Source organism: Streptomyces scopuliridis (assembly GCF_042790125.1).
Lineage (GTDB): Bacteria > Actinomycetota > Actinomycetes > Streptomycetales > Streptomycetaceae > Streptomyces > Streptomyces scopuliridis_A.
Genome location: NZ_JBHTZS010000008.1, coordinates 165,239 through 222,909, shown reverse-complemented (window position 1 = coordinate 222,909; position 57,671 = coordinate 165,239). Strand labels below are relative to the sequence as shown.

Below are 57,671 nucleotides of genomic sequence, written 5' to 3'. Positions count from 1 at the left end.
CCACTTCGCCGATACCGGCGGCGACTTCCAACACCGGAACCACGCGCCGCCATTCTTGCGATGCGACTTCCCGGCATCGCGCGTTGGCCGTTTCCACTTCGGCAAACGGCGAGGGCGCGAACACTCCGGACCAGTCCGGTTCGGCAAGGATCGCGCGAGGGATTACCACTCCCTCTTTGATCGGCGTCTTTGACGGGTTTCCCTCGCGTGTCCGCTGCATGGCGGATGCGGGTCTGTATCGGTCAGCCACGAATTCCCACTTTCCTACTGGTTCAAAAGGGCGCCCAAAAACTCCTACAGCTCCGGCGAGAGTTTTTCTCCTCCCTCACGTGCAATCTCAGGAGGGGAAGGGGGCACCCGCCCTGGTCAGAACGACGGACGCTCGCCGGATTCACGACGGGAACGCGCTTCCGCAGCAAATCCACCAGGCTGTTTGCGTGCGGTCTCGCGGTTATGGCACGACGTGCACAGCGGACGCAGATGCTTCGCAGCGTCCGGATTCACGGCTCCCTGTGCGAGCAGCTGCTTTCGCGACAGCGGGAAATGGTCGGCAACCGACGCGCTACGACCGCACAGCACACACCACGGGTTCGTGTACAGGTACGCGCTGCGGATGCGCGGCCAAAGGCGCCCGTACGCGCTCGTCCCAGGTGTCACACGCTGCGCGGTCGCTCCCCTCTCATGGGCCGCACACCGGCCACCCGTGGTCAGCTCGGGACACCCGGGGACAGAGCACGGGGGGGCGGGGCTTGCGGGGCAAGGGGGATCACCTACATCGCGGGATGGGAGTTGTCGTCACACGGACATGAAAGGGACTCCTGCGGGACTCCGGCGGAATACTGGTAACGACGCATTCAGCGTGTTGGTCTTGGGTCATGGCAAACGACAAGGCAACAGCGCCCGCTTTCGAACTCCGCTGCGGCGGGCTGCACTTGACTATCCAGCGCGTCCCCGGGTGGCTGGTGGCAGCTCTCGCCACGGCCGCGGGAAGCGGACTCGCGGCATGGCTCACGTCGCGGTGATTCTTACCGCTCAGGGGCGGGGTCGCCGAGGCACGGGGGATCACCTCCGTGAGTGGTCAGCGGGCAGAGCATTGCTGGGCTTCGCGCCCTGCCAGCCCCGTCCGGTAGAGTCAGAGGGATCGATGAAGGGGGGTGTGATGGAAGAGGACGATCAGCTGAGCCCGTCCGAACTCCGGCTCATGGCACGGTTTGACGAGGTGCTGGCCAATTCTGCGGGGCGCGACCGGATCTTCGAACTCTTCTCCTACGTAGCCACGTTGGCGAAGAACCTCGACGGCATGTGGGTTGCTGACGAAGAGCCCACGTTGATCTTCGTGGCGAAGGGCACACGCGAGAGAGCCTGTAAGCAGCTTTGGCGCGCTGCTTGGGGTCTGCGTCACGCCACGACTAGCACCGAACGACGCGCGTATGTCCGCGAGTTCCTTGATGCGCTCGCCGAGTCGAGTGCGCAGCTCCTACAGATGCTTGCGCGTGTGCTGCTTGTACTTCTCTCGCGACTCTTGGGCCGCACTGCCACCTTTGACATACCGGCGTGGAAGCCTGTTCCGCTCGATTCCGCACCGCAGATCGCACCCCGAGGTCCGAACCCTGCTTTCCCCGTGAGCATCTACCGGGGCGGGCGCCAAAGCAGTTGTGCGCTGGGGAGCGCCGTACTGGCTGCCTAGGTAGCTCGCCGACCGTGTCAGGTCGGAAGGCTTAGTAAGCATCATGTTCAATCTGCCGGAAACGGCTCCCTGGTGGGCCGTGTTGGGTGTGGCGGTTCTCGGAATTGTTGTCTTCGGTATTCCGCGTTTCGTCCGCGCGATGTGGCCGCAATCCTCCGTCCACCGCAAGGAACTGTTGCGAGAGTGGCAGCGACAGCGCGAGCAGAAGAGGGCCCAGAAGTATGAGCAGGAACGGGCTCGTCGGCGAAAGGAACTCGGCAACCGCGAATGAGACGTGCCAGGGCGGGGACTTACTTGAGTTCCCGCCCGCGCACGGCCCCGAACTCCGTGCTCGTCTTCAGCCCGTGGCACCCGTGGCACAACACCGGGAAGCAGATGCGGGCTTGTTGCACGCACCGCCGCCTGAGTAGTACTGGCACTCGTAGGACCCGCCGCCGAAGGACATCGCGTGCCCGCAGTCCGCGCACCGCAGAAGCCCTGTGAGCGGGTGGACCCGGCGCCCTGCCTGGGGCTCGGCGGTGTTGAACATCTGGTGTCCGGAGACGAGCCGGCGGGCCCGTGCGGCAAGACCGGCGGGAATCATCTGCGGCAGGACATCGTCTGTGACACAGCGGACCCGCTCGCCCATGCTGTTCAGGTAGTGCGCCGGGACCTTCCCCGCGTTCGTGAGGGTCAGCCACCCCTCATAGACCGGATGCACGAGGACGGCCCGGATGGTCGCACCGGTCCATGCCCTACCCGTGGCGGACACGATCCCTTCGGCGTTGAACGCGCGGGATATGGCTCGCGCTGACATGCCCTCGGCGATCCCCGTGTAGATGCGCACGACTACTTCCCACGGCGTGATTTCCCGCTTGCCCTTGGCCAGGCAGATGTAGGGGGTGTGGTCCGGGGACAGCTTGCGCGTGGCGGGGTCGGCGACCAGGCCGAACGGGGCGCGTGCGAGCCAGCGTCCCTCGTTGCGCTGCTTGGCCTTGGTGCTGCGGACGTTGTGTGACAGGCGCTGTGAGTACTCACGTGCGTTCTCGGCACGGTCGGTGATCCATCGGCGGTCCCGCTCGTCCATGGAGTCAAGACGCTCGTAGTCGAAGATCACCCGGGCTTTGCCGAGGATCGGCACGACCGCTTCGGCGCCCTTGCGGCTGAACCTGTCGAGCGCGTACACCCACAGACAGGTCACTTCACCGTTCAGTACGGCGTCCATGGCCGCGTCGTACTTCGGACGCTTCACGTCCGACCAGGCAGACAGGTTCTCCTTCCACACCTTGCGGACGCGGTAGCCGTTCTCATCGGCCCACGCACGGCCCCGCTCCTCCTGTGCGCGGATGGAGAGGGCCCGTTCCCCCTCGCGGACGACCTTGGACTTTCTGAGCAACAGGTCAACTTCGGGGCGGTTGTCGCATGCGGCAGGGACAGGGTCTGTGACCCGTTCGGTGGTCTTCTTCATGGTCTCTCGGGAGACCAGAGGTTTCCTGCGCGCCTTGACCGGTGTGGCTGTCGCCATGGGGTACCCCCTGTGACCAGCGGAAACGTCCCGCTACCCGAGCAAGTCCCAGAGTGTTGGACCTACTGGGGGAGGGGTCCCCGGAGGGGATCCGTGCAGGGGGACGGTCCTTTGCCGACTGCTGGCCGGTGGGCCCTGCGGGGCTGCGCACCAGTGGAGTGGGGCGGCCCGGCACCGGCTCAGCGGCTGTTCGTATGTGCGGGGCTGGGATTCATGCCCCGCTGGTGGGGGTGCGTGGGTGGTGGGGCGGGTGTGACGGGTGAGGCGGCCAGTGGGCGTCTGGAGGGCCGTGATGTGCGGTGGAGCCAGGTTTCCTGGCAGCGGGACGCATCACCGACCGGAGGAGCCCCGAAAGGGCCCACAAAGTGGGACATACGGGTCGGATGGCAGGTGTGCCCGGCAATGGCGGGTCACCAGCGGGGCATGAGCCCCAACTACCCACCCACACCTGCCCGCTGAGCCGGTGCCGGGCCGCCCCACTCCACTCCCGCGCCCCCACCCCACCGGCCAGCAGTCGGCAAAGGACCGTCCCCCTGCACGGATCCCCTCCGGGGACCCCTCCCCCCGGGCCGCCCCCCTCAAAGCAGCACTTGCGGTGGAGGGCTGGGAGTCAAAGGTGAAGCGCAGCGCAATCGGCGCAGCCGACGCGACGAAGGAGCGCCCTTGACGCCCAACCCGCAACCGCGAAACTGAAGCCTTGAGGGGCGGCCCCCACCCGCCATCACACCCCCCGGCCCACCCCGGATACCTCTCGGTCCTCACCCCCACCCGACAACCAACCGCCACCAGCGGGGCAGGAAACCCAGCCGTCCACGGGGGCAAGACGCTGAGCCGGTGCCGGGCCGCCCCACTCCACTCCCGCGCAGACCAGCCATCCACCTGCCCACCCACCACCCCGCCCCCATCCGGGGCTCAGCAACACCCCCGTCCGGGGGCCAGGCCTCCTGACCTGGGGTGTGTTCCGTCGGAGACTTCTGGGTGTCACGCCGCTGATCAGCGGCCACAACCAGACAGACGACGGGGATCGACCATGACCGACCGGACTCGGCGGAACATCGTGCGCGGCGCGGCAGTAGCAGCCGCCGGAGGGGTTATCGGCCTGCACGGCGGGCCACCCTTCGGCGCGCAGGCAGCCGCCGCTACCACCGCGACCGCCACACCCATTCCCGAACCCACCCGCCCCTTCCTCGAAGGCCCCTTCGCGCCCGTAGCCGACGAGCTCACCGCCTTCGATCTCCCCGTCACCGGCCGCATCCCCCGCGAGCTCAACGGTCGCTATCTGCGCAACGGCCCCAACCCCCTCGGTCTTGAGGACCCCGTGGCGCACCACTGGATGCTCGGCGAAGGGATGGTCCACGGCGTACGCCTCCGGAACGGCCGCGCCGAGTGGTACCGCAACCGCTGGATACGGTCGGCCGCCGTGGCACGCAAGCTAGGCGAGCCGTACGACGGTCCGGTTCCGGAGGGCGACTTCGCGACCAACACCCACGTGATCCCCTACAAGGGCCGCGTTCTGGCGATGCAGGAGAGCGGGGCGCTGCCGTACGAACTCGACGACGAGCTGAACACCATCGGCACGCATGACTTCGGCGGAACGCTGAGCGGCGCGTTCACCGCGCACACCAAGTTCGACGCGCGAGCCGACGAGCTGCACGCGATCGCGTACTACCCGACGTGGGACCACGTCCGGCATCTCGTCGTGGACCGCACAGGCCGGGTCGTACGGACCACGCGGATCCCGGTCGCCGACAGCCCGATGATGCACGACTTCGCCCTGACCGAGAAGCACGTGGTCGTCTTCGACATGCCGGTGACCTTCGATCCCGTCGCGGCCGGGGCGGGCGCCCCCGTCCCGTACGTCTGGAACGACCGGCACCCGGCGCGCGTCGGGGTGATGCCACGGGCCGGTGGCCGGATCCGCTGGTTCGAGGTGCCGTCCCTCTTCTACTCGCACACCCTGAACGCCTACGACGAGGGCTCGTCCGTGGTCGTGGATCTGACCACCATGCCGGCGCCCTTCTTCACGGCCGGCCGGGGCTCCGGCGGTCCCACCGCGCTCGGGACCCCGTCCCTCGACCGCTGGACGATCGACCTGGCACACGGCCGCGTGCGTACGCGACGTCTCGACGACCGTCCGCAGGAGTTCCCGCGGGTCAACGAGGTGCTGGTGTCCCGGCGGCATCGCTACGCGTACTCCGCCACGGCGGGGGCGATGTGGCAGGCGTATCTGACGGTCGACGGCGTGCCGCCGGACCGTGCCTTCAGCAACGCCCTGATCAAGCACGATCTGCTCCGTGGCACCACCGAGGTGCACCGTTTCCCCCGGAACGCGGCTGCGGGCGAGGCCGTGTTCGTACCCTCGCGGACGGAACCCCGCGCCACCGAGGACACCCGCACCGAGGACACCCGCGCCGAGGACGACGGCTACGCGCTCGCCTATGTGCACAATCCCGAGCGCGGCGCGGCCGACCTGGTCATCCTCGCCGCACAGGACTTCACCGGCGAGCCGGTCGCCCGGATCCATCTGCCGGGACGGGTCCCCCTCGGTTTCCACGGCAGTTGGGTCCCCGACGCGTAACCGCACGATCACGCGACCGCACAACCACGCAAACGTGCGACCGTGCGACCACGCAACCGCCCCTCCGGGTCACCCGCCGCCCCGCCGCCCGTCAGCCCCCCGCATCCGGGACCGGGCCGCCAGAGGCGGGGCCCTGACCCAACGCCGCCCGGTCCGCGATCCGTTGCCCCATCGGGCGGCGGTCCAGCGCCTCCAGCGCCTCGCCGATCAGCCGGCTCAGCGGATACGGCAGCTCCGCCTCGAACTCCGCCGCCGCGGCCGCGGTCGCCTCCCACTCGGCGTTCAGCGCCGGAAGCAGCTCCTCCGCCCGGGGGGTCAGCCGGACCATGCGCCGCCGGGCGTCGTCCCCCGGAGCCAGGACGACCAAGCCGTCCTTGGCCATCTGCGCGACGGTCTGACTCGCCGCGGAGTGCGTCACTCCGGTCGCCTGGGCCAGTTCGCGGATGGAGCACGGCCCCGGAGCGGCGGCCAGGGCGCGGACGACGGGGGTGTAGCGGGGGCGGAAACCGTCCATCCCGAGATCCGTGTAGACCGCTTCGACACCGGCTTCGAGACGGTCGAGGAGATGCCGCAGCCGGGTCCCGAGCAGTTCGGGACCCGGTGGGCGGCGGGCCGATGGATCTGGATGGCAGCTGTCCGACGTCATAAAAGAAAATGTAACAGTGCTGTTGTATATATAGGGTCGGCGTCGGCATCACCGAACCGAACGAATCGCCCCGCGCGCCGCACCCAGGGAGCCGACCCCATGCCCCGAGCCGAGAACCAGCCCGAGGACCAGCCCCAGTCCCCGGATCCGCTCTACCCGCCCATCGAGCCCCACGACCACGGCATGCTCGACGTCGGCGACGGCAACCTCGTCCACTGGGAGGTCTGCGGCAATCCGCACGGCAAGCCCGCGCTCGTCGTCCACGGCGGCCCCGGATCCGGAGCCGGCCCGCGCTCCCGGCGGTTCTTCGACCCCGAGCGCTACCGCACCGTCCTGTTCGACCAGCGCAACTGCGGACGCAGCACCCCGCACGCGAGCGACCCGGCCGCCGACATGCGCCACAACACCACCGACCACCTCATCGCCGACATGGAGCGGTTGCGGATCCATCTGGGGATCGACCGCTGGCTGCTGTACGGCGGCTCCTGGGGCTCGACGCTGATCCTGGCGTACGCCGAGCGGCACCCCGAACGCGTCTCCGCGATCGTCATCGCCGGGGTCACCACGACCCGGCGGTCGGAGATCGACTGGCTGTACGGGGGCGTCGGACAGATCTTCCCCGAGGAGTGGGACCGCTTCCGCGCGGGCGTCCCCGAGGCCGAGCGCGGCGGGCGCACCGTCGATCTCGTCGCCGCCTACGCCCGGCTGACGGAGCATCCCGACCCGGCCGTACGGGAGCGGGCCACGACCGACTGGTGCGCCTGGGAGGACGCCGTACTCTCCATGGAGCCGCACGGTTCCGCGCACCCCTTCGGCGGGCGGGAACTCGCCGCCCGGCGGGCCGTCGTCCGGATCTGCGCGCACTACTTCTCGCACGGCGCCTGGCTCGACGAGGGCGCGCTGCTACGCGACGCGGGGCGGCTGGCGGGGATCCCCGGCGTACTGGTGCACGGCCGCTTCGATCTGAGCGCGCCCCTCGGTACGGCCTGGGAGCTGGCGCGCGCCTGGCCGGACGCCCGGCTGATCGTCATCGAGGACGCGGGGCACAAGGGCAGCGCGGCGGAGCGGCGCGAAGTACGGGCGGGGCTCGACGCGTTCGCGAGCTGAGCCGAGCCGAGCTGATCCGAGCCGAGCCACGCCGGGCTGCGCCGGTCCGCGACGGCCACAAGGACCAGCAGGGGTTGCTTCGAGTGCGCTCGAACGCGTTGGCTGTGGAGTCATGAAGTACACGCAGCTCGGACGCACCGGACTCAAGGTAAGCCGACTCGTCCTCGGGACGATGAACTTCGGCCCGCTCACCAATGAGGCCGACAGTCACACGATCATGGACGCCGCGCTCGACGCGGGCATCAATTTCTTCGATACCGCCAATGTCTACGGCTGGGGCGAGAACAAGGGCCGCACCGAGGAGATCCTCGGCACCTGGTTCGCCAAGGGCGGCGACCGCCGCGACAAGGTCGTCCTGGCCACCAAGGTCTACGGGAACATGGGCGGCGACGGCGACGCGTGGCCCAACCACGACAAGCTCTCCGCCCTCAATATCCGCCGCGCGGTCGACGCGAGCCTCAAGCGGCTCCAGACCGACCACATCGATCTCTACCAGTTCCACCACATCGACCGTGACACCCCGGTCGACGAGATCTGGCAGGCCATCGACACCCTGATCCAGCAGGGCAAGATCATTTACGCGGGCTCCTCCAACTTCCCCGGCTGGAAGATCGCCCAGACCAACGAGACCGCCCACAGGCTCGGTTCGTACGGCCTGGTCAGTGAGCAGTGCCTGTACAACCTGGCCGAGCGCCGCGCCGAGATGGAGGTCATCCCGGCCGCGCGGGAGTACGGCCTCGGGGTCATCCCCTGGTCGCCGCTGAGCGGCGGTCTGCTGGGCGGCGTGATCAAGAAGGAGGTGCAGGGCGGACGGCGCGCCTCCGGCCGTGCCGCCGAGGCGCTCGCCAGCACCAGCACCCGCGCGCAGGTCCAGTCGTACGAGGACCTGCTGGACAAGCACGGCATCGAGCCCGGCGAGGCGGCGCTCGCCTGGCTGCTCACCCGGCCCGGGGTGACGGGCCCGATCGTCGGCCCGCGGACGCTGGAGCAGCTGGAGTCGGCCGTGCGGGCGGTCGAGCTGGAGCTGTCGGAGGAGGTCCTGTCCTCGCTGGACGAGATCTTCCCGGGCCCGGGGCCGGCGCCGGAGGCCTTCGCCTGGTAGTACGCCGACGACGCCACGACCAGGGCCGCGACGCGGCCAGGGCGTGTCCAGGGGCGGCCGCGGCCGGTGACTAACCGACCGCGGCCGCCACAGCGATGATCGCGAACATCAGCACAAGCACGCCCGCCATGATGCGGTTCCGGGTTTTGGGGTCCACAGGTCGAGGTTAACGGCCGGGTGTGACAGCACCGACCCCCGGGTTACCCGGACGCCGCACCGCCCAGCGGACAGCGCGCCACCGCCTCGTACCGCGGCTGCTCCCCCGGCACCCCGCTCTCCGGCAGCCGGCTGCGTACGAGCACGAGCTCGGCCACCTCCCACGGCGTGCCCTCGAACCCGCCGAGGGCCTCCGCGTACAGCCGCAGGTCCACATCCGCCCGGCGGGCCGGATCCGCGCCGCCGGCCACAGCACTGTCGGTCACAGCACTGTCGGTCATATCCGTGCGGCCACCACGGCTGCCGCGGCCACCACGGCGGCTACGGCCGCCACGGCCTCGCGCCAGTGTCAGATGCGCCTGGTAGTGGCGGTGCTCCTCCATCGGCACTCCGGCCCGCCGCGCCGCCGCGTCGGCGCGCTCCGCGAGGCGGCGCAGCTCGCCGATTCCCCCGGCGGCCCCGGCCCACAGGAACCGCCCGTCGAAGTGCCCGCCCCCATGAATACGGAGCGGAAACGGTTCCGTACGCCGCGCGGCCCGCTCCAGCCGCTCGGTCAGCTCCGGCAGCAGCTCGTCCTCGACCTCTCCCATGAAGGCCAGCGTGAAGTGCCAGCCGTCGCGCTCGGTCCACCGCAGCCCGTCGGCGCCGCGCAGCCCCCGGAGCCGGTGCACGGCACGGGCCAGTTCCTCGACGGCTTCGGGGGGCGGCAGTACGGCGGCGAACAGTCTCATGCTCATGAAGCCGAGTCTCCCAGCCGTACGAAACCGTACGTAACCCGGTCACCGTGCGTATCGTTGTACTGCGCGGCTGCCGCATCCTCGCGGCAGCGGGGAGGAGCGCCAGGATGACCGCCGTCGTAGAGACCGTCAGGATCGCCATGGCCGAGGAGAGCAACGAGCTGACTCTGGACAAGATGTTCGAGATGCTCGAAGAAATGCCCGTCCCCGAGGGATACAAGGTCGAGATCGTCGGGGGGGCCATTTACATGTCGCCGCAGCGGGACACTCATTGGGAGATCATCCGGCGCTTTCTGTGGGCCTTGGATGACACGTTCGGCAGGTCCGCGAAGGTGAAGTCCGACGTGCGGTTCGACTTTCCCGGACACTTGAACGGGTTCTGCCCCGACGTCGTCAAGCTGGCCGCTGACGCACAGCAGGATCCGCGTGGCCGATGGGACTTCGCGGACGTGGAGTTCATCGCCGAGGTGATCTCGAAGGACACGGCCGCGAACGACTACGGCCCGAAGAAGGCCGTGTATGCCACGGCCGGCATCCCCGTCTACGTCATCGCGGATCCGTACACCGGCAGGTGCCACGTCTACACAGATCCGAAGGAGGGGGAGTACACGGGCGAACTGACCGCCACCTTCGGCATGGAAATCGACCTCACTATCTCTGGCTCAGCCCTGACATTGCAGACTGACGACTTCCCCCGTCGCTGACACCGCGACTTATGGTGGTCCGCACCCAAGTTCATCGGTCCGGACCACCCTCGTCTACGCGGCCGTCGCCAGCTGCTCCTTCCTCGGCACGAACGCCACATGCGGGCGTCCGCCGCGCAGGTCGACCTTCAGCCGTACCCCCGCCACCCGGGTCAGGATCAGACCGACCGTCGCCGCCGCGAGCAGCGAGACCACGCCGCCCGTGGCGAAGCCGACGCGGGCGCCGTACGTATCGGTGACCCAGCCGAGGAGCGGGCCGCCGATGGGGGTGCCGCCGACGAAGACCATCATGTAGAGGCTCATCACCCGGCCCCGCATCTCCGGGTCCGCCGCCATCTGGACGCTCGTGTTGGCGCTGATGTTGGTCGTCAGGCCGAGCATGCCGATGGGCAGGAGCAGCAGCGAGAACAGCCAGACCCACGGCGAGAAGGACACTACGATCTCCAGCACACCGAAGGCCATCGCCGCGAGGACGAGCAGCCGCAGCCGGCTGGAGCCGCGGCGGGCGGCGAGCAGGGCGCCCGCCAGGGAACCGGCCGCCATCAGGATGTTGAAGAAGGCGTACAGCCCGGCACCGCCGTCGTAGACCTCGTGCGCGTACGCCGTCAGCCAGATCGGGAAGTTGAAGCCGAAGGTGCCGATGAAGCCGATCAGGACGATCGGCCAGATCAGCTCGGGATGGCCGCGCACATAGCGCAGTCCCTCCCTGAGCTGGCCCTTTCCACGCGGTACGCGGACGGACTTGTGCAGTTCGTGCTGGCGCATCAGCAGCAGTCCGGCGAGCGGGGCGAGGAAGGACAGACCGTTGAGCATGAAGGCCCAGCCGCTGCCGACCGTGGTGATCAGAACACCGGCGACGGCGGGGCCGATGAGCCGGGCGGACTGGAAGTTGGCCGAGTTGAGACTGACCGCGTTGCGCAGCTGGTCGGGGCCGACCATCTCGGAGACGAAGGACTGGCGGCTCGGGTTGTCGACGACCGTCACCATGCCGAGCAGGAAGGCGATCAGATAGACGTGCCAGACCTGGACATGTCCGGAGAGCGTCAGGACGGCGAGCGAGAGGCCGCACAGGCCCATCGCGCTCTGGGTGAAGAGCAGCAGCTGACGCTTCGGGTAGCGGTCGGCGATGACGCCGCCGTAGAGGCCGAAGACCAGCATCGGCAGGAACTGGAGAGCCGTCGTGATGCCGACGGCCGCAGATGAGCCGGTGAGGCTGAGGACCAGCCAGTCCTGGGTGATCCGGGACATCCACGTACCGATGTTGGAGACGACGGCGCCCGTCGCGAACAGCCGGTAGTTGCGGATCTTCAGCGACGAGAAGGTCCCGCCGCCGGTCGTGCGCTCGACGGCCGTGCCGTCGGGTATCTCACCGTCGGATATCTCGCCGTCAGCTGTCCCGCCGTCAGATGCACAGCTGTCGGATGTACAGCTGTCGCGCGGACCGCTGTCCTGAGTCGCGCTCTGCGGAGTCGCGCTCTGCGGAGTCGCGCTCTGCGGAGTCGCGCTCTCCGGGGCCGTGCCCTCCGAAGCCGGACTCGGCGTAACCGGACTCGGCGTGACCGGAGTCCGCGAAGCCGGACTCTGCGAAGTGGGGCTCTGCGAGGGCTGCGAGGGCCGTGGGGTGGCTCTGTCCGAGGTGGTGAGGTCGTGGGTGGATTTCGGTGCGGGGGCGGAGTCTGCTCCGGATCCCGTACTCAAAGTGGGTTCGCCTCCTAACAGCGCGCGGATTACAAGTGGGCGAGCTTTTCCAGTACGGGGGCGGCAGCGCGCAGCTTCGCCCACTCGTCATCGTCCAGGCCCTCAGCGAGGGACGCCAGCCAGACATTGCGCTTGCGACGGCTCTCTTCGAGCATCGCCTCGGCCCGCTCTGTCTGGCTGACCACCTTCTGCCGACGGTCGTCGGGGTGCGGCTCGAGCCTGACGAGACCCTTCGCTTCGAGCAGCGCCACAATGCGGGTCATCGACGGCGGCTGGACGTGCTCCTTGCGCGCCAGCTCGCCCGGGGTGGCGGAACCGCAGCGGGCCAGGGTGCCCAGTACCGACATCTCGGTGGGGCTCAGCGACTCGTCGACACGTTGGTGTTTCAGGCGCCGGCCCAGCCGCATGACGGCCGAGCGAAGAGAGTTCACGGCGGCTTCGTTCTCGTCGCCGTGGGGTAGGTCAGGCATGTTTGTTAGGGTAACTCATTACCCATTCTAAATACCACCGGGATGCACGCACCCCGCTCATGCGCGGGCGCAAAGATCATGCGGAGGATCACCCGTACGAGTGAGAGCGCTGCGGAAAGTGACGCGCCGGGGCGCGTACGGGCCCGAGGCTGGTGCGTATGGGATCGACAGTGCTCAGCCTGCGGATCGACGGTGAGCTGCTCGACCGGCTCCGGCGGCATGCCGCCATACGCGGAATGAGCGTCCAGGACTATGTGGTCCGGACGCTCATTCGCGACGACTTCGACGAACGCTTCAAGTCGGCCGTCGAGGAGACGGAGAAGTTCTACGGGGTGAAATGAGGCGGCCACGCCAGGCCCGAACCGAGGCGGCTGCGCCAGGCCCGAAACGAGGCGCCTACGTCAGGCCCAGCGCCGGCATCGCGTAGTAGAAGACGAAGACCGCCGAGACGACATACATCGCCACCGGCACCTCACGGCCGCGCCCGGCCGCCAGCCGCAGCACGCTGAAACTGATGAAGCCGATACCGATGCCGTTGGTGATCGAGTAGGTGAACGGCATCATCACCATCGCCAGGAACGCCGGAACGGCGATGGTGTAGTCGCTCCAGTCGATGTCCCGTACCGAACCGGCCAGGATCAGGAAGCCGACCGCCACCAGAGCCGGTGTCGCGGCCTGGGACGGGACCATCGTCGCGAGTGGCGTGAGGAACAGCGCCACCGTGAAGAGCAGACCCGAGACGATGGACGCCAGCCCGGTCCGCGCCCCCTCGCCGACACCGGCCGTGGACTCCACGTAGCAGGTGTTCGCCGAGGCCGAGGACGCGCCGCCGGCCGCGACGGCGATGCCGTCGACGAAGAGGACCTTGTTGATACCGGGCAGATTCCCCTGCTTGTCCATCAGCTTGGCCTCGTCGCCGACGCCGAGGATCGTGCCCATCGCGTCGAAGAAGGACGACAGCAGCACGGTGAAGACGAACAGCACCCCGGTCAGGATGCCGGCCTTCTCGAAGCCGCCGAACAGGCTGAAGTCCCCGATCAGACCGAAGTCCGGGGTGGAGACCGGGTTGCCCGGCCACTTCGGGGTCGTCAGACCCCAGCTCGGCACCTTCACGACCGCGTCGATGATCATCGCCAGGACCGTCATCGCCACGATGGAGATCAGGATCGCGCCGGGCACCTTGCGGACGATCAGCGCGAGCGTGAGCAGCACCCCGAGGACGAAGACCAGGACCGGCCAGCCGTGCAGATGCCCGTTGGAGCCGAGCTGGAGCGGCACGGTCGTGTGGGCGATGTCCGGGATACGTGAGACGAAGCCGGAGTCGACCAGACCGATCAGCATGATGAAGAGGCCGATACCGATCGCGATGCCCTTGCGCAGCCCGAGCGGCACGGCGTTCATCACGCGCTCCCGCAGACCGGTCGCCACCAGCAGCATCACCACGAAACCGGCGAGTACGACCATGCCCATCGCGTCCGGCCAGCTCATCCTGGGGGCGAGCTGGAGGGCGACGACGGTGTTGATGCCGAGGCCGGCCGCCAGGGCGATCGGCACATTGCCGATGACCCCCATCAGCAGCGTGGAGAAGGCCGCGGTCAGCACGGTCGCGGTGACCAGCTGACCGTTGTCGAGCTGATGCCCGTACATGTCCTTCGCGCTACCGAGAATGATCGGGTTGAGCACGATGATGTACGCCATCGCGAAGAAGGTGGCGAAGCCGCCGCGTACTTCACGACCGACCGTGGAGCCGCGCTCCGAGATCTTGAAGAACCGGTCCAGCCCGCCGGACGGCCGACCGGGGGTCGGCGGCTGGGCATCGGAATCGACCGGAGCGGTGGCCGAGGGGGGCATGCGGAACCTCAGTCGTCGTACGAGCAGGGGCAGACAGGACAGGGCAGGACGGGCCAGGAAAGAACAAAATCCAGCCCGCCTTGGACATTCAGACGAATAAATCAAGTCAGCGAGAAACCGTTTCAGTATGAATACATAAGTCGAAGATCGCTATCTCCGCGCGTAGACCCTTGCACCGCCCGCCTCCGCGACCCCCTGTCGACCCCGCATAGACTGACGGGCATGACCGGTTCTTGGACGGGAACTCCCCGGCGTGCGGCGCCCGAGCCCCTGGAGGGGCCGGTCGTCGGCACCATCACGGGCGGCACGATCATCTGGTTCGCCCTCTTCTTTCTTCAGCTCCCGTTCTACGGCTGGTTCAGCGACCACGGGCACGCCTGGTGGATCTGGACCTGCCTCGCCGGCGGCGGCCTCGGGCTCATCGGCATCTGGTACGTACGGAAACGGGACGCGGCGATCAAGCGCGCGGCGGCGCGGAAGGCGGCCGGCGCCGAGGACCCCGACGACACCCCCTGACCGGTTCCCCGGCCGGCACCCTGAGGACGGGACCCTGACAACGGGACCCTGACGGCGGCACCCTGACAACAGGACCCCCGGCCCGGCCCCGACCGAGCCCGGCCAAAGTCGCACCCCGGCCCCGCTCCCCGTACTGCCTGGGGACGATCCGCCTCGTCCCCGGGTCGGATCTTCTCCCCGGCCGGCGGGTGAACGCGCCCGACCGGCCGTACCGTCGGAACCATGACGCAGCGGGCGAAGATCGACACCGACGGCCCCGAGCCCCATGGCCCCGAGCCGCACGGCCGCGGATCTCACGGCCCGACCGACCCGACCGACCCCACTGGAGCGGCCGGTTCACCCGGCCGCACCGGCCCGGCCATCGACGCGGGCGCCGAACTCGACCCCGTACACCCCATGCGGCCACCCCGCCCCAGCGATCGCCACAGCGGCCTGACCGCCGCCGAGGTCGCGCGTCATATCGCCCGCGGTGAGGTCAACGACGTCCCGGTCCGCAGCAGCCGCTCACTCTCCGAGATCGTCCGTGCCAACGTCTTCACCCGCTTCAACGCGATCATCGGCGTGCTCTGGGTGATCATGTTCTTCGTCGCGCCGATCCAGGACACCCTCTTCGGCTTCGTGATCATCGCGAACACCGGAATCGGCATCATCCAGGAGTGGCGCGCCAAGCGGACCCTCGACGGACTCGCCGTCATCGGCGAGGCGAAGCCGACCGTACGGCGTGACGGCGTCTCCGCCGAGATCTCCACCAGCGAGATCGTCCTCGGGGACCTCATCGAGCTGGGCCCCGGTGACAAGGTCGTGGTCGACGGCGAGATGGTCGAGGCCGACAGCATCGAGGTCGACGAGTCGCTGCTCACCGGCGAGGCCGATCCGGTCCTGAAACGCCCCGGCGACCAGGTGATGTCGGGCAGCTTCGTGGTCGTGGGCGGCGGCGCGTTCCGGGCGACCAAGGTCGGGCGCGACGCCTATGCCGCGCAGCTCGCGGAGGAGGCGTCCCGCTTCACGCTGGTCGACTCCGAGCTGCGCAACGGCATCAGCACGATCCTCAAGTACGTCACGTGGATGATGATCCCGACCGCCCTCGGCCTGATCGTCAGCCAGCTCGTCGTCCAGCAGACCGACGTCAAGAACTCCATCGCCAGGACCGTCGGCGGCATCGTCCCGATGATCCCCGAGGGGCTCGTCCTGCTGACCTCCGTCGCCTTCGCGATCGGTGTCATCCGGCTCGGCCGCAAACAGTGCCTGGTGCAGGAGCTGCCCGCCATCGAGGGGCTGGCGCGCGTCGATGTCGTCTGCCTCGACAAGACGGGCACGCTCACCGAGGGAGGCATGGACGTCCGCGAGCTGCGACCGCTGAACGGCGCGGACGTGACGTACGTACGGCAGGTCCTCGGCGCGATCGGGCAGTCCGACCCGCGCCCCAACGCCAGCCTCCAGGCGATCATCGACGCCTACCGCGACGAGAGCGGACGGTGGCCCGTCACGAAGGCGCTGCCGTTCTCCTCCGTACGCAAGTACAGCGGTGCCGCCTTCGGCGAGGCCGACGGGGAGTCCCCGCGCTGGCTGCTCGGCGCGCCCGATGTGCTGCTGGCCTCCGACGATCCCGCGCTCGCCGAGATCGACCACCTCAACCAGCAGGGCCTGCGCGTCCTGCTGCTCGCCCGCACCGACAGCGAGCTCGACGCCCCCGACGCCGCGTACGGGGCCCGCGCGACCGCGCTCGTCGTCCTGGAACAGCGGCTGCGGCCCGACGCCGCCGACACCCTCGCCTACTTCGCGGAACAGGACGTCGTCGCCAAGGTCATCTCCGGCGACAACGCGGTCTCGGTCGGCGCGGTGGCCGGAAAGCTCGGCCTCCCGGGCGCGGAGCGCACGGTCGACGCCCGGCAACTGCCCGCGGAGCGGGCGGAGATGGCCGAGGCGCTGGACTCCGGCGCGGTCTTCGGCCGGGTCACCCCGCAGCAGAAACGCGACATGGTCGGCGCGCTCCAGTCACGCGGGCATACGGTCGCGATGACGGGGGACGGCGTCAACGACGTCCTGGCGCTGAAGGACGCGGACATCGGCGTCTCGATGGGCTCGGGCTCGGAGGCGACGCGCGCCGTCGCCCAGATCGTGCTGCTGAACAACAGCTTCTCGACGCTGCCGTCGGTGGTCGCCGAGGGGCGCCGGGTCATCGGCAACATCACGCGCGTGGCGACGCTGTTCCTGACGAAGACGGTCTACTCGGTGCTGCTGGCGATCCTGGTGGCCTGCTTCCAGGTGGAGTACCCGTTCCTGCCGCGCCATCTGACGCTGCTCTCCACGCTGACGATCGGCATCCCGGCGTTCTTCCTGGCGCTGGCCCCCAACACGGAGCGCGCCCGGCCGAACTTCGTACGCAGGGTGATGCGGTACGCGATCCCCTCGGGCATCATCGCGGCGATCGCCACCTTCACCACGTATCTGCTGGCCCGGAGCTACTACTCCGGCCCCGACGCCCTGAACGCGGAGACCAGCGCGGCCACGCTGACGCTGTTCCTGGTCTCCATGTGGGTGCTGGCGATCGTCGCGCGCCCCTACACCTGGTGGCGGATCTGCCTGGTGGTGTCGATGGGGGTGGGGTTCCTGGTGGTGCTGGCCGTGCCATGGCTCCAGCACTTCTTCGCGCTGAAGCTGGTGGGTACGACGATGCCGTGGGCGGCGGTCGCGATCGCGGTGGTGGCGTCGGCGGCGCTGGAGTTCTGCTGGCGGTGGGTGGGCCGCAGATACCCGGCGTAGGGCCTGTCCAGCGGACAGGCCCTGGCCCGGAGCCGGCGAGGGGCCGGGCCCGCCCCGGCCACCCTCAGTCGAACCAGCGGTCCCTGGCCAGCTCCGCCGTCCGCGACGGGTCCTCCAGCAGCGCCGCGACCTCGAAGCGCCGCGGCCACTGTCCCGCCGCCCAGGCGAGCCCCGCCGCCACGCCCTCCAGCGTCGCCGCGTGCAGCACTCCGTCCGGCGTACGGCGCCAGTCCAGCTCGACTCCGCCCGCGAGGAGTTCCTCGTGCTCCACATAGGTGCCGGGGGTGTCCGCGCCCAGCAGTACGCGGACGGACTCCGGGACCGTGTGCTCCTCGCCCTCCGTGGTCACCTCCGCCGCGCCGGCCATCACCTCGCTCAGCCGCCGCACCTGGAGCAGCTCGGCCAGCTCGGCCACCCGGGTCGGCGAGACCGGCAGCAGCGGCAGTCCGCCCGCCAGCGGCAGCAGATCGGGCGCGTCCGCGATCACCGCGTCCGCCGCGTCGGCCACCCGCACCTCGCCGTCGACGACCGTCCGCAGCTCGTCCGGGAGCGTCACCTGCTCGGGATCGAGGTCCGCGAGCGCGGTGTAGAGCCCGTGCAGCTGCTCCGGGGTCACCGCCCGGTCCGGGTCGGCCAGCCTCCCCAGCAGCTCCGCCGCGCCACCCGGCTCGTCCAGCAGCGCGGCGACCGACGTCCGTACCCCCAGCGCCCGCAGCACCTGCGCGTCGTCGAAGCCCGTCGCGTCCACGGAGTCGTACAGCCCCGCCAGCAGCGGGTCACCGCTCGCGGCCCGCAGGCCGGCCGGGCGTCGCCCGTCGAGTACGGGATGGTCGCGCAGCCACCACGCGGTGTACGAACGCACCGTCTCCGTCGTCCCGTCCGGCAGCAGCACCCGTACGGACTGGGTCAGCGCGTCCCGCAGCGGCGGCCGTGCCAGCAGCGCCAGCGCCCGCGGCCACGCGTCGTCGTCGACCAGGTCCAGGTCCCGTACGGCCACGATCTCCGTCGCGACCGGCGGTACGGGCGTCTCCGGCAGCCGGTCCAGTACGTCCTCGCACCACACGTCGACCGCGTCCAGCAGCCCGGCGTCGTCGGGCTCGGCGAAGTCCCCTTCGCGGGGCTCCAGTTCATCCGGGTCCAGCACCACATCCGTGGCCCGTACGAGCGCGAAGTCCGCCAGGACGCCACACGCGGCGAGCGGCTGCTCGCCCCAGCGCTCGGCCAGCTCCGCGTCGCAGAAGGCGAGTTCGTCCTCGCGCAGCACGGACGCGAACGAGCTGCCGGGCAGCACCAGTTCACCGGCCGGTGCCAGCTCGCCGTCCTCGTCGGTCAGCGCGAGCGCGCCGAGCCACGGCTCGTCCCCCGCCTCCAGACCGGCGTCCCGTACGAGACCGAGCACGATCTCGGCCAGTTCCTCCGCGTCGGGCGTGTCGACGTCCTCGTCCCAGACCTCGCCCGCGTCCATCGAAGCGGCGACCGCCGCGCGTACCTGCGGGGTCGTCAGTACGGCACGAGGCGTGGCGGGCAGCGCGCCCAGCTTCTCCAGCAGCGGATGCGTGGCCTCGGGGTGCGCCACCTTCAGCCCCAGCCGCGCGAGCTCGGCCGACCACGCGGCGTCCGGCAGCGGCAGCAGGATCTGGCGCGGCCCGATCGTCGTACGCCCGTTGGCCAGCGGCACCGGCAGCCCGGACAGCCGCTCCGGGTCGACACCCGCGAGCGACTCGTACAGCCGCCACCACCAGGCGGGCGGGCGCTCGGCGCCGGCGATGCGCTCGATGGCCTCGCCGAGCGGCAGCCGCCCGACGCCCAGCGTGCGCAGCTCCACCCGCCGCTCGAGCCCGGCGGGCAGCAGGGTCGGCAGCACCTCCGCCAGCACGTTCACGGTGTCGGCGCCCGCGCCCTCCACGACCTCCGCCTCGAACGGGCGCAGCGCGGTCAGCTCCTCGCTCGGGGCCGCCGGGGCGAGGAAGGCGACCCGGGGCAGCCGCTCCAGGATCGCGGCCCGCAGCCGGCCGTCCAGCTCGCCCCTGCCGAGCGGACCGGGCACCAGATCGATGGTGCCGGTCGAGACCGGCTCCCAGCCGCCCAGCAGCTCCGCGTACGCGTCGGCCGCCTTCCCGACCAGGAAGTCCGTGAGCGGTCCCGGCGCGGGATGGCGCCGGGTGGTGTCCAGCGGCAGCGAGGCGATCAGCAGCGCGGGCACGCCGAGCGGCTCGTCCGTGGGCGTCGGCGCGTGCACGACGGGCGCGGTACGGGGCCGGGCCGGGGCGCCCTCGTCGTCCACGGGCACGGCCCAGGTGACGGACCAGTGGGGCCGCAGCCGCTCCTCGACGGGCCGCCCTTCGAGCAGCGCGGGCGGGGTCGCGCCATGGCGGCCGACGACCCGCCAGCGGTGCGTGGCGCCGTCCGCGCTGTCGTCCACGTCGATGTACGGCCCGTCCTGCGAGCGGCGCAACACCCGCTCCCCGTCGGGGGTTTCGATGACGACCTCGGCGAGTCCGGCGAGCGTCAGCAGCAGCGCGTCATCGACCTCGGCGAGGAGCCGCGCCACCAGATCGGCGGCGGTGCCGTCCCGCAGCGGCAGGATCACGACGGTGTCGTACCCCTCGGGCGCCGTGCCCTCCGCCGGCAGCGGCAGCCGCAGCAGCGGTACGTGTCCGTCACGGCGCCGCAGCTCGTCCCCGAGACCGGGGGACGCCTGCGCGGCCCGCCCGGCCAGCTCACGGGCCTCCGCGAGGGACCAGCGGACGCCGCCGTGCCGTCCGATGACGGCGGGCTCGTCGCTGACGGCGAGCACCGCGGCGAACCCGACGCCGAACCGGCCGACGGCGCTCTCGTGCCCTTCGCGCTTGGCCGAGGCGCGCAGCGTACTGAGCGACTCGACGCCGGTCGCGTCGAGGGGGGCGCCGGTATTGGCCGCGACCAGTACGGCGGGGCCGTCGGCTCCGCCGGGCCGCAGGGTCAGCCTGAGCCGGCCCTTCACGCCGGCGCGGGCGGCCGCGTCGGCGGCGTTCTGGGCCAGCTCGATGACGAGCCGGTCGCGGTAGCCGCCGAGCGCGAGGTCCTCCTCGGCGTTGGCGTCCTCCCGGAACCGCGCGGGACTGGCCCCCCAGGCATCGAGCACCCCACGCCGCAGCCGCGCGGTCCCGAACGGGTCGGCCCCTTCGGTGGTCCTGACGCTCACGCTCTGACTCCGCTCTTTCGCTGTCGCGTATGTGCGGGCCCGAACGTATCGCGACGGGCGGTGTGGGTGCGCCTCCCGGCGGGGGGTCGTGGTGCGGGTGCGCCTCCCGGCGGGGCGCCGTGGTGCGGGTGCGCCTCCCGGCGGGGGGCCGTGGTGCGGTGCGCCTCTCGGCGGGGGGCGTTGCGCGGGGTGCGTTGTGGTGCCGGGTGCCGGGGCCTCCGGAGGTACGTGTCCGGACTGCGCTGCGATCGATATGCGACTCCGTCGCGTGGTCACCGCGCTTCGCGCGAGCTGCGACGCTTTACGTCCGGACACGCACCTCCTCCGACCCCGACCCCCTCCCCCCGGCGGGCCTGGCGACTCGCCGCCCGGCTCGGGGTTGGGGGCGGGTGCAACCCGGTGGGACGGTGCCGCCGCCTCGCGCACGGCCGGGCCGCCTGTGCGGGCGGTAAAGGGGGGCGCGCAGGGGTCGTGTCCGGGACACTAAAGCGTGATTTGTGGCGCGCGACCGCCCGTGTCTAGACCTTGGGCAGAGCCGCGCCGTAAATCATGCCGTCCCGGGCGCGAGCCCCGGAGCGCCACCCGGCAACAACCCGCACCCGGAAACCGGCCCCGGCCAAAGACAACCCGGACCGAACAACCCGCACCGCACCACCGGCACCAGGTCAAAGACGACCGGCCCACGACCCCCGCCGGACGGCACACCGCCCCGGAGCGCCACCCGGCAACAACCCGCACCCCGACCAGCGGCCCCAGGTCAAAGACGACCGGCCCACGACCCCCGCCGGACGGCACACCGCACCGGGAAACCGGGCCGAGGCCAAAGACCCACGACCCCCAGCCGGGAGGCTAAGAGTGTCCCAGGTCCTCCGAGTCGTCCTCCGCCGTGATCACCGACCCACTGTCCGCCGACGGTCTCAGCGGAAACGCGTCCGTCGCCATCGAGTCCAGCACCGGCGCCGCCCGCCGCGGCGGCTTCGGCATCACCGCCGCCTCGGAGTGCCCCCCGCATCCGTACGCCAGCGACACGACCCGCCCGTCCGCCGGCGAGAACTCGTTCGCGCAGACGCCGAAGGCCTGCCGCAGCGAGCCCGCCAGCGGTAGCAGGAAGCCGCAGGTCACGCAGGGCGCGGGGGCGGCCTGTGCCATCGGGGTCTTCGCGCCGAACGCCTCGTCCCAGCGGTCCGCCGCCGCGTGCAGCCCGTATCGCGACAGCACCCGCGCCCGGCGCATGCCGAGCTCCTCGGCGACCGACGCGATCGAGCCGCGCTCGGGCACGGGCGACGTGCCCGTGCGGTCGGCCGGTTCCAGATCCGGCCCCGCGTCCTCCGCCTCGACGAGTTCCGCGAGGTTCCGCGGGGTCATCACCTCCGGCAGCACGGAGTTCGGCGGCACCGCGTCCGCGCCGGAGTAGCCGGGCTCCAGCCGCAGGTCCTCCGCCTCGGTGGGCAGCAGATCGCCGGGGCCCATGTCGCCGGGCCGCAGCCGCTCGCTCCAGGGCACCCACTCAGGGGCCAGCAGCGCGTCGGGGCCGGGCAGCAGCACCGTTTCGTCCAGCGTGACGACCTTCGCGCGGGATGCCCGCGCCACCGTCACCGCCCAGCGCCAGCCCCGGTAGCCGGGCTCCTTGCACTCGAAGAAGTGCGTGACGACCCGGTCCCCGTCCGCCACCACCGAGACGTGTTCCCCGACGACGCCGGGCGCGGCGGCCTCCTCGGCAGCCGACCTGGCGAGGTCTACCGCCTCGGCGCACAGGCGGTCGGGGGTTCGGCTTCGCGTCGTCGCAGCACTCACAGGTCTCGCTTCTCTCCTACGCCGTCTCACGGGTGCGCCGGCCGATTCGCGATGTACGAGCCGAGGGCGGAGCGGACCTGAGGGCCGCATCGACGTCCACGCCCGATCTCTCCTCGGGCACACCTACCGTTATCCATTCTGCGGGATGACGAAGAGGCGCGCGGCCGAGAACAACCGCCGGTGGCGCGCTACGCACGCTACCCCCTCTCTCGCCCCCCGCCCACCTGCACGCCGTCTTTCCCGGACTTCGGACCACACCGCAACCAGGCCGTGACCCGGAGAAACCCCATGGTGGGAGGCCGACAATGTGTTCGGCCCTAGTTGCGAGACGAGCCGGCAGAGATTCCGCGCGCGTCCGGGCCCCCGGCGGCGGACCGACTCGTTCCGGTACCGGCCGGTGAACTCTCCCCGGCTCGCCGGTGGCCCCCGCCGGCTCGTCCTTCATGGCACCGTCACGGCCCCGTCATGCCCGGGTTCGGTTCGCACCAGGGGCCCTTGGGGCACTATGACGAGGTGGCAGCCGTCAGGTCGTCCGACACACATACGGCCGGCCCGGTCCGCAAGGCCGGGCGGGCCATCGGCCATGCCCTGCGGATCCCTTTCACCGCCGGGGCGAGGGGAATCCGCAAGGCCACCCACGCGCACGGCGCGGGTGAGTCGGGGCTCAGCAAGCTGATCGAGCTGCACGCGGTGAACGGCGCGGGCGATGTCATGATCACCGTCGCGCTCGCGTCCACGGTCTTCTTCTCCGTGCCGACGGACGAGGCGCGGGGCCGCGTCGCCCTCTATCTCGCCGTCACGATGGCGCCCTTCACCCTGCTCGCCCCCGTCATCGGCCCGCTCCTCGACCATCTCCCGCACGGCCGCCGCGCCGCCATGGCCTGCGCCATGTTCACCCGGGCCGCGCTCGCGATCCTGATGTCGACCGCCGTCATCACGGGCAGTCTGGAGCTGTATCCGGCCGCGCTCGGGGTGCTCGTGGCGTCGAAGGCGTACGGGGTGGTCCGCAGCGCGGTCGTCCCCCGGCTGCTGCCGCCGCGTTTCTCACTGGTGCGGGCCAACTCCCGGGTCACGCTGGCCGGGCTGCTGGCCACCGGTGTCGCGGCGCCGATCGGCGCGGGGCTGCACCAGATCGGTCCGAAGTGGCCGCTGTACGGCGCGTGCCTGATCTTTCTCGCCGGAACGTTCCTGGCGTTCACGCTGCCGCGCACGGTGGATTCCGCGAAGGGCGAACGCAGGGCGCGGCTGGTCACGGTCGTCCACGGGGAGAAGCGGAAGCCCTCGCTGCGTACGGTCGGCCCGGCGGTGCTGCACGGCCTCCAGGCGAACGCGTCCCACCGCGCCCTCTCCGGCTTCCTGACCTTCTTCCTCGCCTTCCTGCTGCGCGAGCATCCGCTCTCCGGCTACAGCGCCGTCGTCTCCCTGGGCATCGTCGGCGTCGCCGCGGGGGCGGGGAACGCGCTGGGGACGGCGGTCGGCGCCTGGTTGAAGGCCCGCGGTCCTGAGCTGATCATCGCCACCGTCCTGGGCATGGCCCTGTCCGCGGCGATCGTCGCGGCGCTGCTCTTCGGCGGCCTGATGATGGCGGTGCTCTGCGCGGTGGCCGGATTCACCCAGGCGCTGTCGAAGCTCTCCCTGGACGCGGTGATCCAGCGGGACGTCCCCGAGCAGGTGCGGACCTCCGCCTTCGCCCGCTCCGAGACGGTGCTCCAGATGTCCTGGGTGGTGGGCGGCGCGATCGGTATCGCGCTGCCGCTCAACGGCGTGCTGGGGATGTCCGTCGCCGCGGCGATCGTCGGGATCGGCGCGATCGCCGCCGTACGCGGACTGCTGACCGCGTCCCGTCGCGGCACGGCCCACGCGCGTGTCGCGTGACCCCGGCCGGGCCCGGCCCGGTACGGCCGGCCGACGGCTCGCCGTACCCCCTCGCGGCGTGGGCGCGGGCGACCGATAGCCTTCGCCCCATGACCGTTGCGTTCTTCTCTGGTAGGTCCCGCCGGGCCGCCGCCGCCCTCGGCGCGGTGTCCGCCGGCCTCCTCGTCCTCGCCGCCTGTGAAAAGCCGACGCCGCTCGCGACCGTGACGGTCGGTGACAACTCGATCAACACCGAAGCGGCCTGCTACAACGACGGCAAGGCGATCAAGACCGCCGACATCCAGCCCTGCCTGAACAAGAAGGCGGAGAAGGTCGTCGAGATCGCGATGGACGACAAGGTCCGCTTCGGGGTCGACCCGACGATCGCCGAGCACGGCTGGACGCTCTTCATCAACGGCCAGCAGGCCGAGCAGGAGCCCTACAAGAAGACCTACCGGACCATCCCCGGCAACGCGTTCTTCTCCACCCAGACCGGCGAGACCACGAACGACACGCAGGTCAGCATCGTGGAGACCAACGGCAAGACACTGACCGGCATCTGGCACTTCGAGTTCAAGAAGAAGAATTCCTGACCGACCCGGTGATCCGGCGGCCGGTACGGTCCCGGAGGCCGGGCGCCCCTGGAGGCTCCCGCCATGCGTGTACTTGTCGTCACGGCGGTGGCCGCGGAGGCGGACGCCGTCGCCACGGGCCTCGGCCGGTTCGCGGGCGCCGGTGTCCGGGAGCTGACGGGTGGGTACGAGATGACGACCCACGCGCAGTTCACGCCGAGGCCCGGATCCGTGCGGATACCGGTGGTGGAGGTGCTGGCCGGCGGCGCGGGACCGGCGGCGGCAGCGGTCGCCACGGCAACGGCGCTGGCCGCCTCCCCGTACGACCCGCCGTACGATCTCGTCATCTCTGCCGGTATCGGCGGCGGCTTCGCGCCCCACGCCCCGCTCGGCTCGCTCGTCGTGGCGGACACGATCATCGCCGCGGATCTGGGCGCCGAGACCCCCGACGGCTATCTGCCGGTCGAGGAGCTGGGTTTCGGCCGTAGTGTCCACGCGCCGCCGGCCGCGCTGACGGCCCGGCTGTCAAAGGTCCTGGCCGCCGATCCGCGGGTCCACTCGGTCCTCGCGCCCGTCCTCACCGTCACCACCGCGACGGGCACGGCCGCCCGTACCGCCGAGCTGACCGCGCGTCATCCACGCGCCGCCGCGGAGGCGATGGAGGGTTTCGGGGTCGCGGAGGCCGCCGCCGCCCACTCCGTACCGTGCGCCGAGATCCGCGCCGTCTCCAACACCGTCGGCCCGCGCGACCGCGCCAGTTGGCGGATCGGCGGGGCGCTGGACGCGCTGCGGTACGCGTTCACGCTGCTCACCCCCGTATTCGAGGAGCCGTCATGACCCCGCAGCCGCTGCAGATCGCCTACTCGCCCTGCCCCAACGACACCTTCGTCTTCGAGGCCTGGGCGCACGGCAGGGTCACCGGCGCGCCCGACATCGACGTCACGTTCGCGGACATCGACATCACCAACGGCATGGCGGAGCGCGGGGAGTTCGACGTACTGAAGGTCTCGTACGCCGTGCTGCCCTGGGTCCTGGACGAGTACACGCTGCTGCCCTGCGGCGGCGCGCTGGGCCGGGGCTGCGGCCCGCTGGTGCTGACGAGGGAGCCGGGCGCCGATCTGACCGGCGGGACCGTCGCCGTGCCGAGCGAGCGCTCCACGGCCTATCTGCTCTTCCGGCTGTGGGCGGCGGATGTACTCCCCGGCGGGGTGGGCAAGGTCGTCGTGCTGCCCTTCCACGAGATCATGCCCGCGGTGCGCGACGGCAGGGTGGACGCCGGACTCGTCATCCACGAGGCGCGCTTCACCTATCAGGATTACGGGCTGCACCGGCTCGCCGACATGGGCGAGCACTGGGAGTCCACGACCGGGCTGCCGATCCCGCTCGGCGCGATCATCGCGAAGCGGTCGCTGGGCACCGAAGTGCTCCAGCTGCTGGCGGAGTCGATCCGCAGGTCGGTCCGGATGGCCTGGGACGATCCGGCGACCTCGCGGCCGTACGTACTGGCGCACTCCCAGGAGATGGACCCGGCGGTGGCGGACCAGCACATCGGGCTGTACGTCAACGAGTTCACCGCGGATCTGGGCGAGGACGGCTACGCGGCCGTCCGCGGGCTGCTCACCCGCGCCGCGGCCGAGGGGCTCGTACCTCCCCTCGGCCACGACGCGCTGCGTTTCGTCTGAAACCGTCCCGCCGGATCACACGCCCGGCTCACCCGCCCCGGTCACACGTCCAGCTGGTCCGCCACCGCGCGCAGCAGGCCCGCGATCTTCGCGCCCTGCGCCTTGTCGGGGTAGCGCCCGCGCTCCAGCATCGGCGTGATGTTCTCCAGCAGCGTCGTCAGATCCTGGACGATCGAGGCCAGTTCGTCGGGCTTACGGCGCTGCGCCGCCGCGACCGAGGGCGTCGGGTCGAGGACGGTCACCGAGAGCGCCTGGTCACCGCGTTGTCCCGCTACCACGCCGAACTCCACGCGCTGGCCTGGCTTGAGGGCGTCGACTCCGGCGGGGAGGACCGACGAGTGCACGAAGACGTCGCCGCCGTCGTCGCGGGAGAGAAAGCCGAAGCCCTTCTCGCTGTTGAACCACTTGACCTTGCCGGTAGGCACGTCTGTCCTCGTCCTCGTACTCGTTGGGGCGCCGGAGGTGTCGACACCCCCTGACGCGCACAAAAACGGCTCTGGATAGCACTACAGCGGGTCCATCGACCCGCCACCACCAAGGCTAATGGTCCAGAGGCTGGTGACAAGACGTCGCCGGATGGTTCCTGTCCGCTGCTTTCCGCAGGGAACTACCCTGGTGGCGTGACTGCTACTCCTGAACCCCGTGCGACGGAAGAGGCCGGACCCGGCGACGGGCTGGTTCGTATCGGCGCGATCGTCTTCATCGTCGGCGCCCTCGCCACCCTGATCACCGTCGCGCCGCTGTTCCTCGGCTCCGAGCCCTTCCCGTCCGTCGCCTACGCCGTCTGCATGCTGATGGGCGTGGGTTTCCTGATCGCCGCCGCGGGTGTGCTGCGCTCGATCGCCGCTCAGCGCCGGCGGGCCAGGCCGGCCGCGTAACCCTCCAGCCAGGCCGGGAAGGCCGTCAGGTCCGGCAGCATCACCTCGGCTCCGGCCCTGCGCAGCGCCTCCTCGTCGCACGGCCCGGTCGGTACGGCGACGGCCAGCGCCCCGGCCGTGTGCGCGCCCCGTACGTCCCCGATGTGGTCGCCGACGAACACCGAGGCGCCGTACTCCCGCAGCGCCTCGCCCTTGGCCTCGGCCCACAGCCAGCCGATCACCGCATCCGGCTTGATTCCGAGGTGCGTGAGGTGGAGTTCGGCGTTCGGCTGGTGCTTGGCCGTGATGACGATCGCGCGCCCGCCCAGCTTCTGGACGGCGGTGACGGCCTCGCGGGCGCCGGGCATCGCCCGCGTCGGCGGGATCGCGAATGTGGGATAGATCTCCCGGTAACGGTCGACCACTTCACCGACCCGCTCCTCCGGAAACCAGTGAGCCAGCTCCTGTTCGAGCGGCGGCCCGAGCCGGGTGACCGCGAGATCGGCGTCGATCGGGACCCCGGTCTCCTCGGAGAGCGCCTGATAGACGGCGTGAATGCCGGGCCGTGAGTCGATCAGGGTCATATCGAGGTCGAAGCCGACGGTGAGCGGTTGCCGAGCCGTGAGGGAAGCCATGGGGCCATTGTGCCCAGGCCGCCGGTACGGGCGCCGGGCCCCGGCGGATGGCCGGAATCGGATGCTTAGACTTAGCCAAGCCTAACCATCGCTGTCCGCCCTCCCGCGTCCTGCCGCACCGTCCGATTGGTTCCGATGCCCGCCGCCGCCCCGCCGATCCACAGCACCAGAAACGCCCTGGTCGCCCGCCGTATCGGCTGGACGGCGGCAGCCGTCGCGGCCGTGCTGCTCTCGGTCCTGCTGAGTCTCGCGGTCGGGGCGCGCGCCGTCGCTCCCTCCGCCGTCGTCGACGCGCTGCTGTACGGCGGCCACAGCGACGACGCCGAGGTCATCCGCCAACTGCGGGTGCCGCGCACGCTGATCGGGCTGATGGTGGGCGCCGCGCTCGCCCTGGCGGGCACCGCGCTCCAGGGCATCACCCGCAACCCGATCGCCGACCCCGGCATCCTCGGCATCAGCCAGGGCTCCTCCGCGGGCGTCGTCCTGGCCATCGCCTTCGCCGGGGTGCACACGCTCTCCGGCTATGTCTGGTACGCCTTCGCGGGCGCGGCGGTGGCGTCGGTGGCGGTGTACGCGATCGCCTCCAGCGGACGCGGCGGCGCGACCCCGGTCAAACTCGCCCTCGGCGGCGCGGCGATCAACGCGCTGCTGGTGTCGGTCACGATGGGCGTGCTGACGACGAGCGCGGCGACGCTGGACGAGTTCCGCTTCTGGCAGGTCGGCTCGATCGCGGGCCGGGACGCCGAAGTGGCCGGTCAGGTCTGGCCGTTCCTGCTGCTCGGCACCGTACTGGTGATATCCGTGGCCCGTGGCCTGGACGCCCTGGCCCTCGGCGAGGACGTGGCGAAGGGCCTGGGCCAGAACGTCGCGGCCGTCCGGATCGTCGGCGGCCTCGGCGCGACCGTACTGACCGGAGTGGGGGTCGCGGCGGCGGGACCGATCGCCTTCATCGGTCTCGCCGTTCCGCATATCGCCCGCGCGATCGTCGGCTCGGACCACCGCTGGGTGCTTCCGATGGCGGCCCTGATCGGCCCGGTGATGCTGCTGGTCTCCGATGTCATCGGACGGATCGTCTTCCCGCCGAGCGAGGTCCCCGCGGGTGTGATGACGGCCCTGCTCGGGGTGCCGTTCCTGGTCGCTCTCGTACGCCGGAAGGCGGTGCCGGCATGACGACGGCCCTCAAGGAGGCCCCGGAGAGCGTTGCCGGGGCGGGCGGGATCCGGCCCGCGGGCTATACGCGGGTACGGCTCGGACGCGCCTCGTTCCTGCTGCACCGGCGGGCGGCGGCCGTGGCGGGCGCGCTCGCCGTCGCGCTGGCGGCCGTGTGCGTGGCGTATCTCAGCGTCGGCGAGAGCTTCGTACCGCCGTCCGACGTCCTGAAGGTGCTGCTGGGACAGCCCGCGGCGAACGAGCTGGTGGTCGGCACCCTGCGGCTGCCGCGCATGGTGGTCGGACTGCTGGTCGGGCTCGCGTTCGGCATCGCGGGCGCGCTGATCCAGACCGTCGCCCGCAATCCGCTCGCCAGCCCGGACATCATCGGCATCAGCCAGGGCGCGAGCGCGCTCACGGTCGGCGCGATGACCTTCGGCGTCACCTCGTACGCCGTCCTTCCCTATCTCTCCGTCGCCGGCGGCATCGTCGCGGCGGCGCTGGTGTACGTCTTCGCCTGGCGCGGCGGGCTGCACGCCACGCGCTTCGTGCTCATCGGCATCGGCTTCGCGATCGCCCTGCGCTCCATCACCACGCTCTTCCTGACCAAGGGCGACTATCTGGTCGCCCAGCAGGCCCAGGTGTGGATGACCGGTTCGCTCAACGGCCGGGGCTGGGACGCCGCCGCGCCGCTCGGCTGGCTGCTGCTCGCGCTGGTGCCCGCGGTGCTGTGGGCGGCGTACGCGCAGCGCACGGTCTCGATGGACGACGACACCGCCACGGGCCTGGGCGTACGGCTCGGCCGCGTCCGGCTCGGGCTCGTGCTGCTCGGTGTGGTGCTGGCGTCGGTCGCGACGGGCGCGGCGGGTCCGGTGGACTTCGTGGCGCTGCTGGCGCCGCAGATCGCGCGCCGCATGACCCGTACCGCGCAGATCCCGCTGCTGTGTTCGGCGCTGATGGGCGCGGTGATCGTCGTCCTCGCCGATCTGCTCGCCCGCAGGCTGCTGTCCCCGACCGAACTCCCGGTGGGTGTACTGACGGCGGCGGTCGGCGCCCCGTATCTGATCTGGCTGATCGTCCGCGGCCGTACGGGCCGTACCGCAGGAGGCAAGGCATGAGCAGGATCGTCGCCCGCGAGCTGACGCTCGCCTACGAGGACCGCACGGTCGTCCACGGACTGGACCTGGCCGTCCCCGACGGGCAGGTGTCGGTGATCGTCGGCCCGAACGCCTGCGGCAAGTCGACGACCCTGCGCGCGCTCGGCCGGCTGCTGAAGCCCCGGGGCGGTTCCGTACTGCTGGACGGTACGGAGCTGGCGCGGATCCCGACCCGGAAGATCGCGCAGTCGATCGGCCTCCTCCCGCAGTCGCCGGTCGCCCCGGAGGCCATCACGGTCGCCGACCTGGTCTCGCGCGGCCGTCAGCCGCACCAGCACTGGTGGCAGCAGTGGTCGGACGAGGACGAGCGCGCGGTGACGGACGCGATGGAGCGTACGGACGTGACGGCTCTCGCCGACCGCTCGGTGGACGAACTGTCGGGCGGCCAGCGCCAGCGGGTGTGGATCGCGATGGCGCTCGCGCAGGAGACGGATCTGCTGCTGCTGGACGAGCCGACGACGTTCCTGGACATCGCGCACCAGGTGGAGGTCCTCGATCTGGTCCGCCGCCTCAACCACGACCAGGGCCGTACGGTCGTGATCGTGCTCCACGACCTCAACCAGGCGGCGCGGTACGCGGATCACCTGGTCGCGATGAAGGCGGGGCGGATCGTGGCGGAGGGGCGGCCGGAGAAGGTCGTGACGGCGGAGCTGGTACGGGAGGTCTTCGGCCTGGAGTCGGTGGTGGTCCCGGACCCGGTGACGGGATCGCCGCTGGTGGTACCGGGCGCACCGTACCGGCCGGGTGATACCTCCTCATAAGCCTGTCGCCTTCTCCGCGACCCGACAGGACCGGGCACGGATTGCCGGGTCCCGCGGGGCCGCCCCTCCCTAACGTGGCTGATCAGCAAGGGAAGGAGGTCCGGTGATGCTGGAACGGCTGAACCAGGCCATGGAGCACATCGAGCGGAACCTCGGGCAGCGGATCGAGGTGGCCGAACTCGCGCGGATCGCGGTCACGTCGGAGTACCACTTCCGCCGGATGTTCTCCGCGCTGGCGGGCATGCCGCTCTCCGAGTACATCCGGCGCCGGCGGCTCACCGTCGCGGGCGCCGACGTGCTCGGCGGGGAGCGGACGCTGCTCGATGTCGCGGTGCGGTACGGGTACGGCTCGGGCGAGGCGTTCGCGCGCGCGTTCCGTGCCCTGCACGGCGTCGGTCCTGGCGAGGCCCGGCGGACCGGCGCGGCGCTGCGCTCCCAGCCACGGATGTCCTTCCGCCTCATCGTCGAAGGGAGTACCGACATGCGGTACCGGGTGGTCCAGAAGCCGGAGTTCAGGGTGGTCGGCCCGAAGACACGGGTCCCGCTCGTGCACGAGGGCATGAACCCCGCGATCGTCTCGTTCATCCGGGGCCTCGGCCGGGAGACGCTGCGGAGGCTTGAGGAGCTGGGGGAGCTGGGGGCGCCTCCGGACCGGGAGCCGCGCGGGATCATCGCCGTCACCGACAACCTCTCCGAGAGCCGCGCGGAAGGCACCGAACTCGACTATCTGCACGGCGTGGTGACCGAGGCGCCCGCGCCCGAGGGGATGGAGACGCTGAGGATCCCGGCGGGGACATGGGCGGTCTTCGAGAGCTCGGGCGAGTTCCCGCGGGCGCTCCAGTACCTGTGGCGGGACGTCTACACCGAGTGGTTCCCGTCCAACCCGTACCGGAGCGTGCCGGGCCCGGAGCTGCTGCGCACCCGGGTGTCGGAGGACGGGACGCGGGCGGACGCGGAGTTGTGGATTCCGGTGGAGCGCGCGAGACGGAGTGAGGGGGGCGGGGTGCGCGCGGGTGTCCGGACAGCCGCACGCACCCCGCCTAACTCGCGGGCTTCCGCCGTGCCCGCCAGACCAGATACAGCGCTGAGGTCACCGCCGCCGTACGGAGCACCACCGGCCAGGCGCTCGACAGGGCGTCGGCCATCCCGTCCTCCGGGATCGCCTCTCCCCAGCGGCCGTCGAGCCGGCCCCAGAGCCAGACCAGGCCTCCGGCGGCCGAGACCCCGGGGAGGCCGAAGACCGCCCATTTGGCCTCGGCGCGGGAGAGCGTGCGGGAGGCGTACGCGAGAAGCCAGCCGCCGCCCAGGGCGAGCCAGGAGCCGAACACCGCTCCGGCGACCAGCAGCGCGGCGGCGAGCAGCAGGAACGGGTGGGAGAGTCCGGCCCGCTTCTCCGCGTTGTTCTGACCCCGGCCCCGGCCCCGGCGCGGGAGCCGGGGGAGCCGGCGGCGACGGCCCGCGCCGCCCGCCGCCTCCTCCGCCCGGTCCTCCGTCGCGTCCCCGTCCCCGCCCTCGGCCTCGGCGCCCGCCTTGTCCGGCTTCTCCTTCGGCTCCGGCGGTGGCTTGAGTATGTCGGGGATCTCGACGCCGCCCACGAACCCCGGCACCTGCTCGGCCGTACCCATCGGACCCGGTTCGATCCGCCACCAGTCGGGCTGCCCGCCGCCGGGCGGGCCCAGCTCGTCCATCCCCGCCAGGTGCGGCGGTGACGCGGGCGCGGGCGACTCCGACGCCTGCTCGGGGATGACCAGTCTCCTGGCCCCCTTCATCCGCCGGGTGCGCTGCTCCGGCAGTACGGGCTGCGGTTCCGGGGCCCGGGGGGCGGGGGCGTCCGCGCGGGCCGGGGCGTCGTCACCCGCGCCGCCCTCGGAGGCCGCCCGTACCACCGCGTCCGGTGTCCCCAGCCGCCCCAGGATGCGGCGTACGGCCGCCGGGCTGTCCCCGCCGGCCTTCCCGCGCTGCTTGTCGATCTCGTTCCGCAGCGACGACACCAGCCGCATCCGGTCCCCGGAGGGCAGATGCCGCTGCTGCGCCTCGTCTCCCACGCGGCTCAGGTAGTCATAGACCAGCTGATCGCTCTCGATCCCCACACAGTCCTCCGCACAAGCACGCCCGGCAGCCGCCGTCACGGCGGATACCCGTAGGCGATCGTGTCGAAGTCACCCCCGTACGTCCACCCCATGCATCCAGTACGAAGAAAGGCGCGGTGGCGCCCCCATGGCCCGGGGGCACGGGCAGAGCGCCTCCCAGGGTTAACGTGGAACGGATGGGGACCCGCGAAGCCTGACCAGGAGGCGCACGTGCCAGAAGGAACCGGCGGTACGCCACCGCGTACGCTCGCGGAGGCCCTGCGCACCCAGGGCGACGGATCGCTCGTCGCGCTGCTGCGTGCCCGCCCCGATCTGCTCAGCCCCGTACCGAGCGACCTTTCGCAGCTCGCGACACGCGCGGGCACCCGCGCCTCCGTCGTCCGGGCGCTGGAGCGGCTCGACCGGTTCACGCTCCAGACCGCGGAGGCCCTGGCCGTCGCCACGGAGCCCGCGCCGTACGACACGCTGCGCGCGCTGCTGACCGGCGACGAGGGCGACCCGGAGATCGAGGCGGCCCTGCCCCGCGCGGTGGAGACGCTGCGCGACCGGGCGCTGATCTGGGGCGGGGACGACCGGCTGCGGCTGGTACGCACCGCCCGCGAGCTGCTCGCTCCCTCCCCCACCCACCCCTCGCCGACCGGGCTCGGTCCGACGGTCGCCGAGGCCACCGCCGGCATGTCGCCGGGCCGGCTCCAGGAGATCCTGACCGCCGCCGGGCTGCCCTCCACCCACGATCCGGTCTCCGCGGTGGCCTCGCTCACCGCGCTCTTCACCGACCGGACGCGGATGGCGGCGCTCCTCGACACCGCGCCCGTGGATGCCCTGTCGGTGCTGGACCGGCTGGTGTGGGGGCCGCCGTACGGCGAGGTCACCTCCAGCCCCACCCCGCCCGTGCAGTGGCTGCGCGACCGCGGGCTGCTGCTGCCCGCGACGACCCGTACGGTCGTCCTGCCGCGCGAGGCCGCGCTCCATCTGCGCGCCGGGCGCGCGCACCGTACGCCGGAGCCCGTGGCACCCACCGTCGCGCCGCGTGCCTCGGACGCGAGCACGGGCGCCCGTCCACAGGTTGTGGACAACACGGCGGCCGGGCAGGCGTACACCGCGCTCGCCACCGTCGAGGAACTGGCCAAGGACTGGAACGAGGGCGGCCCGAACGTCCTGCGGGCCGGCGGCCTGTCCGTACGCGACCTCAAGCGCACCGCCACCGCGCTCGACGTCACCGAGCCGGTAGCCGCGTTCTGGGTCGAACTCGCCTTCTCGGCCGGGCTGTTGGCGGCCGACGGCGAAGCCGACGAGCGGTACGCGCCGACGCCCGCCTACGACGACTGGCAGGAACTGCCCGCCCCGCAACGCTGGGCCCGGCTCGCCACCGCCTGGCTGACGGCGACCCGCACGTCCGGTCTGGTCGGCGGCCAGGACTCCAAGGGCCGCACGCTCGCCGCGCTCGGCCCCGACCTCGACCGCGGCGCCGCGCCCGAGGTACGGCGCCGGATCCTGGACCTCCTCGCCACCCTCCCCGAGGGCACCGCCCCCGACCCCGAGTCGCTGCTCGCCCGGCTCCGCTGGGAACGGCCCCTGCGCGGCGCGTCCGGCACCGGCCGGCATGACGATCTGCGCGCCCGGCTGGCGGCGTGGACGCTGAACGAGGCGGAGATGCTGGGCGTCACGGGCCGGGGGGCGCTGGCGTCGCACGCACGGGCGCTGCTGGGACCGTCCGAGGACGCCGCGCACACCCCCGGCGACGGCGCGGGCACCCACGCCGAACTGGCCGCGGCGGGCCTCCGGGCCGCCCGAGCCCTCGCGCCGCTCCTCCCCGAACCGCTCGACCATGTCCTCCTCCAGGCCGACCTGACCGCCGTGGCGCCCGGCCCGCTCCTGCGCCCGCTGGCCGAACTGCTCGCCATCGCCGCCGATGTCGAGTCGAAGGGCGGGGCGACGGTCTACCGCTTCACCCCGGGCTCCGTACGCCGCGCGCTCGACGCCGGACAGTCGGCCTCCGACCTGCACGACTTCCTCAGGAACCACAGCCGTACGCCCGTCCCGCAGCCGCTCGCCTACCTCATCGACGACGTGGCCCGTAAGCACGGCCACCTCCGGGTCGGCGCGGCCTCCGCGTACGTACGCTGCGACGACGAGGCCGTACTCGACGAGATCCTGGCCGACAAACGCTCCCAGGGCCTGCGGCTGCGCCGCCTCGCCCCGACCGTGCTGGCCGCCCACGCCGACGCGGTGACCCTGCTCGACGGACTGCGCGTCATGGGCTTCGCACCGGCCGCGGAGTCGGCCGAGGGCGACGTCATGATCACCCGCGCCCACGCCCACCGCACCCCGCCCAGAACGGCCCCCGCCCCGGTCCCGGACGGACCCCCCACCCCGGACACGGCGCTGCTCAGCGCGGCGGTGAAGGCGATCCGCGCGGGCGACCTGGCCGCCACGGTCGTCCACAAACCGGTCCCCGAACCCTCCGGCTCCGGCTCGGCCGCCCTGGCCTCCGCGGCAGCCGCCTCCAGAAACGGCGCACTCCCCCGCACCACCTCCGCCGAAACCCTCGCCACGGTCCAGGCCGCCGCCATGACCGGCTCAGCGGTCTGGATCGGCTACGTCAACGCGGACGGCGCGGCCAGCCAGCGCGTCATCGCCCCGGTACGGGTGGAGGGCGGCTACGTCACGGGCTACGACCACACGGCGGACGAGGTCCGCACGTATCCGCTGCATCGCATCACAGGAGTGGCAGAACTGGCGGACGACCCGGCGTAGTTCTTGGGCTTGTGCCGTGGCGGAACGACCGGTGCGTGCAACCACGGACGGGAGGGGGCCGGGGTCGGAGGAGGTGCGTGTCCGGACGTAAAGCGTCGCAGCTCGCGCGAAGCGCGGTGACCACGCGACGGAGTCGCACATCGATCGCAGCGCAGTCCGGACACGTACCTCCGGAGGCCCCGGCACCCGGAACCACAACGCACCCCGCACCACGGCCCCCGGCACCCGGCACCCGGCACCCGGCACCCGGCACCAGCGACGGCCCGCACCACGACCCCCCGCCGGGAGGCGCACCGCACACCTCAGCCCCGCCCAAGCCTCCCAAGCCGCGCACGCCAAGACCCGGCTGCCCCCGACTTCCGCCCGGCGGCGCCGGACCCACGCACACCCGCACGCACACCCGCACGCGCACCCGGCGCGCCCGCCGCGCCCCGCGCGCCCAACTCATGGAACCGCCGCCCAATCACCCTCCCCACCACCACGTACGCGATCACCGCACCCCCCGTGTTCAGAATCACGTCGTCCACGTCAAACGCCCGCCCCCGCACCACCGCCCCCTGCGCCAGCTCCACCAGCACCATCACCACCACAGTCAGCGCCACCACCCGCACCATCCGCAGCCTGCGCGGCACGAGCACCGGAAGGATCAGCCCGAAAGGCGCCCCCATCAGCAGATTGCCGCCGATCTGCTTGCACGCGGCGAGGAAGGTGTAGTCCTCCGCGTACTGCCTCAGCGAGTGCCCCGGGCTGAGATTGGCCCCCGCGATCTCCTCGGACGCGGGGGACGGTGTCAGCGTCAGTTCGGCCAGCACCGCGGCGAACCCCGCCAGGGCGACCAGCGCCACCGTCACGATGAGAATCCGCAACGCCGCACGTCCCGCACGTCCCGCACGCCCCGCGCGTCCCCCCGAGACACCTCCCGGAACAGCCTTCGCCTGCTCGGGCCTTTGCTTGGACCTTTGCTTGGACTTCTGCTTGGACCTTTCCGTCTCCGCGGTCATAGCCCCCGGATGCCCCCGCCCGCCCCGGATACGCGCCCCCCGCGCCCGATCCGCCGAAGATGCGCGACACTGGTCATTTGGCCACTGGCCATTCGGCCGTGCAGAGCCATCCGGAAAGGCAGCCGCGTGAACGGACCCCTCATCGTCCAGAGCGACAAGACCCTGTTGCTCGAAGTCGACCACGAGCAGGCCGACGCCTGCCGCCGCGCCATCGCGCCGTTCGCCGAGCTGGAGCGCGCGCCCGAGCACATCCATACCTACCGGCTGACCCCGCTCGGACTGTGGAACGCGCGCGCCGCCGGGCATGACGCCGAGCAGGTGGTCGACGCGCTCGTCGAGTACTCCCGGTATCCCGTGCCGCACGCGCTGCTCGTCGATGTCGCCGAGACGATGGCCCGTTACGGCCGGCTCACCCTCTCCAAGCACCCCTCCCACGGCCTCGTCCTGACCTCCACCGACCGTCCCGTGCTGGAGGAGATCCTCCGCTCCAAGAAGGTCCAGCCGCTGGTCGGCAGCCGCATCGACCCGGACACCGTCGCCGTCCACCCCTCGGAGCGCGGCCAGATCAAGCAGACGCTCCTCAAGCTGGGCTGGCCGGCCGAGGACCTCGCCGGTTATGTCGACGGCGAGGCGCACACCATCGAGCTGGACGAGACCGGCTGGGCGCTGCGCCCGTACCAGAAGCAGGCCGTCGAGGGGTTCTGGCACGGCGGTTCAGGTGTGATCGTGCTGCCCTGTGGCGCGGGGAAGACGCTGGTCGGGGCCGGTGCGATGGCCGAGGCGAAGGCGACGACGCTGATTCTGGTGACCAACACCGTCTCCGCCCGCCAGTGGAAGCACGAGCTGGTGAGGCGCACCTCACTGACCGAGGACGAGATCGGCGAGTACAGCGGTACGAAGAAGGAGATCCGCCCGGTCACGATCGCCACGTACCAGGTGCTGACCACCCGCCGTAAGGGCATCTATCCGCATCTGGAGCTGTTCGACTCGCGCGACTGGGGCCTGGTCATCTACGACGAGGTGCATCTGCTGCCCGCGCCCGTCTTCAAGTTCACCGCCGACCTCCAGGCCCGCCGCCGCCTCGGGCTGACGGCGACGCTCGTACGGGAGGACGGCCGCGAGTCGGACGTCTTCTCGCTCATCGGGCCGAAGCGGTTCGACGCGCCGTGGAAGGAGATCGAGGCGCAGGGCTATATCGCTCCCGCGGACTGTGTGGAGGTTCGGGTCAATCTGACCGACAGCGAGCGCCTGGCGTACGCGACGGCCGAGACGGAGGAGAAGTACCGCTTCTGCGCGACGACCGCGACGAAGCGGAAGGTGACGGAGGCGCTGGTACGCAAGCACCGGGGCGAGCAGACGCTCGTCATCGGCCAGTACATCGACCAGCTCGACGAACTGGGCGAGCATCTGGACGCCCCCGTCATCAAGGGCGAGACCAGCAACGCGCAGCGCGAGAAGCTCTTCGAGGCGTTCCGGCAGGGCGAGATCTCGGTGCTGGTCGTGTCGAAGGTCGCGAACTTCTCGATCGATCTGCCGGAGGCGACGGTCGCGATCCAGGTCTCGGGTACGTTCGGCTCCCGCCAGGAGGAGGCCCAGCGCCTGGGCCGTGTCCTGCGCCCGAAGGCGGACGGCCATGAGGCCCGCTTCTACTCGGTAGTCGCCCGCGACACCATCGACCAGGACTTCGCGGCGCACCGCCAGCGGTTCCTGGCGGAGCAGGGCTACGCGTACCGGATCGTGGACGCGGACGAACTCCTCGCCGAAGACTGAGAGCCGGCCGGGCTCAGTCCATCAGCGCCAGCACCGGCCCCGCCGCCAGCAGTACGTACTGCACCGCCACCGCACCGCACCGCACGCCCCGCAGCAGCGAGCCCGCGGGCAGCGCCGCGGCGGCCAGGCCGACGATCCCGGACAGGTGGAGGGACCAGAAGCCCGCGCTGATGTACGCGCCCCCGACACCGTCGGCCGGATCGACCGCGTCGATCAGGGCGATGGCGGCCGTCAGGAGGTAGCCGCCGAGCAGCAGCCCGAGACCGCCCAGCGCCCAGAGCCGGAGAGCGAGGAGGGCGCCGCGGTCGGCTGTCTGCTCGGGAGTGAAGGCGGGGGCGGTCGTTGTCGTTCGCATGGTCCGATGACATCACCGCGGCGGGACGCCCCGCTTCGGCGCCCGTACTCACCCCGTACCCGCCGTCGTACTCACCCCCGAACCGGCCTCCGCGCGCTGCACCGGAAGGACGAGGGCGGAGCCCTCGCCCGCCCCAGGACCCGTGCGCCACGCCGCGAACGCCAGCAGCCCCAGCGCGAACAGCGGGTACGGCGAGGACGGCACCTGCTGCCACCACGGCAGCCGCAGGTCCAGATCGCCCGCGTGCGGCACGATCCAGAAGCTGCGCGCCGTCCAGACCACCCCGACCGCCGCCGCCGTACGGTACCGGCGCTCCGCGATCAGCACCGCCAGCAGCGGTACGCACCACACCCAGTGGTGCGACCAGCTGATCGGCGACACGAGCAGCGCGGTCAGCGCCGTGACCAGCACGCCCCAGGTCTCCAGCCCGGCCCCCAGGACGGCCCGCCGGGCGATCCACAGCCCGGCGACGGCCGTGAGCCCGGCGGCCACCAGCCACACCACACCCGGCTCCGGGGTGTGCAGGAGACGCCCCAGCATCCCTTGCAGTGACTGGTTGTCGACGATCCACGCCTTGCCGACCCGGCCGGTCTCGAAGACGCGCGTCGTCCAGAACTCGTCGCTCGCCTCGGGCAGTACGAGCGCCCCGAGCAGCACCGTGCCGGTGAGGGAGGCCAGGGCGATCAGTCCGGACCGTACGCGCCCGGTCACCAGCAGATACACGATGAAGACGGCCGGAGTCAGCTTGATGCCCGCCGCGACACCGAGGGCGAACCCCTTGCCGAGCGCGTGCTCGGGTCTCGACAGGTCCCACAGGACGAGGCAGACGAGGACGAGGTTGATCTGTCCGAAGAGGACGGTCTGGAAGACAGGTTCGAGCCAGAGCCCGACGGCGACGGCGGCCAGCAGCGGTACGGGCCCCGCGGGCATCCCCGCGAACCGCCAGGACAGCCGTACGAGCAGCGCCAGCAGCGCGGCGTTCCCGATGACGAAGACGACCTTGAGGGCGTCGAGGGGCAGCCAGGTGGTGGGCACGAAGAGGATCGCGGCGAACGGCGGGTAGGTGGCGGGAAGTTGCCACTCGGTGACCGTGAACCCGTAGAGGTCGGTGCCGTCCACGACGGCAGCACCCTCCGCACGGTAGACGAGTGTGTCGGCCATGGGGATGCGCAGGGCGACGCAGAGAGTGGCGAGTGCGGCCAGCGACAGGGCGAGCGCGCCCACTGCGGCGAGTGAACGGGGCGTCACGGTCCGGTAGGTCACGGCCGCGACCCTAGTGGATCAGAGGCGTTACTCAGGAGCGCGACGGGACGAGACGGCGCGCGGTTGGCGTGATCCCGGTCAACGGCGCTTGATACCCGCCTCCTCCGCGTACTCCCCGAGGACGGCCACGTTGAACGCGGCGCTCACGAAGACCTTGACGGCGCGCAGCGCGTTGCCCAGGTGGTGGGCGGGGTGGGGGACGGAGCCCGTGGCGGTCGCGCCGGGGAGCGGCGAACCGTGCGGGGCATGGGCCGGGGTATAGGTTGCGGTACTCATACATCCATGATGGGCACGTGCGCCGTGTGCGTCATCGCTCTCCGGTTTGAGCCTCGTGTGAGGCCCTGTACGACCACGGTCCAACGGCATCCCCTACGGGGCGGAGACGGCGGATGGCCCGCAGGACGGACGCGCTCGCGCCGCCGAGGGCTCCCGGCCGGAAGGCCGCCGCCACGGCCCCCGCGGAAAAACATTCGCCTCCCCGTCACCGGCTGGCTACAATCGCCCACCTTGCCCGCCTCCCTCGCGGAGCGCCGTCGTCCGGACGGAAACCGGACGGCCGAACGCCATGACGTGATCCACGCCGAACGGCCACCGCCGCCCGTCGCCCGACGGGGCGCGGCCCGTCGGCCTGCGTAAAGCCCCCGGAGGCAACACCGTGTCCGCGCACGCCCCTGACCCCGCCACGCCCCCCGCCGACGACGCCCCGGATCCCCTGGATCCCCTGGCGCGGGAACGTGCCCACCTCACCGCCTCCCGCTCCGCCCTCCGCGCCATGCGCGAGGACGTCCAGGCGCTCGACATCCGCGACGTCACCGCGAACTGGGTCAACGCCGCCGTCCTGGAGGCCCAGATCGAGGACCGCATCAAGGCGCTCGCCGATCTCGCCCACACCCCGCTCTTCTTCGGCCGGCTCGACTATCTGCACCCCGTGGGCGCGGACGAGGCCGAGGGCGGCGAGGGGGAACGCTTCTACATCGGCCGGCGCCATGTCCACGACGCCGAGGGCGATCCCATGGTCATCGACTGGCGCGCCCCCGCCTCCCAGCCGTTCTACCGGGCCTCCAAGAAGGACCCGCTGGACGTCGGACTGCGCCGGCGCTTCGGCTACACGGCCGGTGACATCACCGCGTACGAGGACGAGCACCTCTCCGACCCGGCCGAGACCGCGCGCTCCAGCAAGCTGCTCCAGGCCGAGATCGAACGGCCGCGTGTCGGCCCGATGCGCGACATCGTCGCGACGATCCAGCCCGAGCAGGACGAGATCGTACGGAGCGGCCTCGGCGGCACCGTCTGCGTCCAGGGCGGCCCCGGCACCGGCAAGACCGCCGTCGGTCTGCACCGGGTCGCGTATCTGCTGTACGCGCACCGCGAGCGGCTGGCCCGTACCGGCACGCTCGTCATCGGACCGAACGCCTCCTTCCTCCACTACATCGAGCAAGTCCTGCCCGCGCTGGGAGAGTTGGAAGTCAAGCAGGCGACGGTGGACGATCTGGTCGCCTCGGTGGACGTACGCGGCACGGACCCCGCGCCCGCCGCCGTCATCAAGGGCGACGCCCGCATGGCGGAGGTCCTGCGCCGGGCCGTACGGTCCCACGTCACGCCGCCGACGGAGCCGGTCGTGGTCGTACGCGGCTCACGGCGGTGGCGGGTACCGGTGTACGAACTCGAAGAGATGGTCGAGCAGTTGCTCGCCCGGGACATGCGGTACGGCGCCGCGCGCGAGGCCCTTCCGCAGCGGATCGCGCACGCCGTGCTCGTACGGATGGAGGAGGCGGGCGAGGCGCCCGACGACCGCGTGCAGGACGCGGTGGCCCGCAACCCGGCGGTGAAGGCGGCGGTCAAGGCCGTCTGGCCGCCGGTCGATCCGGCGAAGCTGGTGCTGCGGCTGCTCTCCGACGCGGATTTCCTGGCGGCGCACGCGGAGGACGTCCTCACGCCGGACGAGCAGAAGACGATCCTGTGGACGAAGCCGGTGCGGAGCGCGAAGTCGGCGAAGTGGTCGGCGGCGGACGCGGTACTGATCGACGAGGCGGGCGATCTGATCGCCCGCACCCACTCACTGGGGCATGTGGTCCTCGACGAGGCGCAGGACCTGTCCCCCATGCAGTACCGCGCGGTGGGCCGCCGCTGCTCGACCGGCTCGGCGACGGTACTGGGCGACCTGGCGCAGGGGACGACGCCCTGGGCGACGGCGAACTGGACCGACGCGCTGCGGCACCTGGGCAAGACGGACGCGGTGGTGGAGGAACTGACGGCGGGCTTCCGCGTACCGCGCGAGGTGATCGCGTACGCGTCGAGACTGCTGCCGTCGATCGCGCCGGGGCTGGCGGAGGTGGCGTCGGTACGGGAGTCGCCGGGGTCGCTGTCGGTACGGCCGGTACCAGGGCCGGCGGAGCCGGCGGGGTCGACCGGGCTGTCCGACCTGGACGCGGCGGGGCCGGCGGAGCCGGCGGGGTCGACCGGGCTGTCCGACCTGGACGCGGCCGTCGTCGCGGCCTGCGTGGAGTCGCTCGCGCACGAGGGCTCCACGGGCCTGATCGCGGCGGACGCCCGTATCCCGGCGCTGCGGGAGGCACTGACGGCGGCGGGGCTGCCGTACCTCTCCCCGGGCGAGGAGACGACGGCCGAGGCCCGCCTGACACTGGTCCCGGCGTCCCTCGCGAAGGGCCTGGAGTACGACTACGTGGTCCTGGACGAGCCGGCGGCGGTGGTAGACGGCGAACCGGACGAGCGGACGGGGCTCAGGCGGCTGTACGTGGCGCTGACGCGAGCCGTGTCGGGCCTGATCGTCCTGCATGCGACGGAGTTGCCGGGGCCGCTGTCGGCGACGTAGGTGGCCGGGGGGCGGGGCGCCTCCCGGCGGGGGGTCGTGGGCACGGCGTGCGGGGCGCCGTCCGGCGGGGGCCGTGGTGCGGGGCGCCGTTGTGGTGCCGGGGGCCGGGGCCTCCGGAGGTGCGTATCCGGACTGCTTTCCTCACCGCGCTTCGCGCGAGCTGCGACGCTTTACGTCCGGACACGCACCTCCTCCGACCCCGACCCCCTCCCCCCGGTGGGCCCGGCGACTCGCCGCCCGGCCGGGCCGGTCCGTGACGGGCGGTGAAGGGGGGCGCGCAGGGGTCGTGTCCGGGACACTAAAGCGTGATTTGTGGCGCACGAACGCCCGTGTCCTGACTGTGGCCAGAGTCGCGCCGTAAATCATGCCGTCCCGGGCGCGAGCCCCGGAGCGCCACCCGGCAACAACCCGCACCGCATCACCGGCCCCGGGCCAAAGACGACCGCCCCACGACCCCCCGCCGGCAGGCGCACCGCGCACCCCGGCGACAACCCGCACCCGGAAACCGGCCCCGGCCAAAGACAACCCGGACCGAACAACCCGCACACAACCACCGGCCCCGGGCCAAAGACGACCACCCCACGCCCCCCGCCGGACGGCGCTACGCGTCCATGCGGGCACGCCACCCCCGCACCGCATCCGCCGACACCGCCCCCGCCCACCCCCCCGACCTCGCCGCGCCCCCGATGTGGAACGCGTCCACCCCCGCCCCCAGCAGCGCCTCCAAGTGGTCCAGCCGCAGGCCGCCGCCCACCATCAGCCGGGGTATGTAGCCCGGCTCCCCCCGCGCCCCCGCGTCCGCCTCCGTCAGCAGCGTCGGCAGCCCGTCGTCCACGCCCGCCGCCGAGCCCGCCGTGAGGTACGTGTCCAGGCCCGGCAGGTCCGCCAGCCGTTTGCGGAGCGCGTCGCGGTCGGCCGCGCGGTCGATCGCGCGGTGGAATGTCCACCGGCAGCCGTCCAGCTCCGCGATCAGGCGTTCCACCGTCACCAGGTCCGGCGCCCCGTCCGCGTCGAGGAAGCCGAGGACGAACTCGTCCGCCCCCTCGGCCCGCAGCCCCCGCGCCACCTCGACCAGGGCGTCCGCGCCCCGTGGCTCGCCCGCCGCGAATCCGTCGGACAGCCGCAGCATCACCCGCAGCGGGATGTCGACGGCGGCCCGGATCTTCGCGAAGGTCTCGCGGGGCGGGGTCAGCCCGTCCGCCGCCATGTCGGTGACGAGTTCAAGGCGGTCCGCGCCTCCGTTCCTGGCGGCGACCGCGTCCTCCGCGTCGAGAGCGATCACCTCCAGGAGTGCACGCTTGCTCATGGGACCTCATTCATAGGTATGCCGGCGGGTCGAGGACATGACTGGACGGGACCGAATATAGGTCTAGTCCAATATCCAAGCCTACGGGCCCCTCCCGCCCGCGCGCATCAGCGCATCCATGGGCAACCCTTGCGCCAGATACCCCTTGGGGGTATACATGAAGGAGCGAGATACCCCTAGGGGGTAAGATGCACATCGTCGAGGAGAAGGAGCCGTCAGCCATGAGCCCCACACGGACCGCCGCCGGCACAGCCGGCACAGGCACAGCCGCCGAAGTCGAGCTCATGATCGGCGGTATGACCTGCGCCTCCTGCGCGGCCCGCATCGAGAAGAAGCTGAACCGGATGGACGGGGTCGAGGCCACCGTCAACTACGCCACCGAGAAGGCCAAGGTCAGCTACCGGGGTGAGGACGTCGCGGTCGAGGACCTGATCGCCACCGTCGAAGCCACCGGCTACACCGCCACCCGGCCCGCGCCCCTCCGGACGAGCACGGACACCGACAGCACCCCGGACACACCGGATACCGCCGACACCGAGCTGCGGTCCCTGCGGCAGCGGCTCACCACCGCCGTCGTCCTGTCCGTGCCGGTGATCGCGATGGCGATGGTCCCCGCCCTCCAGTTCGAGTACTGGCAGTGGCTCTCCCTCACCCTCGCCGCCCCCGTCGTCACCTACGCCGCCTGGCCCTTCCACCGCGCCGCCTGGACCAACGCCCGTCACGGCGCGGCCACCATGGACACCCTCATCTCGGTGGGTACCTCGGCCGCGTTCCTGTGGTCCCTGTGGGCCCTGTTCTTCGGTACGGCCGGCATGCCCGGCATGACGCACCCCTTCGAGCTGACCATCGCTCGTACCGACGGCGCCGGGAACATCTACCTCGAAGCCGCCGCCGGCGTCACCGCCTTCATCCTCGCCGGCCGCTACTTCGAGGCCCGCTCCAAGCGCAAGGCGGGCGCGGCCCTGCGCGCCCTGCTCGAACTCGGCGCCAAGGAAGTCACCGTCCTCCGCGACGGCACCGAAACCACCATCCCCACCGCGCGGCTCCAGACCGGCGACCACTTCCTGGTCCGCCCCGGCGAGAAGATCGCCACCGACGGCACCGTCGTCGAAGGCTCCTCCGCCATCGACGCGTCGATGCTCACCGGCGAGTCCGTCCCCGTCGAAGTCACCGTCGGGGACCCGGTCACCGGCGCCACCCTGAACGCCGGCGGCCGGCTCGTCGTCGAAGCCACCCGCGTCGGCGCCGACACCCAGCTCGCCCGCATGGCCCGCATGGTCGAGGACGCCCAGAACGGCAAGGCCGCCGCCCAGCGCCTCGCCGACAGGATCTCCGCCGTCTTCGTGCCCGTCGTCATCGCGCTGGCGCTGGCCACCCTCGGCTTCTGGCTCGGCAACGGCGGCGGGCTCACCGCCGCCTTCACCGCGGCCGTCGCCGTGCTGATCATCGCCTGCCCCTGCGCCCTCGGCCTGGCCACCCCGACCGCCCTCATGGTCGGCACCGGCCGAGGCGCCCAGCTCGGCATCCTCATCAAGGGCCCCGAAGTCCTCGAATCCACCCGTCGCGCCGACACCATCGTTCTCGACAAGACCGGCACCGTCACCACCGGCCGTATGACCCTCCTCACCACCCACACCGCCGACGGCACGGACCGCGACGACGTACTGCGCATCGCCGGAGCCCTGGAGCACGCCTCGGAACACCCCATCGCCCAGGCCGTCGCCGCCGGAGCGGCCGAGCAGGTCGGTACGCTCCCCACGCCCGAGGACTTCGCCAACATCCCCGGCCTCGGCGTCCAGGGCATCGTCGAGGGCCACGCCGTCCTCGTCGGCCGTACCAAGCTTCTCGCCGAGTGGGAGATCCACCTCCCCGAGGACCTGGAGCGCGCGAAGGAGGCGGCCGAGGCCGCCGGACGCACCGCCATCGCCGTCGCCTGGGACGGCGAGGCACGCGCCGTCCTCGAAGTCGCCGACGCCGTCAAGGACACCAGCCCCGAGGCCATCCGCCGGCTGCGTGCCCTCGGTCTCACCCCGCTCCTCCTCACCGGCGACAACAAGGCCGTCGCCGACGCCGTCGCCAGGGAAGTGGGCATCGACCCCGAGCACGTCATCGCGGACGTCATGCCCGAGGACAAGGTCGACGTCGTCAAGAAGCTCCAGGCCGAAGGCCGGTCGGTCGCGATGGTCGGGGACGGGGTCAACGACGCCGCCGCCCTCGCCCAGGCCGACCTCGGACTCGCCATGGGCACCGGCACCGACGCCGCCATCGAAGCGGGCGACCTCACGCTCGTCCGCGGCGATCTGCGCGCCGCCGCCGACGCCATCCGGCTCGCCCGCCGCACCCTCACCACCATCCGCGTCAACCTCTTCTGGGCCTTCGCCTACAACGTCGCCGCACTCCCCCTGGCCGCCGCCGGACTCCTCAACCCCATGATCGCCGGCGCCGCCATGGCCTTCTCCTCCGTCTTCGTCGTCGGCAACAGCCTCCGGCTCCGCGGATTCAAGGCCGTGTGACCCCCGCGCGACGACCACACCCGCCGGGCCCCGGGACTCTCTGTCCCGGGGCCCGGCCCTATCGTCGTCCCATGCCCGCACCCGATCTGCGCAGCCGGTTCGCGACCACGCTTCTCGCACTCCGGGAGGGCGCCGGGGAAGCCGGGAGGGCCGGGGGCCCCGACCCCTACGCGTACGCCGACCGCCTCCTCGCCCGCTGGTCCGAGCCGCAGCGCCGGTACCACACCACGGATCATCTGCTCGCCGTCCTGGACCGCGTCGACACGCTCGCCGAGTACGCCGACGACCCCGACGTCGTACGTCTCGCCGCCTGGTTCCATGACGCCGTCTACCGCCCAGACCGCTCCGAGAACGAGGAACGCTCCGCCCGCCTCGCCGAACGCGCCCTCCCCGAGGCCGGCTGAGCGAGGACCGTACGCGCGAGGTCGCCCGGCTCGTCCGCCTCACCACCACCCACGCCGCCGCGCCCGGCGACCGCAACGGCGCCGTCCTGTGCGACGCCGACCTCGCCGTCCTCGCCACGGGCCCCGACGCGTACGCGGCCTACGCGGCGGCGGTACGGGAGGAGTACGGCTTCGTCCCCGACGACGCCTTCCGCAGCGGCCGGGCGGCCGTACTGGAGCAGCTGCTCGCCCTGCCCGCGCTGTTCCGTACGCCCTACGGCGCGCGCGAGTGGGAGGCGCGCGCCCGCGCGAACCTGGCGGAAGAGCTGCGCGGCCTCACCCGTCTCACCAGCTGAGAGACGCCGAACCGGCGGAATGTCACGGCCGATATCGGCGTTGGCACCTGTCATGCCCGACTCCGCCGATTCCCCGCCGCCGAAGCCGCTCCCGTCCCCGGACCTGCCCGCAGACCTGCCCCAAGACCCGTCGCCGGCCCGGGCCCGTATGCCGCTCGCCGTCTACATCCTCGGCCTCTCCGTCTTCGCCCTCGGTACGAGCGAGTTCATGCTCTCGGGCCTGCTGCCGCCCCTCGCCGACGACATGAACGTCTCCATCCCCACGGCCGGGCTGCTGATATCCGCCTTCGCGATCGGCATGGTCGTGGGCGCGCCGCTCCTCGCCGTCGCCACCCTGCGCCTCCCCCGCCGCACCACACTCATCACCCTGATCTCGGTCTTCGGCCTCGGCCAGGTCGCGGGCGCCCTCGCGCCGACGTACGAGATCCTCTTCGCCTCCCGCGTCATCAGCGCGTTCGCCTGCGCCGGGTTCTGGGCGGTCGGCGCGGCCGTCGCCATCGCGATGGTCCCGCACAACGCGCGCGCCCGCGCCATGGCCGTCATGATCGGCGGGCTCTCCATCGCGAACGTGCTCGGTGTCCCGGCCGGCGCGTTCCTCGGCGAACACCTCGGCTGGCGCTCGGCGTTCTGGGCGGTCGGCGCGGCCTCGGCGGTCGCGCTCGCCGGTGTCGTCACGCTCATCCCGCGCATCCCGCTGCCCGCCGAGAAGCCGCGGCTCAAGCGGGAGCTGACCATCTACCGCGACCGTCAGGTCTGGCTCTCGATCGCCGTCACCGCGCTCGCCGCGGGCGGTGTCTTCTGCGCGTTCTCGTATCTCGCCCCGCTGCTCACGGACGTGGCCGGTCTCGACAGCGGCTGGGTGCCGACCGTGCTGGCGCTCTTCGGTGTCGGCGCGCTGATCGGTACGGCGCTCGGCGGCCGGTTCGCGGACGCGCATCTTTTCGGCGTGATGATCGGCGGCGTCACCGCGTCGACGGTCCTGCTCGCCGTGCTGGCGCTCACCGCCGCGCACCCGGTCGCCGTCATCACGCTGACCTTCCTGCTCGGCGTCTCGGCGTTCTTCACGGCCCCGGCGCTCAACGCCCGGATGTTCAACATCGCCGCCGCGGCCCCCACCCTCGCGGGCGCCACCACCACCGCCGCCTTCAACCTCGGCAACACCGGCGGCCCCTGGCTCGGCGGCACGGTCATCGACGCGGACTTCGGCTTCGCCTCGACGGCCTGGGCGGGCGCGGCGATGACGGTCGTCGCGATCGGCCTTGCGGCGCTCTCGCTGCGCTACCACCGCGCGACGGCGGGCAGCCGGGTGGTCGCGGGCTCGCTCCTGGCCTCGTCCGCCGAGCCCGCCAAGGACCGGGCCCCGGTGGGCCACGAGCCGGACACCGCGTCCGCGGACCGCTGAAGCCTCACGGTCACGGACCCCGGCCGTCTGTTACGTAACACTCCCCACGTCCCCCTCGGCAATCTAGAGTTGAGACACCATCAGCTTCAGGGGGCGGAGACCGGAATGTCGCAGCACGCGCCGGACAACACCGAGGGGCAGACGCTACCCTTCTGGGTCGACGTCGTGGAGGAGGAGGACGAGGACGGCAACGCGATGGGCGGCCTCTTCCGCCACGACGGCGAGGCCGTCCTGCGCTCCGTCCCCCTCGGCCCCCTCCGCAAGAATCTGGCCGATACGGTCGACGCCCTCCAGAAGGTCTTCGAGGAGGTCGCCGAGCGCGGCGGCGCGCTCCCGCTCGCCGAGGCCCAGCTCTCCTTCCAGGTCACCGCCTCCGGCGGCATCCAGCTCATCGGCAGTGGCCAGGTGCAGGGCACCCGCGGGCTGACTCTGACGTTCAAGCGCCCGTCGTAGGGGCTCCATGCCACGCTCCATGCCACGTTCGCTGCCACGCCACAAAGCTCTCCTCATCGGAGCCAGCGAGTACGACGACGAGACGATCCGCTCGCTGCCCTTCGTCCGCGACGACCTCCAGCGGCTGGAGGGCGCGCTCTCCGACCGGGGGTTCCGCCCGGTGGAGATCGCCGAGTCCCAGCGCGGCATCACGCCGAACGCCGTCAACCGCCATGTCCTGCGCTTCCTGCGCGAGGCCGGCCGCGGCGACACCCTGTTCATCATGCTCAGCGGCCACGGGGTGCACTTCGACGGCCGGGACTATCTCGTCCCGGAGGACGCCTACTACGAGAGCGAGCCGTTCGCCGAGAGCTGCGTCGAGATCGGCTGGCAGAAGGAGCTGGAGGACTCCCCCGCCGGCCAGGTGGTCTTCCTCATCGACGCCTGCCGCGAGGGATCCGCCCGCCGGACCAAGTCCCCCACCCGGATGCCCGGTTGGGAACGTCCCAAGATCGCCGCGGCGCTGCGCCGCAAGGTCGCGTACGTATACGCGTGCTCCAAGGCCCAGTACGCGCTGTACGTGGACGAGTCCGAGGCCGTCCTCCCCCAGCACGCCGACGCCGCGGGCACCCGGCCGAAGGACTCGTTCAGCCTCTTCTCCCGCGCGGTCGCGGACGTCGTGTCGGATGTGCCGCACACCCTGCACATGGGCGAGTTCATCGATGAGGTGCAGCGCCGGGTGACCGCGCTGCACACGGCGTACGGCAAGACGCCCCCCGTCCAGCGGATCAGGGCCGAGACCGACATCCCCTGGCAGGAGTTCACGGTGCTGCCGGGCCCCGCCCGGGACGCCGCCGAGCATCCCTGGGTACGCGGCACCGCCACCCACCCCGTATGGGAACGGACGGCCCCGGGCCCCGCCCGCGAGGCGCTCAAGGACGTCTGCGCCACCCTCGCCGCCCGGCTCGCCGAGGGGTACGAGACGGCGGCGGCCACGCTGCGGGACGACCCGTGGCACGACGCCGAGCTGGCCAAGCGCGCCCAGGACCGGCTGGGCTTCCTCACCGGCCGGCTGGCCGCCGGTACGGAACTCTCCCCGACCGAAGGCGCGTTGACGGTCCTGCTGCCGCTGCTCGGCCAGGCGTTCTGGACGCACGAAGCGGCCCAGCGGGCGCCCGTGGTCACCGCCGGCCCGGCCGATCAGTCCACGCCCGAGCGCGACCGCTTCGGCAAGTTCGCCCAGGGCTTCCCCCGCCTCCAGCGCCGGCTGCGCACCCTGGAGCAGCGCGGTGTCTCGGACGGATCGGCCGAACGCATCCGCTGGTGGCTCTTCCACCGCTGGCTCGTCCGGCAGCCCGAGCTGTACGCGTCCCAGACCCTGAAGACGCTGCTCGGCCCGCCGCCGGGCGGCCCGGAGTGCCCGGAGTGGGTGACGGACGCCCTGTCCGGCGAGCGCTTCATGCGCTTCCTCCAGGAGCTGCGGGCGGCGCCGTTCGCCGTGCCCCGCCACACCCCCGGCCGGCCGGGCGAACCGGACCGGTCGGACCGTACCGACCAGCGCGACGGCGACTACGACGTCATCGCCGCCAGCACGAGGGACGAACACGAGGTACGCGAATCCCTCGTCGCGTCCCTCGCCAAGGCCGCCCAGGCGTTCGCCGTGGACCCGGTGGACCTGCCCGAGATCCTGGTGGAGCACATCGGGATCTCCGACAGCGTGCACCTCGGCGATCTCCTGACGACGATCCGCGGCTCCGACTGGCGCACCTCGGGCCTCGGCCGCTCCCTGAACGCGGTCTGCGGGCACCCGGCCGTCCAGATCGCCCTGCGCGAGCACGCCCACCGCGTGGACGCGCTTCTCCGCGACATCAACCGGACGTCCACGCTCGCCCCGCTGCGCTCCCTGCCCCCGTACGCCGACGCCGACCGCGTCAGGCTCAGCGGCAACACCCCCACGCATCTGGCCGACGGCATCCGCTTCCAGCTCGCCGAGGACCGGGTGCAGGAGCTGCTGATGGGTGAGGAGCTGTACGGCGAACGCGAGCTGGCGATCCGGGAGTTGTACCAGAACGCCCTGGACGCGGTCCGCTACCGGGACCGCCGTACGGAATACCTGCGCAGGACCGACGGTACGCCGCCGGAATGGGACGGCCTCATCGAGTTCGTCCAGAAGGCCGACCCCCAGGGCCGCCCGTACCTGGAGTGCCGGGACAACGGCGTCGGCATGGGCCTCGACGAGCTGCGCAACGTCTTCTCCCAGGGCGGCGCCCGCTTCGTCGACCTGCCGGAGTACATCGAGGAACAGACGGCCTGGGCCGAGCTGGGCGAGCCGCGCATCGAGCTGCACCCCAACAGCCGTTTCGGGATCGGCGTGCTGAGCTATTTCATGCTGGCGGACGAGATCGAGGTGACGACGTGCCGCATGGGCCGCGACGGCCGGCCCGGCAACAAGTACGTGGTCAAGATCGCGGGCCCGGGAAACCTGTTCCGCGTCGATGACAAGGGTCCCGGCACGGACTCCGGCACGACGGTGCGGCTGCTGCTGACCGACCATAAAGAGCGGGTGTCCTGCGTGGATACGCTCCAGAAGGTGCTGTGGCTGGCTCCGTACCGCACGAGGGCGGAGCACGGCTCGCGATGGCACGAATGGGAGCCGGGGCGGCTGTCGGTCAGTGGTCCTGAGCTGGCCTGGGCGGATGACTCGGAGATGTTCCGGCGCACCGGCGCCTGTTATCCATCGCAGAACCCGGACGTATGGTGGGTGGACGGTAGAGGCCACTTTCTTTCGGATGGCCTGCTCACTAGTACTAACTCGGCGACCACCAACAGCAGCGCCAGGGAGCGCTTTGGCGCCGTGGTCAATCTCCGCGAACAGCACCAGCCGGAGCTGAGCGTCGACCGCAAGACCGTCCGCTCGAACGACAAGGACCATGTCAACGCGGTGCTGAGCGAGGCGCTGCCGAGCCTGTTCTCGACCGCGCAACCGCTTCTGATGCCTGACTGGCTGTTCGAAGCCAGCCGATCCTCTGTCGGTTTCGGGGACGAGGTCGCCGAACACGCTCGTACCAGTGGGGTGCCCTGGCCTGCGGGGGACACCGAGCGCCCCTTCGACGCCTTGGGGTTCTTCCGTCCCGACCAGACGCTCCTGCCACTAGTCACCGGTCGCTACCCGGCGGCATCGGAAACGTACGGACCGTCCTATCTCCGTCTGATACCCACGCCCGTACTGCGGTGGAGACTGCTCACGCTCTACCGGGCCGGCTTGGGAGATTCCCTGACCGAGGCTGCACAGGCATCTCCTCCGCTGCCATGCGCACGCCCCTCGGACCATCGGCTGCTCACTGCCAATGGCTCATACACCACGCTCAACTGGACCCAGAGATATAAGGATTGGCTCTCCGGACCGGACAACAGCGCTTTCTATTTGCTCAAGAACCCGTCCCGCACCTTGGTGGACTCCGGGATCCTGAGCGCCCATAGCGTTGACGTGTGGCGCGATCCCGAGCAGGTGGTCACCCTCGACGAGATCTTCGTTCTGGTAGGCCTGACCGAACTCACCGCCGAGGCCGTTGCTGAACGCCTGACAGCCCTGGGTTACTCAGTCGTTCCTCCGACAGGCTGTGAGGGAGTCCGGTGGGAGGACCTCCCTCTGCTCCGCCCGCTGGGCTCGGTTACCGACGGCTGGCTGGAGCCTGGCAGCAACCTGTCAGTGGCTCAGCTCTGCCTCAGTGCGGCAATGGCCGAGTGTTCAACTCGTGAGGCGGCCGACCGGCTCCGGGAACTGGGGTTCGACGTTCCCTCCGAGTATCCGAACTCCGATGCCTGGACCGCAGAGGAGCGCGAGGTGCTTCAGCGGCTATGGGCTCTGCACGCGGATCCGGTACCGGCAGATCGGGCCCGGGAGATCAGCTATGCCCAGCTGATCAGCGTGGCACGCGCCTCCGGCGCAACCACGCACGCGGTCGTTGGACTGCTGCGAGACACCGGCTTCTCCGTGCCCTCCCATGGCACGCCTGGGCTGACAATCCGGGACGACGAATGGGCGCTGCTCGTCTACAACGACATCACCCTCAATGTGGACCGCCAAGTACCGCTGCCTCACGTGGTGGGGGTGGCGCACCGCACCGGGCAGACACCGGGGGAGGTCGCAGTACGGTTGCGCGCGCTGGGCTTCGAGGTCCCCGAACTCCCTACCGACGGGAAGCTGCTGAGCAAACAGGACATCAACTTCCTGTACGCGAGATACGAATCGTCGTCCAGCAAGGCATGGCCCGAGCCGGATCGCCCGATGGGGCTCGGCGCAATCGCGGAGCGGGCAAGCCGTTCCACCCTCTCCATGACGGAAACGGCCGCCAGGCTGAACGGCCTGGGGTACCGCTGCGCTCCGACTCAATGGCTGCTCGCCCGGTTCAAGGAACACGACGTCGAAGCGCTCCGGTGGACTCTGCCCAAGGATAACGATCCGACCGTGATCTCTCCCACGCAGCTGTACGCGGTGGCCGAGCACCTGGGACGCCCTCCGGAGGAAGTCGCCCAGTCGCTCACCGACTTCGGCTACGACGTCGCCGAGATCCCCGACACTTGGCTCCAGGAACGGAAGGCGGAAGCGGACCTGATCGACGTCCTCTCGCGCGGAGAGGAACCCATCGTCGACATCGACTACGCGGTCGAGATCTCGCTTCCCACCCTCGCCACCGTGGCCATGCGCCTGAGGCTGCCCTTCCGTACCGTCGCCCTCAAGGCCACCGCCCTCGGCATGCGCCACGAGGCCGAGACCTGGTTCCCCGCCGACGAGACCGCCGGCTGATCCCCTCTGTCACAGATCATCGACAGCGCGAACCGAACACACGGCCTCCCCTCTCTTGTGGGGCGGACGGGGACACGCCGTCCGCCGTCCGCAGCCCGCGCCCCCGCGGGCCCCCGAGGAGACACCCGCCATGCCCAAGACCTCAACTCCCCTGTTCCGGCGCCTTCGTGGCCGGGCCACGGGACTCGCCGTGGCCGGCACGGCTCTCGTCCTCGCCGCCCCGGTCCCGGCGATGGCCGCGACCGCCGGGGCCCGTGCCGCCGCCTCGGCCGATCCGGTCTCGGTCATGACGTACACCGCCAAGGAACGCCGCGAGGCCCTGGCCTACTGGACGACCGCCCGCATCAAGGCCGTCGGGAAGTCCGTGGACCTCGGCCCGACCGGGCCGAAGGCCAAGCCGTACAAGGGCGCCGCTCTGAAGGCCGTGGGGCGGCTCTTCTTCGTCAACGCGCGGGGCGCCGACACATGGTGCACGGCCACCGCCGTGAAGAGCGCCAACCGCTCCGTCGCGATGACCGCCGCCCACTGCGTGCGCATGGGTTCCTCTCCCGCCAACACCAACACCACGATGGTGTTCGTCCCCGGCTACCACAAGGGCGAGAAGCCGTACGGCGCGTTCGCGCTCCGCTCCGCCGCGACCCCGCGCACCTGGGACAACGACTCCGTCAACGACGTCGCCGCGCTGGTCGTCGACGCCGACAAGAACGGCCGCAAGCTCACCGACGTCGTGGGCGGCCGGCCCATCGCCTTCGACCGCGCCGTCGGCGGCACGGTCACCGCCCTCGGCTACTCCGCCACCCGTCCGCAGCTCGGCGAGGAACTTCTCCGCTGCGTCGGCAGGACGAAGAGGGAGCACGGCACGCAGATGATCCCCTGTGACCTGACCGGCGGGGCCAGCGGCGGGCCGTGGCTGGCCGACTTCGACGCCACCACCGGCAAGGGCAAGGGCGTCCTGGTCTCGGTCAACGCCTCGCTGGACTCCCTGACACCGACCAAGATGTACGGAGAGGTGCTGAGGACCACGGCCAAGAAGGTCTACGACCGGGCCCAGCGCGGCTGACCGAGCATTCATCGGCATGGTCAGCGGCGCGGTTCCCAGCGGAAGAGCCGGGATGCCAGCACCACGGCGACGACGACCCAGGCCAGCGTGGGCAACAGCAGGGGCAGGGAGTCCGCCACGGGAACGCCGCCGTTCCAGGCGTTGAGGACCAGTTCGGTGGCCGAGCCGCCGGGGAGCAGCCGCTTGAGCAGGGTGAACTCCTCGGTGCCGCTGATTCCCACCCAGCTGGTCACGGCGATGACGCCGAGGCTGACCGGCAGCGTGGTCACCTGGGCGTGCTCGGGGGAGTTCGTCAGTCCCGCCGTGGCCAGCCCCAGGCCGAGCATCATGACCACCGTCGAGAGGACCGCCGCCGCCAGGAGGAGAACATTGGCCGGCTCGCCGGCGGCAGCGGCCAGCACGATGAGGATCGCGGTCATCTGGACCAGTGCGAGGACGGTGACCGGGAGCATCAGCCCGGAGAGGATGGTGGCGTCACTCGCCGGGGTGGAGCGCAGCCGCTTGAGGAAGAGGTTCTGACGGCGCGAGGCCAGCGTGGTCACCGCGGTGGTGTAGAGCCCGAACGCGGCCACGGTGAACATCACCACCGCCGCGATGTATCCGAGGCTGCCCAGCTTGGCGAAGATCTCGTGCTGGTAGATGAAGTACGTACTGACCGCCACGGGCATGATGAAACTGGTGACCAGAACCAGCCGGTTCCGGAAGATCTGGATCAGCTCGCTGAGAGCGATGGAGAGCATGGGGCAGGTCCTCTTCTCGGGAAGTTCCGTGGACGTTCCGGTGGTGGTCTACGCGCTGCCGATGGAGCGGAAGACGTCATCGAGTCGAGTCGGTCCCGCTTGGAGATCCCGCAGCTCCACCGCGTTGGCGTGCGCCCAGTCGAGCAGGGTGTGCAGGTCCTCCTGCACGTTGAAGGTCTCGATGAGGACCTTCCCGTCACCCTCGCGCGTGGCCTGGAACGGCAGCGCCAGTGCCAGGGCCGGAAGGGCCGAGCGGACCGGAAGGGAGAAGCGGATCGCGGCCGGCAGGGTCCGCGTCAGCTCGGCGACGGTCCCTTCCTGGTGGAAGGTGCCCTTGTGCATGAGCCCGATGCGATCGGCGCGCTGCTGGGCCTCTTCCAGGTAGTGCGTGGTGAGCACGATGGTGGAGCCGTCTTCGCGCAGTTTGTCCACGGCGTCCCACAGAGCGTCCCGGGACTGGATGTCCAGGCCGGTGGTGGGCTCGTCCAGGAAGACCAGCTCGGGGCTCCCGTACACGGCCGTGGCGAAGTCCAGCCGTCGCTTCTCACCGCCGGAGAGCTGGGACACCTGGGTGCCGGCCTTGTGCGTGAGGTCGACGATGCTGAGCACGCGTTCGGCCCTGTCCGCACGCTGGGAGAGCTTTCCGATCAGCCGGACCGATTCCCTCACGGTCAGGTCCGGGGAGAATCCGCTCTCCTGGAGCATGATGCCCATCCTGGGCCGCACGGCGCGCCGGTCGCGCGGGCTCTGCCCGAAGACGCGCACGGTGCCCGAGGTGGCCGGACGGTGGCCCTCGATGGTCTCCAGGGTCGAGGTCTTGCCGGCCCCGTTCGTGCCGAGGAGCGCGTAGAGCTCCCCCTTCCCCACCTGGAAGGACAGGTCTTTCACGGCGTGGAAGTCGCCGTAGCTGAGGTTCAGACGTTCTACGTCGATGACTGGTGTCGAGGTCATGGGTCGATCTCAGCCGTTGTCACGCGCGTCGGGCAGTGGCGTGGTGTCATCACCGCGCCATGACATTCCTGGGGGCGAAGGCATGACGCGGTGTCACTGGTGCCACGCGCGGAGCCGGGAGAATACTGCGGGGACAGACCCTGATGCCCGATCCCGGGGAGCCGCACATGGAGCACGCCGAGACGCCCCAGGGGCCGCTGCGCCGATGGAACCGCGTCACGTTCGTCCCGCCGCTGGCCGCCGTGGGGGCGGTGCTGGTGGCGACCGACTCCCGGACCTGGTGGGACGCCGCCGTCCTGGCCCTCGGCGTGGCGGCGGGCCTGCTGGTCTTCGCGCGGTGGTCGGCGGACGAGACCTCCCGCGTCGTCCTCCCCTGCCTGGTCATCACCGCGGCCGTGTGGCCGTTCGGGGTGCTGGTGGCCGGGAGTCACACGGCGTTCTACGGCCTGACGATCGTGGGCCCCTATCTGATCCCCCGGCTGCCGCGC

Annotated in this window: 45 protein-coding genes and 2 pseudogenes (2 of these 47 running past the window's edge); 28 read left to right on the top strand and 19 right to left on the bottom strand. The window is 71.3% G+C overall.

All coding sequences use genetic code 11. The features are described from left to right. Nucleotides 1-250 carry the 5' portion of a phage terminase small subunit P27 family gene (locus ACFRKB_RS15600; protein WP_383106307.1) on the bottom strand. Its footprint begins 248 nt before the window's first position, so 250 of the gene's 498 nt are visible here — the first part of the coding sequence; it begins with the start codon at nt 248-250; the stop codon falls past the left edge of the window. Nucleotides 251-1,159: 909 nt separating this feature from the next. Between ACFRKB_RS15600 and ACFRKB_RS15595 the strand changes: the two genes are divergently transcribed. Next, complete coding sequence (locus ACFRKB_RS15595) at nt 1,160-1,687, top strand: hypothetical protein (RefSeq protein ID WP_383106306.1); 528 nt, start codon at nt 1,160-1,162, stop codon at nt 1,685-1,687. 43 nt (nt 1,688-1,730) lie between these two features. Continuing rightward, nucleotides 1,731-1,958, top strand: a complete 228-nt coding sequence (locus ACFRKB_RS15590) for a hypothetical protein (protein WP_383106305.1) — start codon at nt 1,731-1,733, stop codon at nt 1,956-1,958. Between the two features lie 66 nt (nt 1,959-2,024). Here the strand turns inward: ACFRKB_RS15590 and ACFRKB_RS15585 are convergent, their stop codons facing one another. Continuing rightward, the gene (locus ACFRKB_RS15585) at nt 2,025-3,191 is read right to left on the bottom strand and encodes a recombinase family protein (protein ID WP_383106304.1); all 1,167 of its coding nucleotides are present in this window, start codon (nt 3,189-3,191) and stop codon (nt 2,025-2,027) included. A gap of 1,030 nt (nt 3,192-4,221) precedes the next feature. Between ACFRKB_RS15585 and ACFRKB_RS15580 the strand changes: the two genes are divergently transcribed. Continuing rightward, a complete protein-coding gene (locus ACFRKB_RS15580; protein ID WP_383106302.1) occupies nt 4,222-5,769 on the top strand; it encodes a carotenoid oxygenase family protein in 1,548 nt (515 codons plus the stop codon). A 91-nt stretch (nt 5,770-5,860) separates the two neighbouring features. Here ACFRKB_RS15580 and ACFRKB_RS15575 read toward each other — a convergent pair whose 3' ends face one another. Further along, complete coding sequence (locus tag ACFRKB_RS15575; protein ID WP_383106301.1) at nt 5,861-6,415, bottom strand: MarR family winged helix-turn-helix transcriptional regulator; 555 nt, start codon at nt 6,413-6,415, stop codon at nt 5,861-5,863. A 99-nt stretch (nt 6,416-6,514) separates the two neighbouring features. On the opposite strand from ACFRKB_RS15575, the gene pip reads away from it, so the two are divergent. Next, nucleotides 6,515-7,522 carry a prolyl aminopeptidase gene (gene pip, locus ACFRKB_RS15570; protein ID WP_383106300.1) on the top strand — a complete coding sequence of 336 codons (1,008 nt, stop codon included), beginning with the start codon at nt 6,515-6,517 and terminating at the stop codon, nt 7,520-7,522. A gap of 112 nt (nt 7,523-7,634) precedes the next feature. Further along, nucleotides 7,635-8,624 carry an aldo/keto reductase gene (locus ACFRKB_RS15565; protein WP_383106298.1) on the top strand — a complete coding sequence of 330 codons (990 nt, stop codon included), beginning with the start codon at nt 7,635-7,637 and terminating at the stop codon, nt 8,622-8,624. Between the two features lie 200 nt (nt 8,625-8,824). On the opposite strand, the gene thpR is transcribed toward ACFRKB_RS15565, so the two are convergent. Then, nucleotides 8,825-9,511: an RNA 2',3'-cyclic phosphodiesterase gene (thpR, locus tag ACFRKB_RS15560; RefSeq protein ID WP_383106394.1), complete on the bottom strand. Its 687-nt coding sequence runs from the start codon at nt 9,509-9,511 to the stop codon at nt 8,825-8,827. 113 nt (nt 9,512-9,624) lie between these two features. Here thpR and ACFRKB_RS15555 point away from each other — a divergent pair, with 113 nt between their 5' ends. Next, nucleotides 9,625-10,221 carry a Uma2 family endonuclease gene (locus tag ACFRKB_RS15555; protein WP_383106297.1) on the top strand — a complete coding sequence of 199 codons (597 nt, stop codon included), beginning with the start codon at nt 9,625-9,627 and terminating at the stop codon, nt 10,219-10,221. A 54-nt stretch (nt 10,222-10,275) separates the two neighbouring features. On the opposite strand, the gene ACFRKB_RS15550 is transcribed toward ACFRKB_RS15555, so the two are convergent. Together ACFRKB_RS15550 and ACFRKB_RS15540 are read right to left on the bottom strand one after the other, a co-directional pair. After that, nucleotides 10,276-11,601 (bottom strand): MFS transporter, encoded by a 1,326-nt coding sequence (locus ACFRKB_RS15550; RefSeq protein ID WP_383106393.1) that lies wholly within the window; start codon nt 11,599-11,601, stop codon nt 10,276-10,278. Between the two features lie 347 nt (nt 11,602-11,948). Further along, complete coding sequence (locus tag ACFRKB_RS15540; RefSeq protein ID WP_383023075.1) at nt 11,949-12,389, bottom strand: MarR family winged helix-turn-helix transcriptional regulator; 441 nt, start codon at nt 12,387-12,389, stop codon at nt 11,949-11,951. Between the two features lie 158 nt (nt 12,390-12,547). Between ACFRKB_RS15540 and ACFRKB_RS15535 the strand changes: the two genes are divergently transcribed. Then, nucleotides 12,548-12,730: a type II toxin-antitoxin system TacA family antitoxin gene (locus ACFRKB_RS15535; RefSeq protein WP_326611748.1), complete on the top strand. Its 183-nt coding sequence runs from the start codon at nt 12,548-12,550 to the stop codon at nt 12,728-12,730. Nucleotides 12,731-12,785: 55 nt separating this feature from the next. On the opposite strand, the gene ACFRKB_RS15530 is transcribed toward ACFRKB_RS15535, so the two are convergent. After that, complete coding sequence (locus tag ACFRKB_RS15530; protein ID WP_383106296.1) at nt 12,786-14,240, bottom strand: NCS2 family permease; 1,455 nt, start codon at nt 14,238-14,240, stop codon at nt 12,786-12,788. Nucleotides 14,241-14,462: 222 nt separating this feature from the next. Between ACFRKB_RS15530 and ACFRKB_RS15525 the strand changes: the two genes are divergently transcribed. Both ACFRKB_RS15525 and ACFRKB_RS15520 read left to right on the top strand, forming a co-directional pair. Next, nucleotides 14,463-14,756 (top strand): DUF2530 domain-containing protein, encoded by a 294-nt coding sequence (locus ACFRKB_RS15525; RefSeq protein ID WP_383106295.1) that lies wholly within the window; start codon nt 14,463-14,465, stop codon nt 14,754-14,756. Nucleotides 14,757-14,978: 222 nt separating this feature from the next. After that, nucleotides 14,979-17,519 carry a cation-translocating P-type ATPase gene (locus ACFRKB_RS15520; protein WP_383106294.1) on the top strand — a complete coding sequence of 847 codons (2,541 nt, stop codon included), beginning with the start codon at nt 14,979-14,981 and terminating at the stop codon, nt 17,517-17,519. Nucleotides 17,520-17,583: 64 nt separating this feature from the next. Here the strand turns inward: ACFRKB_RS15520 and ACFRKB_RS15515 are convergent, their stop codons facing one another. Next, a complete protein-coding gene (locus ACFRKB_RS15515) occupies nt 17,584-20,703 on the bottom strand; it encodes a sacsin N-terminal ATP-binding-like domain-containing protein (RefSeq protein WP_383106293.1) in 3,120 nt (1,039 codons plus the stop codon). An 849-nt stretch (nt 20,704-21,552) separates the two neighbouring features. Further along, on the bottom strand, nt 21,553-22,497 hold the full coding sequence (locus tag ACFRKB_RS15510) for a DUF3027 domain-containing protein (RefSeq protein ID WP_383106292.1): 945 nt from the start codon (nt 22,495-22,497) through the stop codon (nt 21,553-21,555). A 513-nt stretch (nt 22,498-23,010) separates the two neighbouring features. Here ACFRKB_RS15510 and ACFRKB_RS15505 point away from each other — a divergent pair. The 4 genes from ACFRKB_RS15505 (at nt 23,011) to ACFRKB_RS15490 (ending at nt 26,605) form a co-directional block, all read left to right on the top strand. After that, the gene (locus ACFRKB_RS15505; protein ID WP_383106290.1) at nt 23,011-24,372 is read left to right on the top strand and encodes an MFS transporter; all 1,362 of its coding nucleotides are present in this window, start codon (nt 23,011-23,013) and stop codon (nt 24,370-24,372) included. A gap of 89 nt (nt 24,373-24,461) precedes the next feature. Then, nucleotides 24,462-24,944, top strand: a complete 483-nt coding sequence (locus tag ACFRKB_RS15500) for a DUF2771 domain-containing protein (RefSeq protein WP_365972201.1) — start codon at nt 24,462-24,464, stop codon at nt 24,942-24,944. Nucleotides 24,945-25,007: 63 nt separating this feature from the next. Continuing rightward, nucleotides 25,008-25,760: a futalosine hydrolase gene (locus ACFRKB_RS15495; protein ID WP_383106288.1), complete on the top strand. Its 753-nt coding sequence runs from the start codon at nt 25,008-25,010 to the stop codon at nt 25,758-25,760. Next, complete coding sequence (locus tag ACFRKB_RS15490) at nt 25,757-26,605, top strand: 1,4-dihydroxy-6-naphthoate synthase (protein WP_383106287.1); 849 nt, start codon at nt 25,757-25,759, stop codon at nt 26,603-26,605. Before ACFRKB_RS15495 ends, ACFRKB_RS15490 begins: the two co-directional genes overlap by 4 nt. 41 nt (nt 26,606-26,646) lie before the next feature. Here the strand turns inward: ACFRKB_RS15490 and ACFRKB_RS15485 are convergent, their stop codons facing one another. Continuing rightward, complete coding sequence (locus ACFRKB_RS15485; RefSeq protein ID WP_308354918.1) at nt 26,647-27,030, bottom strand: cold-shock protein; 384 nt, start codon at nt 27,028-27,030, stop codon at nt 26,647-26,649. Between the two features lie 195 nt (nt 27,031-27,225). Here ACFRKB_RS15485 and ACFRKB_RS15480 point away from each other — a divergent pair, with 195 nt between their 5' ends. Continuing rightward, nucleotides 27,226-27,483: a hypothetical protein gene (locus tag ACFRKB_RS15480; protein ID WP_030355894.1), complete on the top strand. Its 258-nt coding sequence runs from the start codon at nt 27,226-27,228 to the stop codon at nt 27,481-27,483. Here the strand turns inward: ACFRKB_RS15480 and ACFRKB_RS15475 are convergent. After that, the gene (locus ACFRKB_RS15475; RefSeq protein WP_383106285.1) at nt 27,453-28,097 is read right to left on the bottom strand and encodes an HAD family hydrolase; all 645 of its coding nucleotides are present in this window, start codon (nt 28,095-28,097) and stop codon (nt 27,453-27,455) included. The genes ACFRKB_RS15480 and ACFRKB_RS15475 overlap by 31 nt on opposite strands. A 135-nt stretch (nt 28,098-28,232) precedes the next feature. Between ACFRKB_RS15475 and ACFRKB_RS15470 the strand changes: the two genes are divergently transcribed. The 4 genes and pseudogenes from ACFRKB_RS15470 to ACFRKB_RS15455 form a co-directional block, all read left to right on the top strand. Continuing rightward, entirely contained in the window at nt 28,233-29,267 is a 1,035-nt protein-coding gene (locus ACFRKB_RS15470) for a FecCD family ABC transporter permease (protein WP_383106284.1), read from the top strand. After that, on the top strand, nt 29,264-30,364 hold the full coding sequence (locus tag ACFRKB_RS15465) for a FecCD family ABC transporter permease (RefSeq protein WP_383106282.1): 1,101 nt from the start codon (nt 29,264-29,266) through the stop codon (nt 30,362-30,364). The genes ACFRKB_RS15470 and ACFRKB_RS15465 overlap by 4 nt, the downstream gene beginning before the upstream one ends. Continuing rightward, nucleotides 30,361-31,164 (top strand): ABC transporter ATP-binding protein, encoded by an 804-nt coding sequence (locus tag ACFRKB_RS15460; RefSeq protein WP_383106281.1) that lies wholly within the window; start codon nt 30,361-30,363, stop codon nt 31,162-31,164. Before ACFRKB_RS15465 ends, ACFRKB_RS15460 begins: the two co-directional genes overlap by 4 nt. Nucleotides 31,165-31,270: 106 nt before the next feature. Further along, nucleotides 31,271-32,143: pseudogene (locus ACFRKB_RS15455) on the top strand (AraC family transcriptional regulator); the annotation flags it as partial. Between the two features lie 61 nt (nt 32,144-32,204). Here ACFRKB_RS15455 and ACFRKB_RS15450 read toward each other — a convergent pair. Beyond that, nucleotides 32,205-33,254, bottom strand: a complete 1,050-nt coding sequence (locus ACFRKB_RS15450) for a hypothetical protein (RefSeq protein ID WP_383106279.1) — start codon at nt 33,252-33,254, stop codon at nt 32,205-32,207. Between the two features lie 210 nt (nt 33,255-33,464). Between ACFRKB_RS15450 and ACFRKB_RS15445 the strand changes: the two genes are divergently transcribed. After that, the gene (locus ACFRKB_RS15445) at nt 33,465-36,011 is read left to right on the top strand and encodes a helicase-associated domain-containing protein (RefSeq protein WP_383106278.1); all 2,547 of its coding nucleotides are present in this window, start codon (nt 33,465-33,467) and stop codon (nt 36,009-36,011) included. A 302-nt stretch (nt 36,012-36,313) separates the two neighbouring features. Here the strand turns inward: ACFRKB_RS15445 and ACFRKB_RS15440 are convergent, their stop codons facing one another. Then, on the bottom strand, nt 36,314-36,877 hold the full coding sequence (locus tag ACFRKB_RS15440; protein ID WP_383106277.1) for a VanZ family protein: 564 nt from the start codon (nt 36,875-36,877) through the stop codon (nt 36,314-36,316). A 261-nt stretch (nt 36,878-37,138) separates the two neighbouring features. On the opposite strand from ACFRKB_RS15440, the gene ACFRKB_RS15435 reads away from it, so the two are divergent. After that, nucleotides 37,139-38,782: a DNA repair helicase XPB gene (locus tag ACFRKB_RS15435; protein WP_383106275.1), complete on the top strand. Its 1,644-nt coding sequence runs from the start codon at nt 37,139-37,141 to the stop codon at nt 38,780-38,782. A 13-nt stretch (nt 38,783-38,795) separates the two neighbouring features. Here ACFRKB_RS15435 and ACFRKB_RS15430 read toward each other — a convergent pair whose 3' ends face one another. The 3 genes from ACFRKB_RS15430 to ACFRKB_RS15420 all read right to left on the bottom strand — a co-directional run bounded on the left by ACFRKB_RS15430 (nt 38,796) and on the right by ACFRKB_RS15420 (nt 40,676). Next, nucleotides 38,796-39,137, bottom strand: coding sequence for a hypothetical protein (locus ACFRKB_RS15430; protein ID WP_383106273.1), 342 nt, complete (start codon nt 39,135-39,137; stop codon nt 38,796-38,798). A 48-nt stretch (nt 39,138-39,185) separates the two neighbouring features. After that, nucleotides 39,186-40,400: a glycosyltransferase 87 family protein gene (locus ACFRKB_RS15425; protein ID WP_383106271.1), complete on the bottom strand. Its 1,215-nt coding sequence runs from the start codon at nt 40,398-40,400 to the stop codon at nt 39,186-39,188. A 78-nt stretch (nt 40,401-40,478) separates the two neighbouring features. Continuing rightward, on the bottom strand, nt 40,479-40,676 hold the full coding sequence (locus ACFRKB_RS15420) for a hypothetical protein (protein WP_365972187.1): 198 nt from the start codon (nt 40,674-40,676) through the stop codon (nt 40,479-40,481). A 379-nt stretch (nt 40,677-41,055) separates the two neighbouring features. On the opposite strand from ACFRKB_RS15420, the gene ACFRKB_RS15415 reads away from it, so the two are divergent. After that, nucleotides 41,056-43,233 carry a HelD family protein gene (locus ACFRKB_RS15415; RefSeq protein ID WP_383106269.1) on the top strand — a complete coding sequence of 726 codons (2,178 nt, stop codon included), beginning with the start codon at nt 41,056-41,058 and terminating at the stop codon, nt 43,231-43,233. Between the two features lie 601 nt (nt 43,234-43,834). Here the strand turns inward: ACFRKB_RS15415 and ACFRKB_RS15410 are convergent. Further along, entirely contained in the window at nt 43,835-44,539 is a 705-nt protein-coding gene (locus tag ACFRKB_RS15410; RefSeq protein ID WP_383106268.1) for a copper homeostasis protein CutC, read from the bottom strand. 221 nt (nt 44,540-44,760) lie between these two features. Here ACFRKB_RS15410 and ACFRKB_RS15405 point away from each other — a divergent pair, with 221 nt between their 5' ends. From ACFRKB_RS15405 to ACFRKB_RS15380, 6 genes and pseudogenes are all read left to right on the top strand, one after another. Beyond that, nucleotides 44,761-47,052, top strand: a complete 2,292-nt coding sequence (locus tag ACFRKB_RS15405; protein ID WP_383106266.1) for a heavy metal translocating P-type ATPase — start codon at nt 44,761-44,763, stop codon at nt 47,050-47,052. A 71-nt stretch (nt 47,053-47,123) separates the two neighbouring features. Next, nucleotides 47,124-47,791: pseudogene (locus tag ACFRKB_RS15400) on the top strand (HD domain-containing protein). A gap of 148 nt (nt 47,792-47,939) precedes the next feature. Further along, on the top strand, nt 47,940-49,193 hold the full coding sequence (locus ACFRKB_RS15395; protein ID WP_383106392.1) for a Cmx/CmrA family chloramphenicol efflux MFS transporter: 1,254 nt from the start codon (nt 47,940-47,942) through the stop codon (nt 49,191-49,193). Nucleotides 49,194-49,298: 105 nt separating this feature from the next. Beyond that, nucleotides 49,299-49,646, top strand: coding sequence for a Pepco domain-containing protein (locus ACFRKB_RS15390; RefSeq protein WP_383106264.1), 348 nt, complete (start codon nt 49,299-49,301; stop codon nt 49,644-49,646). Nucleotides 49,647-49,665: 19 nt separating this feature from the next. Next, a complete protein-coding gene (locus tag ACFRKB_RS15385) occupies nt 49,666-54,432 on the top strand; it encodes a wHTH domain-containing protein (protein ID WP_383106262.1) in 4,767 nt (1,588 codons plus the stop codon). Between the two features lie 130 nt (nt 54,433-54,562). Continuing rightward, entirely contained in the window at nt 54,563-55,492 is a 930-nt protein-coding gene (locus tag ACFRKB_RS15380) for a trypsin-like serine peptidase (RefSeq protein ID WP_383106260.1), read from the top strand. 20 nt (nt 55,493-55,512) lie between these two features. Here the strand turns inward: ACFRKB_RS15380 and ACFRKB_RS15375 are convergent, their stop codons facing one another. Both ACFRKB_RS15375 and ACFRKB_RS15370 read right to left on the bottom strand, forming a co-directional pair. Further along, on the bottom strand, nt 55,513-56,232 hold the full coding sequence (locus ACFRKB_RS15375) for an ABC transporter permease (protein WP_383106259.1): 720 nt from the start codon (nt 56,230-56,232) through the stop codon (nt 55,513-55,515). 48 nt (nt 56,233-56,280) lie between these two features. After that, nucleotides 56,281-57,183 carry an ABC transporter ATP-binding protein gene (locus tag ACFRKB_RS15370; protein WP_383106258.1) on the bottom strand — a complete coding sequence of 301 codons (903 nt, stop codon included), beginning with the start codon at nt 57,181-57,183 and terminating at the stop codon, nt 56,281-56,283. Nucleotides 57,184-57,326: 143 nt separating this feature from the next. On the opposite strand from ACFRKB_RS15370, the gene ACFRKB_RS15365 reads away from it, so the two are divergent. Beyond that, nucleotides 57,327-57,671, top strand: the beginning of a protein-coding gene (locus ACFRKB_RS15365; protein WP_383106256.1) for a sensor histidine kinase. It continues 810 nt past the right edge of the window; 345 of the gene's 1,155 nt are visible here — the first part of the coding sequence; the start codon lies at nt 57,327-57,329; the stop codon falls past the right edge of the window.

Excerpts from the sequence above, each read along its gene's own strand:
- ACFRKB_RS15595 (WP_383106306.1), top strand. The coding sequence starts at position 1,160 with ATGGAAGAGGACGATCAGCTGAGCCCGTCCGAACTCCGGCTCATGGCA.
- ACFRKB_RS15590 (WP_383106305.1), top strand. The coding sequence starts at position 1,731 with ATGTTCAATCTGCCGGAAACGGCTCCCTGGTGGGCCGTGTTGGGTGTG.
- ACFRKB_RS15585 (WP_383106304.1), bottom strand. The coding sequence starts at position 3,191 with ATGGCGACAGCCACACCGGTCAAGGCGCGCAGGAAACCTCTGGTCTCC.
- ACFRKB_RS15580 (WP_383106302.1), top strand. The coding sequence starts at position 4,222 with ATGACCGACCGGACTCGGCGGAACATCGTGCGCGGCGCGGCAGTAGCA.
- ACFRKB_RS15575 (WP_383106301.1), bottom strand. The coding sequence starts at position 6,415 with ATGACGTCGGACAGCTGCCATCCAGATCCATCGGCCCGCCGCCCACCG.
- pip (WP_383106300.1), top strand. The coding sequence starts at position 6,515 with ATGCCCCGAGCCGAGAACCAGCCCGAGGACCAGCCCCAGTCCCCGGAT.
- ACFRKB_RS15565 (WP_383106298.1), top strand. The coding sequence starts at position 7,635 with ATGAAGTACACGCAGCTCGGACGCACCGGACTCAAGGTAAGCCGACTC.
- thpR (WP_383106394.1), bottom strand. The coding sequence starts at position 9,511 with ATGAGACTGTTCGCCGCCGTACTGCCGCCCCCCGAAGCCGTCGAGGAA.
- ACFRKB_RS15555 (WP_383106297.1), top strand. The coding sequence starts at position 9,625 with ATGACCGCCGTCGTAGAGACCGTCAGGATCGCCATGGCCGAGGAGAGC.
- ACFRKB_RS15540 (WP_383023075.1), bottom strand. The coding sequence starts at position 12,389 with ATGCCTGACCTACCCCACGGCGACGAGAACGAAGCCGCCGTGAACTCT.
- ACFRKB_RS15535 (WP_326611748.1), top strand. The coding sequence starts at position 12,548 with ATGGGATCGACAGTGCTCAGCCTGCGGATCGACGGTGAGCTGCTCGAC.
- ACFRKB_RS15530 (WP_383106296.1), bottom strand. The coding sequence starts at position 14,240 with ATGCCCCCCTCGGCCACCGCTCCGGTCGATTCCGATGCCCAGCCGCCG.
- ACFRKB_RS15525 (WP_383106295.1), top strand. The coding sequence starts at position 14,463 with ATGACCGGTTCTTGGACGGGAACTCCCCGGCGTGCGGCGCCCGAGCCC.
- ACFRKB_RS15520 (WP_383106294.1), top strand. The coding sequence starts at position 14,979 with ATGACGCAGCGGGCGAAGATCGACACCGACGGCCCCGAGCCCCATGGC.
- ACFRKB_RS15500 (WP_365972201.1), top strand. The coding sequence starts at position 24,462 with ATGACCGTTGCGTTCTTCTCTGGTAGGTCCCGCCGGGCCGCCGCCGCC.
- ACFRKB_RS15495 (WP_383106288.1), top strand. The coding sequence starts at position 25,008 with ATGCGTGTACTTGTCGTCACGGCGGTGGCCGCGGAGGCGGACGCCGTC.
- ACFRKB_RS15490 (WP_383106287.1), top strand. The coding sequence starts at position 25,757 with ATGACCCCGCAGCCGCTGCAGATCGCCTACTCGCCCTGCCCCAACGAC.
- ACFRKB_RS15475 (WP_383106285.1), bottom strand. The coding sequence starts at position 28,097 with ATGGCTTCCCTCACGGCTCGGCAACCGCTCACCGTCGGCTTCGACCTC.
- ACFRKB_RS15470 (WP_383106284.1), top strand. The coding sequence starts at position 28,233 with ATGCCCGCCGCCGCCCCGCCGATCCACAGCACCAGAAACGCCCTGGTC.
- ACFRKB_RS15465 (WP_383106282.1), top strand. The coding sequence starts at position 29,264 with ATGACGACGGCCCTCAAGGAGGCCCCGGAGAGCGTTGCCGGGGCGGGC.
- ACFRKB_RS15460 (WP_383106281.1), top strand. The coding sequence starts at position 30,361 with ATGAGCAGGATCGTCGCCCGCGAGCTGACGCTCGCCTACGAGGACCGC.
- ACFRKB_RS15430 (WP_383106273.1), bottom strand. The coding sequence starts at position 39,137 with ATGCGAACGACAACGACCGCCCCCGCCTTCACTCCCGAGCAGACAGCC.
- ACFRKB_RS15420 (WP_365972187.1), bottom strand. The coding sequence starts at position 40,676 with ATGAGTACCGCAACCTATACCCCGGCCCATGCCCCGCACGGTTCGCCG.
- ACFRKB_RS15410 (WP_383106268.1), bottom strand. The coding sequence starts at position 44,539 with ATGAGCAAGCGTGCACTCCTGGAGGTGATCGCTCTCGACGCGGAGGAC.
- ACFRKB_RS15405 (WP_383106266.1), top strand. The coding sequence starts at position 44,761 with ATGAGCCCCACACGGACCGCCGCCGGCACAGCCGGCACAGGCACAGCC.
- ACFRKB_RS15395 (WP_383106392.1), top strand. The coding sequence starts at position 47,940 with ATGCCGCTCGCCGTCTACATCCTCGGCCTCTCCGTCTTCGCCCTCGGT.
- ACFRKB_RS15390 (WP_383106264.1), top strand. The coding sequence starts at position 49,299 with ATGTCGCAGCACGCGCCGGACAACACCGAGGGGCAGACGCTACCCTTC.
- ACFRKB_RS15385 (WP_383106262.1), top strand. The coding sequence starts at position 49,666 with ATGCCACGTTCGCTGCCACGCCACAAAGCTCTCCTCATCGGAGCCAGC.
- ACFRKB_RS15380 (WP_383106260.1), top strand. The coding sequence starts at position 54,563 with ATGCCCAAGACCTCAACTCCCCTGTTCCGGCGCCTTCGTGGCCGGGCC.
- ACFRKB_RS15375 (WP_383106259.1), bottom strand. The coding sequence starts at position 56,232 with ATGCTCTCCATCGCTCTCAGCGAGCTGATCCAGATCTTCCGGAACCGG.
- ACFRKB_RS15370 (WP_383106258.1), bottom strand. The coding sequence starts at position 57,183 with ATGACCTCGACACCAGTCATCGACGTAGAACGTCTGAACCTCAGCTAC.